The organism is Marinifaba aquimaris (genome assembly GCF_013328345.1).
GTDB lineage: Bacteria > Pseudomonadota > Gammaproteobacteria > Enterobacterales > Alteromonadaceae > Marinifaba > Marinifaba aquimaris.
Genome location: NZ_JABULX010000010.1, coordinates 1 through 55,879, shown reverse-complemented (window position 1 = coordinate 55,879; position 55,879 = coordinate 1). Strand labels below are relative to the sequence as shown.

At 38.9% G+C, this 55,879-nt stretch carries 67 protein-coding genes and 1 tRNA gene (1 of these 68 cut by a window edge); 53 read left to right on the top strand and 15 right to left on the bottom strand.

Features of this window, described 5'->3' with window-relative positions; genetic code table 11:
* From HR060_RS08510 to HR060_RS08450, 13 genes are all read left to right on the top strand, one after another.
* On the top strand, positions 1 to 47 hold the final stretch of the coding sequence (locus tag HR060_RS08510) for a secretin N-terminal domain-containing protein (protein ID WP_174199874.1). The gene continues 1,987 nt to the left of window position 1, outside the view; the window shows 47 of its 2,034 coding nt (coding positions 1,988-2,034); the start codon falls outside the window, past its left edge; its stop codon occupies positions 45 to 47.
* Positions 48 to 406: 359 nt separating this feature from the next.
* Positions 407 to 1,762, top strand: coding sequence for a hypothetical protein (locus HR060_RS08505; RefSeq protein WP_174199873.1), 1,356 nt, complete (start codon positions 407 to 409; stop codon positions 1,760 to 1,762).
* 68 nt (positions 1,763 to 1,830) lie between these two features.
* Positions 1,831 to 3,072, top strand: a complete 1,242-nt coding sequence (locus tag HR060_RS08500; protein WP_174199872.1) for a glycosyltransferase — start codon at positions 1,831 to 1,833, stop codon at positions 3,070 to 3,072.
* Between the two features lie 4 nt (positions 3,073 to 3,076).
* Positions 3,077 to 3,772: a sulfotransferase family 2 domain-containing protein gene (locus HR060_RS08495; protein ID WP_174199871.1), complete on the top strand. Its 696-nt coding sequence runs from the start codon at positions 3,077 to 3,079 to the stop codon at positions 3,770 to 3,772.
* 26 nt (positions 3,773 to 3,798) lie between these two features.
* The gene (locus tag HR060_RS08490; protein ID WP_174199870.1) at positions 3,799 to 4,551 is read left to right on the top strand and encodes a putative capsular polysaccharide synthesis family protein; all 753 of its coding nucleotides are present in this window, start codon (positions 3,799 to 3,801) and stop codon (positions 4,549 to 4,551) included.
* Position 4,552: 1 nt separating this feature from the next.
* Positions 4,553 to 5,815, top strand: coding sequence for a lipopolysaccharide biosynthesis protein (locus HR060_RS08485; RefSeq protein WP_174199869.1), 1,263 nt, complete (start codon positions 4,553 to 4,555; stop codon positions 5,813 to 5,815).
* Positions 5,816 to 6,297: 482 nt separating this feature from the next.
* A complete protein-coding gene (locus HR060_RS08480) occupies positions 6,298 to 7,227 on the top strand; it encodes a Wzz/FepE/Etk N-terminal domain-containing protein (protein WP_174199868.1) in 930 nt (309 codons plus the stop codon).
* Positions 7,228 to 7,236: 9 nt separating this feature from the next.
* A complete protein-coding gene (locus HR060_RS08475; RefSeq protein WP_174199867.1) occupies positions 7,237 to 8,520 on the top strand; it encodes a lipopolysaccharide biosynthesis protein in 1,284 nt (427 codons plus the stop codon).
* Position 8,521: 1 nt separating this feature from the next.
* Positions 8,522 to 9,718, top strand: a complete 1,197-nt coding sequence (locus HR060_RS08470; protein ID WP_174199866.1) for a glycosyltransferase family 4 protein — start codon at positions 8,522 to 8,524, stop codon at positions 9,716 to 9,718.
* Positions 9,705 to 10,919, top strand: a complete 1,215-nt coding sequence (locus HR060_RS08465; protein ID WP_174199865.1) for a glycosyltransferase family 4 protein — start codon at positions 9,705 to 9,707, stop codon at positions 10,917 to 10,919. Before HR060_RS08470 ends, HR060_RS08465 begins: the two co-directional genes overlap by 14 nt.
* Complete coding sequence (locus HR060_RS08460; RefSeq protein WP_174199864.1) at positions 10,909 to 11,463, top strand: acyltransferase; 555 nt, start codon at positions 10,909 to 10,911, stop codon at positions 11,461 to 11,463. The genes HR060_RS08465 and HR060_RS08460 overlap by 11 nt, the downstream gene beginning before the upstream one ends.
* Entirely contained in the window at positions 11,463 to 12,740 is a 1,278-nt protein-coding gene (locus HR060_RS08455) for an O-antigen ligase family protein (RefSeq protein WP_174199863.1), read from the top strand. The genes HR060_RS08460 and HR060_RS08455 overlap by 1 nt, the downstream gene beginning before the upstream one ends.
* Entirely contained in the window at positions 12,741 to 13,607 is an 867-nt protein-coding gene (locus tag HR060_RS08450) for a glycosyltransferase (protein ID WP_174199862.1), read from the top strand. It begins immediately after the preceding gene.
* Position 13,608: 1 nt separating this feature from the next.
* Here HR060_RS08450 and HR060_RS08445 read toward each other — a convergent pair whose 3' ends face one another.
* The 3 genes from HR060_RS08445 to HR060_RS08435 form a co-directional block, all read right to left on the bottom strand.
* Positions 13,609 to 14,343: a WecB/TagA/CpsF family glycosyltransferase gene (locus tag HR060_RS08445; protein ID WP_174199861.1), complete on the bottom strand. Its 735-nt coding sequence runs from the start codon at positions 14,341 to 14,343 to the stop codon at positions 13,609 to 13,611.
* Entirely contained in the window at positions 14,343 to 15,290 is a 948-nt protein-coding gene (locus tag HR060_RS08440; protein ID WP_174199860.1) for a glycosyltransferase family 4 protein, read from the bottom strand. Before HR060_RS08440 ends, HR060_RS08445 begins: the two co-directional genes overlap by 1 nt.
* 173 nt (positions 15,291 to 15,463) lie before the next feature.
* On the bottom strand, positions 15,464 to 17,224 hold the full coding sequence (locus HR060_RS08435; RefSeq protein WP_174199859.1) for an FG-GAP repeat domain-containing protein: 1,761 nt from the start codon (positions 17,222 to 17,224) through the stop codon (positions 15,464 to 15,466).
* A 133-nt stretch (positions 17,225 to 17,357) separates the two neighbouring features.
* Here HR060_RS08435 and HR060_RS08430 point away from each other — a divergent pair, with 133 nt between their 5' ends.
* A complete protein-coding gene (locus HR060_RS08430) occupies positions 17,358 to 18,371 on the top strand; it encodes a glycosyltransferase family 4 protein (protein WP_174199858.1) in 1,014 nt (337 codons plus the stop codon).
* Between the two features lie 11 nt (positions 18,372 to 18,382).
* Here HR060_RS08430 and pssE read toward each other — a convergent pair whose 3' ends face one another.
* From pssE to galU, 5 genes are all read right to left on the bottom strand, one after another.
* Positions 18,383 to 18,829, bottom strand: coding sequence for a PssE/Cps14G family polysaccharide biosynthesis glycosyltransferase (gene pssE / locus HR060_RS08425; RefSeq protein WP_174199857.1), 447 nt, complete (start codon positions 18,827 to 18,829; stop codon positions 18,383 to 18,385).
* Complete coding sequence (gene pssD, locus HR060_RS08420) at positions 18,829 to 19,317, bottom strand: PssD/Cps14F family polysaccharide biosynthesis glycosyltransferase (protein WP_174199856.1); 489 nt, start codon at positions 19,315 to 19,317, stop codon at positions 18,829 to 18,831. Before pssD ends, pssE begins: the two co-directional genes overlap by 1 nt.
* Before the next feature lie 4 nt (positions 19,318 to 19,321).
* The gene (gene wecA, locus HR060_RS08415; protein ID WP_174199855.1) at positions 19,322 to 20,392 is read right to left on the bottom strand and encodes a UDP-N-acetylglucosamine--undecaprenyl-phosphate N-acetylglucosaminephosphotransferase; all 1,071 of its coding nucleotides are present in this window, start codon (positions 20,390 to 20,392) and stop codon (positions 19,322 to 19,324) included.
* A gap of 237 nt (positions 20,393 to 20,629) precedes the next feature.
* A complete protein-coding gene (galE, locus tag HR060_RS08410; RefSeq protein ID WP_174199854.1) occupies positions 20,630 to 21,652 on the bottom strand; it encodes a UDP-glucose 4-epimerase GalE in 1,023 nt (340 codons plus the stop codon).
* Between the two features lie 54 nt (positions 21,653 to 21,706).
* A complete protein-coding gene (gene galU, locus HR060_RS08405; protein WP_174199853.1) occupies positions 21,707 to 22,603 on the bottom strand; it encodes a UTP--glucose-1-phosphate uridylyltransferase GalU in 897 nt (298 codons plus the stop codon).
* A gap of 262 nt (positions 22,604 to 22,865) precedes the next feature.
* Here galU and HR060_RS08400 point away from each other — a divergent pair, with 262 nt between their 5' ends.
* Complete coding sequence (locus tag HR060_RS08400) at positions 22,866 to 23,711, top strand: DNA ligase (protein ID WP_174199852.1); 846 nt, start codon at positions 22,866 to 22,868, stop codon at positions 23,709 to 23,711.
* Positions 23,712 to 23,725: 14 nt separating this feature from the next.
* On the opposite strand, the gene HR060_RS08395 is transcribed toward HR060_RS08400, so the two are convergent.
* Positions 23,726 to 25,453 (bottom strand): glycoside hydrolase family 9 protein, encoded by a 1,728-nt coding sequence (locus tag HR060_RS08395; RefSeq protein WP_174199851.1) that lies wholly within the window; start codon positions 25,451 to 25,453, stop codon positions 23,726 to 23,728.
* A gap of 180 nt (positions 25,454 to 25,633) precedes the next feature.
* On the opposite strand from HR060_RS08395, the gene dusA reads away from it, so the two are divergent.
* The 6 genes from dusA (at position 25,634) to HR060_RS08365 (ending at position 32,146) form a co-directional block, all read left to right on the top strand.
* The gene (gene dusA, locus HR060_RS08390; RefSeq protein WP_174199850.1) at positions 25,634 to 26,638 is read left to right on the top strand and encodes a tRNA dihydrouridine(20/20a) synthase DusA; all 1,005 of its coding nucleotides are present in this window, start codon (positions 25,634 to 25,636) and stop codon (positions 26,636 to 26,638) included.
* Between the two features lie 152 nt (positions 26,639 to 26,790).
* On the top strand, positions 26,791 to 27,594 hold the full coding sequence (locus HR060_RS08385; protein ID WP_174199928.1) for a CheR family methyltransferase: 804 nt from the start codon (positions 26,791 to 26,793) through the stop codon (positions 27,592 to 27,594).
* A 1-nt stretch (position 27,595) separates the two neighbouring features.
* Positions 27,596 to 28,222, top strand: coding sequence for a chemoreceptor glutamine deamidase CheD (gene cheD / locus HR060_RS08380; protein ID WP_174199849.1), 627 nt, complete (start codon positions 27,596 to 27,598; stop codon positions 28,220 to 28,222).
* Positions 28,223 to 28,239: 17 nt separating this feature from the next.
* Positions 28,240 to 29,289: a protein-glutamate methylesterase/protein-glutamine glutaminase gene (locus tag HR060_RS08375; RefSeq protein ID WP_174199848.1), complete on the top strand. Its 1,050-nt coding sequence runs from the start codon at positions 28,240 to 28,242 to the stop codon at positions 29,287 to 29,289.
* A gap of 115 nt (positions 29,290 to 29,404) precedes the next feature.
* Positions 29,405 to 31,216, top strand: coding sequence for a DUF885 domain-containing protein (locus HR060_RS08370; protein WP_174199847.1), 1,812 nt, complete (start codon positions 29,405 to 29,407; stop codon positions 31,214 to 31,216).
* Positions 31,217 to 31,288: 72 nt separating this feature from the next.
* Positions 31,289 to 32,146: a tetratricopeptide repeat protein gene (locus HR060_RS08365; protein ID WP_343044196.1), complete on the top strand. Its 858-nt coding sequence runs from the start codon at positions 31,289 to 31,291 to the stop codon at positions 32,144 to 32,146.
* A gap of 46 nt (positions 32,147 to 32,192) precedes the next feature.
* Here HR060_RS08365 and HR060_RS08360 read toward each other — a convergent pair whose 3' ends face one another.
* The 5 genes from HR060_RS08360 to orn form a co-directional block, all read right to left on the bottom strand.
* Positions 32,193 to 32,837, bottom strand: a complete 645-nt coding sequence (locus HR060_RS08360) for a tetratricopeptide repeat protein (RefSeq protein ID WP_174199846.1) — start codon at positions 32,835 to 32,837, stop codon at positions 32,193 to 32,195.
* Between the two features lie 110 nt (positions 32,838 to 32,947).
* Positions 32,948 to 33,826 (bottom strand): TraB/GumN family protein, encoded by an 879-nt coding sequence (locus HR060_RS08355; RefSeq protein WP_174199845.1) that lies wholly within the window; start codon positions 33,824 to 33,826, stop codon positions 32,948 to 32,950.
* Positions 33,827 to 33,832: 6 nt separating this feature from the next.
* The gene (locus HR060_RS08350) at positions 33,833 to 35,188 is read right to left on the bottom strand and encodes a S41 family peptidase (protein ID WP_174199844.1); all 1,356 of its coding nucleotides are present in this window, start codon (positions 35,186 to 35,188) and stop codon (positions 33,833 to 33,835) included.
* A 107-nt stretch (positions 35,189 to 35,295) separates the two neighbouring features.
* A tRNA-Gly gene (locus HR060_RS08345) sits at positions 35,296 to 35,371 on the bottom strand.
* A 76-nt stretch (positions 35,372 to 35,447) separates the two neighbouring features.
* Positions 35,448 to 35,993 carry an oligoribonuclease gene (gene orn, locus HR060_RS08340; protein ID WP_174199843.1) on the bottom strand — a complete coding sequence of 182 codons (546 nt, stop codon included), beginning with the start codon at positions 35,991 to 35,993 and terminating at the stop codon, positions 35,448 to 35,450.
* 125 nt (positions 35,994 to 36,118) lie between these two features.
* Here orn and rsgA point away from each other — a divergent pair, with 125 nt between their 5' ends.
* From rsgA to HR060_RS08320, 4 genes are all read left to right on the top strand, one after another.
* Positions 36,119 to 37,153: a small ribosomal subunit biogenesis GTPase RsgA gene (gene rsgA, locus HR060_RS08335; protein WP_174199842.1), complete on the top strand. Its 1,035-nt coding sequence runs from the start codon at positions 36,119 to 36,121 to the stop codon at positions 37,151 to 37,153.
* Between the two features lie 69 nt (positions 37,154 to 37,222).
* A complete protein-coding gene (gene asd / locus HR060_RS08330) occupies positions 37,223 to 38,056 on the top strand; it encodes an archaetidylserine decarboxylase (protein ID WP_174199927.1) in 834 nt (277 codons plus the stop codon).
* A gap of 81 nt (positions 38,057 to 38,137) precedes the next feature.
* Positions 38,138 to 39,019 (top strand): DMT family transporter, encoded by an 882-nt coding sequence (locus HR060_RS08325; RefSeq protein ID WP_174199841.1) that lies wholly within the window; start codon positions 38,138 to 38,140, stop codon positions 39,017 to 39,019.
* Positions 39,020 to 39,033: 14 nt separating this feature from the next.
* Positions 39,034 to 39,732 carry a glycerophosphodiester phosphodiesterase gene (locus tag HR060_RS08320; RefSeq protein ID WP_174199840.1) on the top strand — a complete coding sequence of 233 codons (699 nt, stop codon included), beginning with the start codon at positions 39,034 to 39,036 and terminating at the stop codon, positions 39,730 to 39,732.
* Positions 39,733 to 39,743: 11 nt separating this feature from the next.
* Here HR060_RS08320 and HR060_RS08315 read toward each other — a convergent pair whose 3' ends face one another.
* On the bottom strand, positions 39,744 to 41,384 hold the full coding sequence (locus HR060_RS08315) for a SulP family inorganic anion transporter (RefSeq protein ID WP_174199839.1): 1,641 nt from the start codon (positions 41,382 to 41,384) through the stop codon (positions 39,744 to 39,746).
* A gap of 489 nt (positions 41,385 to 41,873) precedes the next feature.
* Between HR060_RS08315 and rpsJ the strand changes: the two genes are divergently transcribed.
* The 28 genes from rpsJ to rplQ all read left to right on the top strand — a co-directional run bounded on the left by rpsJ (position 41,874) and on the right by rplQ (position 55,516).
* Complete coding sequence (gene rpsJ / locus HR060_RS08310) at positions 41,874 to 42,185, top strand: 30S ribosomal protein S10 (protein WP_174199838.1); 312 nt, start codon at positions 41,874 to 41,876, stop codon at positions 42,183 to 42,185.
* A gap of 39 nt (positions 42,186 to 42,224) precedes the next feature.
* Positions 42,225 to 42,857, top strand: a complete 633-nt coding sequence (gene rplC / locus HR060_RS08305; protein WP_174199837.1) for a 50S ribosomal protein L3 — start codon at positions 42,225 to 42,227, stop codon at positions 42,855 to 42,857.
* 14 nt (positions 42,858 to 42,871) lie between these two features.
* Positions 42,872 to 43,477 (top strand): 50S ribosomal protein L4, encoded by a 606-nt coding sequence (gene rplD, locus HR060_RS08300; protein WP_174199926.1) that lies wholly within the window; start codon positions 42,872 to 42,874, stop codon positions 43,475 to 43,477.
* Positions 43,474 to 43,773, top strand: a complete 300-nt coding sequence (rplW, locus tag HR060_RS08295) for a 50S ribosomal protein L23 (protein ID WP_174199836.1) — start codon at positions 43,474 to 43,476, stop codon at positions 43,771 to 43,773. The genes rplD and rplW overlap by 4 nt, the downstream gene beginning before the upstream one ends.
* A 16-nt stretch (positions 43,774 to 43,789) precedes the next feature.
* Entirely contained in the window at positions 43,790 to 44,614 is an 825-nt protein-coding gene (gene rplB, locus HR060_RS08290; protein ID WP_174199835.1) for a 50S ribosomal protein L2, read from the top strand.
* A gap of 17 nt (positions 44,615 to 44,631) precedes the next feature.
* On the top strand, positions 44,632 to 44,910 hold the full coding sequence (gene rpsS, locus HR060_RS08285) for a 30S ribosomal protein S19 (RefSeq protein WP_174199834.1): 279 nt from the start codon (positions 44,632 to 44,634) through the stop codon (positions 44,908 to 44,910).
* A gap of 8 nt (positions 44,911 to 44,918) precedes the next feature.
* On the top strand, positions 44,919 to 45,251 hold the full coding sequence (gene rplV / locus HR060_RS08280; protein ID WP_174199833.1) for a 50S ribosomal protein L22: 333 nt from the start codon (positions 44,919 to 44,921) through the stop codon (positions 45,249 to 45,251).
* 10 nt (positions 45,252 to 45,261) lie between these two features.
* A complete protein-coding gene (gene rpsC, locus HR060_RS08275) occupies positions 45,262 to 45,972 on the top strand; it encodes a 30S ribosomal protein S3 (RefSeq protein WP_174199832.1) in 711 nt (236 codons plus the stop codon).
* The gene (gene rplP / locus HR060_RS08270) at positions 45,972 to 46,385 is read left to right on the top strand and encodes a 50S ribosomal protein L16 (protein ID WP_174199831.1); all 414 of its coding nucleotides are present in this window, start codon (positions 45,972 to 45,974) and stop codon (positions 46,383 to 46,385) included. Before rpsC ends, rplP begins: the two co-directional genes overlap by 1 nt.
* Positions 46,385 to 46,576 (top strand): 50S ribosomal protein L29, encoded by a 192-nt coding sequence (gene rpmC, locus HR060_RS08265; RefSeq protein ID WP_174199830.1) that lies wholly within the window; start codon positions 46,385 to 46,387, stop codon positions 46,574 to 46,576. The genes rplP and rpmC overlap by 1 nt, the downstream gene beginning before the upstream one ends.
* Positions 46,576 to 46,824, top strand: coding sequence for a 30S ribosomal protein S17 (rpsQ, locus tag HR060_RS08260; RefSeq protein WP_174199829.1), 249 nt, complete (start codon positions 46,576 to 46,578; stop codon positions 46,822 to 46,824). The genes rpmC and rpsQ overlap by 1 nt, the downstream gene beginning before the upstream one ends.
* A gap of 191 nt (positions 46,825 to 47,015) precedes the next feature.
* The gene (gene rplN, locus HR060_RS08255) at positions 47,016 to 47,384 is read left to right on the top strand and encodes a 50S ribosomal protein L14 (RefSeq protein WP_174199828.1); all 369 of its coding nucleotides are present in this window, start codon (positions 47,016 to 47,018) and stop codon (positions 47,382 to 47,384) included.
* A 13-nt stretch (positions 47,385 to 47,397) separates the two neighbouring features.
* Complete coding sequence (gene rplX / locus HR060_RS08250) at positions 47,398 to 47,709, top strand: 50S ribosomal protein L24 (RefSeq protein ID WP_174199827.1); 312 nt, start codon at positions 47,398 to 47,400, stop codon at positions 47,707 to 47,709.
* 15 nt (positions 47,710 to 47,724) lie between these two features.
* The gene (gene rplE / locus HR060_RS08245) at positions 47,725 to 48,264 is read left to right on the top strand and encodes a 50S ribosomal protein L5 (RefSeq protein ID WP_174199826.1); all 540 of its coding nucleotides are present in this window, start codon (positions 47,725 to 47,727) and stop codon (positions 48,262 to 48,264) included.
* A 10-nt stretch (positions 48,265 to 48,274) separates the two neighbouring features.
* Positions 48,275 to 48,580, top strand: coding sequence for a 30S ribosomal protein S14 (gene rpsN / locus HR060_RS08240; protein WP_174199825.1), 306 nt, complete (start codon positions 48,275 to 48,277; stop codon positions 48,578 to 48,580).
* 26 nt (positions 48,581 to 48,606) lie between these two features.
* On the top strand, positions 48,607 to 48,999 hold the full coding sequence (rpsH, locus tag HR060_RS08235) for a 30S ribosomal protein S8 (protein WP_174199824.1): 393 nt from the start codon (positions 48,607 to 48,609) through the stop codon (positions 48,997 to 48,999).
* A gap of 12 nt (positions 49,000 to 49,011) precedes the next feature.
* Complete coding sequence (rplF, locus tag HR060_RS08230; RefSeq protein ID WP_174199823.1) at positions 49,012 to 49,545, top strand: 50S ribosomal protein L6; 534 nt, start codon at positions 49,012 to 49,014, stop codon at positions 49,543 to 49,545.
* Positions 49,546 to 49,554: 9 nt separating this feature from the next.
* Complete coding sequence (gene rplR / locus HR060_RS08225; RefSeq protein ID WP_174199822.1) at positions 49,555 to 49,908, top strand: 50S ribosomal protein L18; 354 nt, start codon at positions 49,555 to 49,557, stop codon at positions 49,906 to 49,908.
* A 10-nt stretch (positions 49,909 to 49,918) separates the two neighbouring features.
* Entirely contained in the window at positions 49,919 to 50,422 is a 504-nt protein-coding gene (gene rpsE / locus HR060_RS08220; protein WP_174199821.1) for a 30S ribosomal protein S5, read from the top strand.
* 6 nt (positions 50,423 to 50,428) lie between these two features.
* Positions 50,429 to 50,605, top strand: a complete 177-nt coding sequence (gene rpmD / locus HR060_RS08215; RefSeq protein ID WP_174199820.1) for a 50S ribosomal protein L30 — start codon at positions 50,429 to 50,431, stop codon at positions 50,603 to 50,605.
* A 3-nt stretch (positions 50,606 to 50,608) separates the two neighbouring features.
* A complete protein-coding gene (rplO, locus tag HR060_RS08210) occupies positions 50,609 to 51,043 on the top strand; it encodes a 50S ribosomal protein L15 (RefSeq protein ID WP_174199819.1) in 435 nt (144 codons plus the stop codon).
* Positions 51,044 to 51,050: 7 nt separating this feature from the next.
* Positions 51,051 to 52,379, top strand: a complete 1,329-nt coding sequence (gene secY / locus HR060_RS08205; protein WP_174199818.1) for a preprotein translocase subunit SecY — start codon at positions 51,051 to 51,053, stop codon at positions 52,377 to 52,379.
* Positions 52,380 to 52,407: 28 nt separating this feature from the next.
* The gene (gene rpmJ / locus HR060_RS08200; RefSeq protein WP_012519217.1) at positions 52,408 to 52,524 is read left to right on the top strand and encodes a 50S ribosomal protein L36; all 117 of its coding nucleotides are present in this window, start codon (positions 52,408 to 52,410) and stop codon (positions 52,522 to 52,524) included.
* Between the two features lie 132 nt (positions 52,525 to 52,656).
* Complete coding sequence (rpsM, locus tag HR060_RS08195) at positions 52,657 to 53,013, top strand: 30S ribosomal protein S13 (RefSeq protein ID WP_174199817.1); 357 nt, start codon at positions 52,657 to 52,659, stop codon at positions 53,011 to 53,013.
* Between the two features lie 12 nt (positions 53,014 to 53,025).
* Complete coding sequence (gene rpsK / locus HR060_RS08190) at positions 53,026 to 53,418, top strand: 30S ribosomal protein S11 (protein WP_174199816.1); 393 nt, start codon at positions 53,026 to 53,028, stop codon at positions 53,416 to 53,418.
* A gap of 30 nt (positions 53,419 to 53,448) precedes the next feature.
* The gene (gene rpsD, locus HR060_RS08185; RefSeq protein ID WP_174199815.1) at positions 53,449 to 54,069 is read left to right on the top strand and encodes a 30S ribosomal protein S4; all 621 of its coding nucleotides are present in this window, start codon (positions 53,449 to 53,451) and stop codon (positions 54,067 to 54,069) included.
* Between the two features lie 23 nt (positions 54,070 to 54,092).
* Positions 54,093 to 55,082, top strand: a complete 990-nt coding sequence (locus HR060_RS08180) for a DNA-directed RNA polymerase subunit alpha (RefSeq protein WP_174199814.1) — start codon at positions 54,093 to 54,095, stop codon at positions 55,080 to 55,082.
* 35 nt (positions 55,083 to 55,117) lie between these two features.
* Complete coding sequence (gene rplQ / locus HR060_RS08175) at positions 55,118 to 55,516, top strand: 50S ribosomal protein L17 (protein WP_174199813.1); 399 nt, start codon at positions 55,118 to 55,120, stop codon at positions 55,514 to 55,516.
* The last annotated feature ends 363 nt before the right edge of the window (positions 55,517 to 55,879 follow it).

The following is a 55,879-nucleotide window of genomic DNA, read 5'->3' as shown; positions in this document are numbered from 1 at the left end:
AACAAGAGCTTTATCAAGGTTTAAGCCAAATTGAAGTCGCTTATTAATACTTTATTGGGTTTATAAATTTAATATTAATTTAAATTTAATATTAAATTAAAAGTCTTAGGCTAGGATAAATTCACGTCTATAAATATTTAAAAAAATAGATTAAACAACAAATTGTGTAAGTATTTGGCTAATTAAGTTAGTAATTGAGCTTTAAGCCTGATTACTATAACAAAATTCTAAATTTTATGAGTTGACAAGGGTTTAACCTCTTCATAGAATTGGGATAGCTTTAAATTCAAACACCTAGGTTTTATTGCCTCGGTACCAGAGTCAATAAGTCAAATCTGGATTTGAAGTTAAAGAAAACTTTGGGGGTAGACTCCTCCGTTTCATGAAACATATAGGAAATAAAAAGATGTTTAAAAAGTCTCTAATCACACTTGCATTAGCAGGTGCTGCATTAACTGCAAACGCGGCTACAACAATTGAACCATTCTCTGGTGGTGCTGCAGAAGCTACTCCAGAAGCTTTATCTAACCAAGGTATCCCGGCTACAGGCGCTGTAACAGTGTTTGATGGTGGTTCTACTGATATCGTTAAGTTAACTTTAGCTGAGTCAGATGATTCTGTAATTGAGCCAAATGCTAAGTTAGTAGTTAACATCACTGGTGGTTTCTTCGCAGATGATGACGCATCTACTGCTACAACTGTAACTGGTGGTGTATTAACTGCTAATGCTGGTGAAAGTACTTCAACTAAGTTAGTTTTTGACTTATCTGGTACTTGGGACGTTGTTGCTGATACTAACGATGAGATCCACTTATTAGACTTAAACTTAATCGTTACTGGTGATGAAGTTAAATTTGATTCTGTATTCTTAACTGAATCAGGTGTTGAGGTTTCTTCTACTGTTGGTGCTGCTGCTGTTGTTGCAACTAAAGCTGACCAATGGACTGCTGCAATCAAAAAAGACAGCTCTTTAGATGCTAAAATTGACGTTGCTAACGACCGCGAAACATTCGTTGGTACAACAGATGCTGAAAAGACTACTGATACTTTAACAGTTGAAACTGCTACTGTTTCTGCTGGTGGTACTGCTACAGATGTAACTGTTACTCTTAAAGGTGATTTCTCAGCTGTTGCATCAATCACTGGTAAAACAGGTTCAGAAACTGCTGTTGCATATGCAATTGACGAAGATGACAAAGATGAAGCAACTTTCACTTACACTACTTCAACTACAACAACTGCAGACGAGTTTTTAACTACTTCTAACGACACTGTTTACACTTTAACGTTAAACACTGATGAAGATAAAGTTGTTGCTGTTGACCCAACTTCTTTCACATTAGACGTTGACGTTGAGTACACAGATGCAGAAGGTCAAGATGGCGAGTTAGCTCTTATTGATGCTACAGCTGCTGGTGCTTGGTCATTAAACGGTGAAACTGATACTATCAACTACATGCCATTTGGTCCTAACACTCAAATGATCATCCAAGCTATCAGCAAATTCGATGAAGATGCAAATGTTTCAATCACTTATGTAAATGAAGCTGGTGAAACTGTAACTTTAGAAAACATCGCTACAGTTGCAGCTAATGGTATCACTAAGTTAGGTGGCATCATCTCTAACGCTATCATTGCTGATTCAGGTGAAGAGTCTGGTAAGACTACAATCACTGTAACAATCGATGCTCCAGCTGATGACATTCAGTTATTCAAAGCATTCAAAGATACAGCTGACAAAGACCGTTTAGGTACTTACTAAGAATTAGTTAATTAAACTATTTCCGAAAAAAGCGAGCATTGCTCGCTTTTTTTTTTTGATCAAATTTAATGAAAATAGCTTTTTTAGTTGATGAGTTTCCGTGCCTCTCTCAGACATTTGTTTTAAATCAAGTTCAAGGCATTGCGCACCTGGGAGCTGACGTTGATGTACTGGCTTTAGCGAAGGGGAAGTTATCGAATGAAGCTGAGTCTGAACTCAATTGTAGCGGCAATATAAACGTTATTTACCTCACTAAAAACTTTAAGAAAAATAGGCTAATCAAGCGTAGCTTATTTTTGTTAAAGCCTTTTTTTTCTAAACCCATTCTATTGCTAAAAAGCCTGAAGAGTATTTTTGGTAATTATGGTATTCAGGGTAAAAGCTTGTTGTTATCAGAAATAATCGTTAGCTTAAATTCAAAGGCTGATTATGATGTGATCATTTGTCATTTCGCGCATAATGGCTTTTTAGCTGAAAAGCTAAGACGATTAAAAATACTTGAAGGCAAAATTATCACTTTCTTTCATGGTTATGATGTTTCTTCAAAAGCATATCAATTGCAAAACCAAAAAAATTATCGAAGCCTTTTTCAAAACGGTGATGTATTTTTACCTATTAGTAACTTATGGCATGATGAATTGATATCTAAAGGAGCTACACCTCAAAAAGTGCATACCCATAGGATGGGAATAGAGCTTAATAAGTTTAAGTTTTCACCGCGAACTTATAACCCAGGCAAAAAGTTTAAACTTTTCTCTGTTGGCCGATTATGTGAAAAAAAAGGTCACGAATACTTAATTAAAGCATTTGCACTGTTACCCAATAGGCATCAGTTCAGTATAGAGATAGCTGGAACTGGAGAGTTAGCTGATAAATTAAAGTCATTAATAATTGAACTCGGATTAGAGGATGAAGTTAAATTGTTAGGCGCTACCTCTCATAATCAAGTCATTAAAAAACTATATGAGTGTAACCTGTTTATTTTACCTAGCATTACTGCAAAAAATGGTGATATGGAAGGTATACCCGTTGCTTTAATGGAAGCAATGGCAATTGGTCGATTATGCATATCAACTAAACATAGCGGTATACCTGAGCTGATAACTGAAAATAAAGAGGGATTGCTAGTAAAAGAAAAAGATATAAACGGTCTTAGAGATTCTATCTTATGGGCGTTCAATAACCTTGATCAGGTAGGCGAGATAATTATAAACGCTAGACACAAAGTAGATAATATAGCTGATATTCAAAAATTAAATGAATCACTTTTAAATCGTATAGTGTCATTGATAACAATAAATAAATTTTAAATTTATGATTTCTTCCGATCACCGTTCTTTATTTATTCATATTCCCAAAACTGCTGGGCAAAGTGTTGAAAGTGCATTTTTGTCCGACTTAGGTCTAGCTTGGGAGCAGAGGTCTAAGCTATTGTTAAAACCCAATAATGATCAAAAGCTAGGCCCTCCAAGGTTAGCCCATTTGACTGCAAGTGAGTATATCGACCTTGGCTATATAGATGAGACTCGGTTTAATAGTTACTTTAAGTTTTGTTTTGTAAGAAATCCATGGTCAAGATTAGCGTCTGAATATTTATATAGAAAAGGGCATGGAGATGCCGCTTACCAAGGCACTTTAGATGACTTTATATTTAAATTCTTTCCAAAGCCTGTTGATGATAATCATCACACAAATAAAGATTACTATCGTCATGTGATCCCACAGGTGGACTTTATTTATCAGGGAGACAAACTGTGTGTAGATTTTGTCGGGCGGTTTGAGAGGCTAGATGAAGACTTCTCATTCATCGCAAACAAGTTAAACCTGCAATCGAAATTACTACCTCATAAAAACGCCACAGATAGAAAATGGCTGAGACTGTTAAAGTCTTTAGTTCTTCGAAAAAAAGATTACCGGACACTTTATACAGATCGAAGTGCTGAATGGGTAGCGAAATACTATGCATCAGATATAAAGAAATTTAACTATTGTTTTGAGGAGCTTAATTAGTGAAAGACTATTTCAAGGGAGAGTTCTTGAAGTTAAAGCAAATTCTTGACCCTGAAACTATATTTATTTATCAAATGGGAAAGGTGGGTTCTACTTCACTAGAGCTTGGCATTAACAAGTCTTTCCATGTTCATTGCTTTTATCTTGCAAACCATACATGCCCAGCCAGAATTAAAGTAAATCAGATTGGTCTTAAAAACCGCTTAAAAAGATGTTCAGATAGCCTATTTAGATTTTTACAAAGAACTCTTTTTAAAGTAAAAGCGAATAAAAAAATAATTACTTTAGTCCGTAATCCAGTTGAAAGAAATATGTCTATGTTCTTTCATGACATAGATGCATATTTGTTTATGGCTCACACGAATTTTTTAAATACAAGAAAACAGTTGCTTCCAACGAGAAATCAGAGCTCCACTATTTTGGAAGATGTGTTTACGAATGAATTTGATCATAATTACCCTCTTTGTTGGTTTGATAACGAGTTTTACAAAACAACTGGGATCAATATTTATTCTTATCGTTTTGATAAAAAGGTTGGCTATATAGAGTTAGAGGAGAGGGGGCATCGCGTTATTTGTTTAGCTCAGGAAACGCTAAATAAAAATTTGGATAAAATTGAAAGCTTTTTAGACTGTTCTATTAATATTTCCGAGCATAATTCTGCTGATATGAAATGGTATGCTGATATTTATCACAAATTTAAAACTGAGTTTGAAATTCCAGCTTATATAAAATATAAGCTTGAGAATAGTAAGTTCTATCAACATTTTTATCAGTGAAATGTCATTTCAGTTCCTCTTTAAAAAGTTATCTTCGCTTTCCTTTTTAAAAGTAATTACTTTAATATTTGGTGTTTTATCTACAATTCAGTTAACAACTCAATTAGCTGCTAGTGAATTTGGGCTTTATTGCTTAGCTATGAGCTTTTGTTTAATCATAAGTGTATTTGTAAAACAGGGGCTCGATAACTCTCTTTTAAAAATAGCGAGCGCTTTAAATGGGGCACAAAGAGGAAGGGTTTACTATCAAGTACTTTTAGCAGCTTTCTTTTTCTCTATACCCCTGCTTATTACAATCCATTCTTTAAAAGAGTTTATTTTTCTCGAAATCCTAGGGCATGCTGAACTTATTCATCTAATAGGTTGGGTATCTACAGCCGTAATATTTTTCACTTTTAATACTATCAATTGCTCTCTGCTAACAGCATATGGAAAAGCTGGGATATCAATATTTTTTTCAGGTCTTTTACCTAACTTTCTTTTATTGATGATTTTGCTCAATTCAGAGTTAACAAGTGCTTATCAAGCCTTTGGGATTTATTCAATATCGGTTGTTTTTAATTGTATTTGCTCTTTTTTGATGACTTTATCTACTTTAGCTTCCGATAGAGGTTTAGAGAAAGCAAAGAATAATAGTGTTAGTTTTTCTAAAATAATATCAATCAATTTATCCTTTTTTGTTTTAGCTCTATGTGCTTTGGTTAATCAACAATTACCGTCTCTTCTTTTAGGGAAATATGTAAGCCTTGCTGAATTAGCTGAGTTTACTTTGGCTTTAAAAGTCGTGATGTTGATGAGCGTCCCACTAATTGCTATGAATAGTTATACAGCACCTCTTTTTTCTAGGTTATATTCAGAGAAAAAAATCCATGATTTAAAATCACTTTTTAGACTTAGCCAAAAGTTACTTATGTTAATTGCTATGGTCAGTGGTGCTTGTTTATGGTTCGCTGCTGAGACTGTTTTAGGTATATTTGGTGATGAATATCTAGGTGCTGAGAGTTATGTCAAAGTTTTATTAATTGGGCAAATAGTTAATTTATCATGCGGTTCTGTGGTTAGCATTTTAACAATGACTGGTTTTCATAAGTTACATTTAAAAAATACAATTATCATATCTTCGATCTCTTTCTTATTATTGCTCTACTTTATTCCTATTGGTGGGGCATTAGCTGCTTCATATATAACTTCAATTGCCTTGGCCGCTATAAATTTTATTTCTTTATTTTTCGTTTTTAAAAAAGTGCTTGCTAGCAACAGGTAAATTGTCAATAGGTTATGTTTAGCCCTGGTTTGCATTGTAAAGAGGACACTTGTGCAAAGCTTTGTATTTGGTTTGCTTAATTAAAAGCCCTCTCTAGAGACCACGCTTTTAGATTTACCTTGAGCGACCTCTTCAAAATCTGATGTAGAATATGTAATTATGAGAAATATTAAGTGCAGAATTTAAATGTAGTTTTTTGCTTTTTTATCAGATTTTATTGATTTGGGGCCTGTAAGAAACCTTGCTTTAGACATTGCTATTTCTGCATGAATTTGGAGCTGTTCAATGAAATTTTGGCCATATCAGCTTTTTAATGAAGACTCTATCAGACAGTAAATCAGTAGCTTTGGGTTTGTCCTGAACCGTTTAAGTTAGTATTTCTGTGAATTGTAACCGTGTCGTTTGGGAGGAATTAGTGATAGAATTCGCGCGCTTAAATATGTTAATTGTCTTAAGATATTAAATATCAATTGGGGTTTTAAATGACTCAACACTATGTTGAAGATAAGGACATTATTAAATTTTCTTTTTTAATTCAGGTGCTATGGCGCTGGAAGTTTCTTATTGCTTTTGTTGTTACTCTATCTGCTGGGGCAAGCGCATTTTACGCGGTAAGTTTGCCTAATGTATATCGCGGAGAATTAATTGCTAAATTACCTGACGATCAGAGTGGTGGCGCAATGGGGGGGCTTGCAAATAAATTGGGAGGCTTGGCTAGCCTTGCTGGTGTAAATATTGGTGGCGGTTCAGGAAAAGTCTTAGACCAGGTTAAAGACTTAGTTCGCTCTAGAAGTTTTTTGCATGCTTTCATAGAAAAGTATGATTTAACAGCCGATATTTTGGCTGTGAAAGGCTGGGAGCCTTCTTCTAGAAAGCTAATCTATAATGAGGAAATTTATGATGCTGAGAATAAAATGTGGACTCGTACTCCACCACCTAATCGACAAGTAATACCTACCCCTTGGGAAGCCTATACTAAATTACTTAGCTCTATTACCATCGAGGCTATGCCAAAAAAGAGCATGTTAAAACTATCGGTCGATCACTACTCTCCTGATTTAGCGAAAAAGTGGGTCGAGCTACTTTTATTCGAAATAAATGAACTACATCGCCAAAAGAGTAAACAAGAAGCTCAAGCGAGTATCGAATACCTTCAAAAAACATTAGAAAGTACAGAGCTAATTAATGTAAGGAAAGTATTTTATGACTTGTTAGAAGAACAAATGAAAAGTGACATGTTGGCTGAAGTTAGGCAGGAGTATGTATTAGAAACTTTAGCTCACGCAGTTTTACCCGAAGAAAAAAACCACCCGAGTCGTGCCTTTATATGTATTGTAGGGACTTTCTTAGGTGGATTGTTGTCAATTATACTCGCCTTTATTGCCAATGCGATATTCAGAGTAAAAGATTAAATTTTCCCTTTGGTTAATATAAATAAACTCTTAAAGCAGGTTGCTGTTTTACTCGGTAGCAACCTTTTTGCTGCAGGAGCTAATTTTTTTTCTGTTATTTTACTAGCTAAGTATTTATCTGCTAACGAGTTTGGTAGCTATGTATTGTTATTGGCTTATGTCGTAGTAACGGCTGCTTTTTTCAATCCGCAAGCTTGGCAAGGCTATATCAAATACCTCTCCTTTCACAGACGTGATTTTAGTACTTTGACTAAGCATGTTGTTTTATATGACCTAACTTGTTGTTTAGTTGGTGGATTATTTGCCTATTCTTTCGCACCTGTATACTTAAACTTAATGTCGCTCGATGCTAGTTATTTACCTTATATACAGTTGGCTAGTATTTTTGTCGTGTTGAATCAGGTAAGTACGGCAATAGGACTACTAAGATTTTTTGAGAAGTTTAAGCTTTTAGCTTTGCAATATGTTATCGGCAGCGGCTTGTTTTTATTAGCGGTTATCTATGGTTGCTTGAACGATGGAACTCAAGTGACTTGGTTTTTTATTGCAAATATCTCATGTTTATTGATTGGGGTTTTCTTTATCCAAGCTATGGCGACTTTTCAAGTATTAAAAAATAATAGAATCGCCGATGATAGTGAATTAAAAGATGACTTACCTTTAGATAAAAAAGCATTTTGGCAGTTTAACCTATTTACTCACTTAACTAATATTGTTGATTTGCCAGTAAGGGAGTTTGATACCATTTTAGTGGGAAGTTTAGCCAGTGTGGAAGCTTCTGGTATTTATAAAGTAATTAAACAGGTTGGAACTATCACAACTAAGTTTACGAGCCCCATAACTCAGGTTATTTACCCTGAATTAACAAAAGCTCTAGCTGATAATGCTGCCGATAAAGTCGTTTTCATATTCAAAAAGCTAACTAAATCGTTGTTTATTATTTCAATTCCTACTTCTGTATTATTAGCTTTAACAATGCCTTGGTGGCTACCGCTTATATTTAATGAAACTTTTCTCGATTATCAAATCGAGTTTGCGAGTTATTTGGTTATTCATGCAATGGCTGTTTGTATGTTGGGCATTCACCCTATATTTCTAGCTTTAGGCCATGTAAAAAAATTACTGTTAATTACTGCTTTAGCAAATATCGCCTTTGTAGTTGGTTGTCTTGTGCTAGCGCCTAATTTGGAGTTACTGGGGATCATATTTGCAATTTTACTCCAGTACAGTATCACTATTTTGTTAAAATGGCTGATTGTGAAACCTCAGTTATTTGTAGTTAAGGCATATTAGGATGAAAGTTTTACACTATACCCCTAAATTTTCCGTAATGTCTGAAACGTTTATTTATGATCAAATTACTGGTCTAGCGAGGCAAGACGAACTTGAAGTAAAAGTAGTAACTAGTCAGTTATTAAACCTCACTGAAAGACCATTTTCCAACCTAGATTTGATACCTCTGAGGTTTGATTTTCATCCTAGAGTTACTCGAAAATTAGCATTTGGCTTAGAATGGCTGCCACTTTTTTTAGACTATAAAAAGTGGAAAAAGTTACTTTCAAGTTATCAGCCCGAAGTCATTCATTGTCATACCGGGCATGGTATTAAGACTGTCATCCATATTTTAGATAAATTAGGTTTGGATATTCCTATTTTGGCATCTTTACATGGTTCTGATGTCACGATGGAGCCACTTATTACAAAACGTTATCGACCTACTTTAGCAACTGCAAATCAAAGCCATCAGATATATTGGACTGTTCCATCGGCATTTTTGAAGCAACAAGCTGTATCCAAGTTAGGCTTACAGCCAGAAAATATACGAGTTGTTTATAATGCATTTAACCCAATTTTTTTTGATAAGAGCAAGGGTAATACTCTTAATCACTTCAAGATTCTTTGTATCGGCCGCTTTATAAAATGTAAAGGCCAGGCCTATCTTATTGAGGCATTTGCTAATGCTAAAAAAGTTATACCTGAGCTGAGTTTAACATTAGTCGGACAGGGCCCTGAATTGGAAACGTGCAAAAGACTTGCTACAAAACTCTTCGTTAAAGATTGTGTAAGTTTTATCCCTTATTTAGAACATGCTGTAATTCCAGAAGTAATTCGCGAGCACTCTTTATACATACAGCCATCTTTACGGGATAGAGAAACTCAACAAGAAGAGTCTTTTGGAGTTGCAGCTTTAGAAGCTTTAGTTTGCGGTTGCCCTGTTGCTGTTTCAAATAGTGGCGGTTTACCTGAGGTGGTCGCTGATATAAAGACCCCAAACGCCTATATTTTTGAACAAGCAAATGCTCCTGCTATCCAAAATGTTATTCAGCAGCACTTTGAGAAAAATGAAATCTTGGATGATGTAGTCCCTGCTTTTGCAGCTGATAAGTTTAGCCAGCGACGAAACCTTGCTATGATTGAGGATTCTTACAATAAGTTGATAAATAAATTACTTCCTTCGACCGCCCGGTTTCTGATATATGACCCAAAATAAAGATGTAATATTACTAACGAGTAACCTCTATCGCCCACATTTTGGTGGTGTTGAAAACTCTCTATATCATTTATCTCAAGCATATAAAAAGCAAGGCAAGTGGCCTGTTATTGTAGTAAGTGATATTTCACCTGATAACTCTAAACTCGCAGATGTGGAAGAGATTGACGGTATCACGATTTATCGTTATAGCATGACCAAACCTTATTATCTGGGCAAAGTAAGATTACCAAAAGTTATCTCTGGCATTCTCAACTCTCTATCACTTTATAAAAAAGTAATACAAAAATATCAGCCAGAGTTGATTATCACTCGTTATCACTTTAACCAACTTTTTTGTAAATGGGCAGGAGGGAAAAATACTGTCTACCTTGTGCCTGGTGTCGTAAAGTTTCAAAATGCTAGCAAAAATGTGAGTAGCTATTCCTTAAAAAGGTACTTGAGGTGGTACTACCACTACTTATTGCAATTCTTTGCGTTAAAAAGTAGTGATCAACTTGCTGTTTTTAGCCACAACATGATTAAGCAAGTGAATTCGGTCATAAATCCAAAGAAAGAGCTATTACTCACTAAGCCTGGAGTTGATGGTCATCGCTTTTATCCCTTGCCAAAAGAACAAAAAAATCTTGAGCGAAATGCGCTAGGTTTGAATTGTAAAGGGCATGTTTTTTTATGTGTGGGTCGATGCGTTGCAGCTAAAGGCTTTGATTTAGCTATTAATGCTTTTCGCTCGCAAACAGGCACAGATAATCAACTTTGGATTGTGGGTGATGGCCCTTTACTCGACAATTACAAATATTTAGTGGAACAACTTGGTCTAGAGGGGCAAGTAAAGTTTATCGGTTCAACATTAGAGCCTGAAAAATACTATCGAGCAGCTGATACATTCCTCATGTCTTCTATTTATGAGCCTTTGGGGCAAACAATTCTAGAAGCTTTATCATCAGGTTTACCTGTAATTGCATTTGAGCCATCTAATGACGTTAATACTGCATCTCGTGAAATTTTAAATTCAAATTGTGCATTATTTGTTAATCAAGCGAATAGTGATGAACTAGCAAATTCAATTGAGCGGATCTTGGATTTGTCACCAGATGAATTGAGTGAAAAATCGGCAATGGCTAGGATACATGCCGAGGATCATTTTAGTTGGAATAATCTCGCAAATGATTTATTAGAGGTATTCAATAATGAAAAGTAGGCTTATTTATCTGGCTATTAAAGTGTTGAACATTATTATTCGAGGTTCTATTCCATGGTTAAAAGACATAGAAGCCGAATATGGTTACAAATGTATTATTGCTAAACACAAAAAATCAGGTGCGAGTATTGGAGACAATACGCTGCTAATTAATTGCACTCTGTCTTCAAGTAGTAAAGGTGATAAATTCATTATTGGACGAAATTGTACTTTAACAGGGGTTACTTTGTTAGCCCATGATGCATCACCTACTTTATTTCTCCCTGAACTTATCAACCGTGAGTTTTCTTATTTACCCAAAAGCCGTAATTCATACAGAAAAACTATTAAAATAGGTGATAATGTTTTTATCGGTTGGAATTCGATCGTTTTGCCTGGGGTTAAAGTCGGTTCTAATGTTGTTATTGGGGCAGGTAGTGTTGTTTGTAAAGATATACCCGATAATGTTGTTGTAGCAGGTAACCCAGCCAAAATTATCAAGCCGCTTGATGATTATATCGAAAATTATCGACGTCTGTATGAAAGACACCCTGAGCGATTTTAATGTACATAGAGCAAGCTAAACCTCCTCACTGGATAACATTAAATCAAGTTATTTTTTTACTGTTATCTTTTACCCTTTGGATAGATGCTTTAACCGGGATGGTCCAACTTTATGGTATATCCAATATTAAGCTATCTTTATTATATAAGCTGCCACTTGTATTGTGTATGTTATATGTGGTTGGAGAGCATAATCACAAGTTGATGTTGGCTATTATGCTAGCCATGTTTCTATTGTTACTCGGCCCATCAAGTTATTTTTTAACTAGTCCCAAAATAAGTTTCTACGTAAAAGATTTCGGCAATGTTGTCAAAATTCTAACTCCCTTTATTGTATTTTGTTACTGCAAAACTCTTGCAGAAGTCGCGCCAAACTTGCTAGGAAAGTATGGCCTTAGAGCGCTCTGGATTAACTTTGGTGCAATCGTATTTAATTTAATTATCGGTGTGATGGGGTTTGGTTATCCGAGTTACGCAAGTGGTGGAGTAGATGATGAAGGAATTGGAATAAACGGTTTTTATACCGCGGGTAATGAATTCGGTGGCTGCTTTATCTTACTTTTTGGTTTTGTGCTTCATTACTTTTGGAATAAAAATAAATTACACTTCTTTTTCATGGCTATTGCTACTTTTATTTCCGGAGCCTTAATTGCGACTAAATCGGCAATGATTGCATCGTTACTATTAATTTTTGCGATACCGCTATTTAATGAAAGAAAGAACATATTTCGTTTCACCAAATTGAAACTTAAGTTATTCGTCCCAATTTCTGTACTTTCCTTGCTATTGGTCGTTTTTATTATTGAGTTCTTAGAAGCTGTAGGCCTATACGACAAAATGCATTTTATTTTAAATGAAAGAGGTATTTTACACCTTATTTTATCTGGGCGAGTTGAGTTCTCTGAAGCTATTCTCAGCGCTTTTATGTCTGTTGCCTCAGGTTTTGAATACCTCTTTGGTATTGGGGCCGTTGGTATATCAGACTTTTTCGCAACAAAGTATTCTGCAGAAGTTGACCCCGTTGACTTATTTGCATACTACGGGTTAATTGGCCTTACAGCCTCATACGCATTTATTATAATTATGACTGTTACTGCGTTGTCCGTGCTAAAAACGGATAAATATCTTCCGCCGATCATCATTCTGGTTAACCTGATACTAATTTTACTCTCTATTTTAAGTGGCCATATTATGATGTCTGGTATGTTAGGGTTAATTTGGGGGCTTTTAAATGGGCTTATCTTTATCAAAAAAGTTAATAAGCCTATAGGATTATAAATGAGCGAATTTCCCTTAATAAGTGTTTATATACCGAGTAAAAACCGAAGTGGACTATTAAAAAGAGCTTTAAATAGTGTGTTATCTCAGTCTTACCAAAATATCGAGGTCATTATCGTCGATGATGCTTCTACTGATGATACACCTGAAGTTATTAATAAAATTGCTACTAAAGATAGTAGGGTTCATTATTTTCGTTTTGATGAATCCAAAGGAGCACCCGCTGCGAGAAACTTTGCATTACAGCATGCTCAAGGTGATTATGTAACCGGTCTAGATGATGATGATTATTTTTTACCTGATCGTTTAAAGCATTTGATGGAAGGCTACTCTGATAATTATGCTTTTGCCTGTAGTGGTTGTTTTTGGGATTACGGTAAAGTCAAACGCCCTATTTACAATACCAAGATGATTATTGATTTAGACTCTCAGCTGTATTGTAATCATGCTTCAAATCAAGTTTTGATTAAAAAAGAACGTTTATTAGCTGTTGGTGGTTATGATGAGAGATTTGTTGCATGTCAAGATTGGGAGCTTTGGACTCGTCTTATTATAGAATATGGCAGTGCAATAAGATTGGATAAATGTGATTATGTTATTGACACTCATCATGGGGCGGGGCGCATTTCTGACAACCCTAAAAGGGTTAAAGGTTATTTTCAATTTGAAAAAAAATATAAAAAGTACATGGAAGATAAGCATAAAAAGGCTTTAGCCTTTCAGATAGCAGAAGCGGCAGGAGAAAAAATTAGCTTTTTTAGTGTTCTTACTTTACTAAACAGCCCTGTTAGAGAAAAGGTTATAAAGTACTGGTTACGTTGCCTTTTCCCTGCTTTGGCAGATCTGAGGCTTAAGCTTAAAAAGTAGGCTAGTTCTTCTTGATATACCTAAATACTTTGAATGATTTTAAAATACGTTTGAACCTAAAAAGAGAGGGTTCTTGTAATAACCTGTAAATAGATTCAAATCCAGCTTTGTGTATAAAATTTGGTGCTCTATTTATTTCTCCCGATAGCATTTCAAATGTTCCCCCCACACCAATAGCCGTTCTAACTCCATTTTCAATCAGGAAGTTTTTGTGGTCTGATATCCAGTACTCTTGTTTCCCAGCTCCAAATCCGACCAAGATAATATCAGGAGAAAACGCGCTAATTTGAGCTTTAATTTTCTGGTTGTGCAATTCGGTAAAGGGATAGGGTGAGAAGTCGGGGCAATAACCTGATATATTTTCTGGCTTATTGGTGTTTTTGAGAATTGTTGCAACAGAATTCGGTTTACCGCCAAGAAGAAACAGTTTGATGTTATTGTCTATGCAATAAGTAAGTAATTTTTTTGAGTACCCTGAACCTGTGACTTTTTTTAATTGAGATGTGTTGTGTCCAAATATCTTGGCAAGCCATAGTGGAACTTGTCCATCCATAGTGCAGACTGAGTTTTTGATAATATCTCTGAGCTTTTCTTTATCTTCATGATTCTTCACGATGAATTCAGAATTAATCGTTATGATTTGATCAAACTCTTTTCTCAAAGTGTAATAGTGGGCTAGCTCTTCGTTAAAAGCTGCAAACGAGATCCCAAAACACTCTGGTATTTTATCTGACACTACTTTATCAAAACCTCTCGGTATAGGTGAACAACTTTCTCTGCTGTACAATTTAATTTATATTCGGATTCTAGCAAAGAAGCTACCGTATTTTGAGTGGGTATTTGATTTATAGCTTGATTTAAAGCCGATAAATTCGGCTCGATGATCTTACCCTTGTTAGACGATGAAATATACCGTCGAGAATTTCCAACATCAGTTGATATAACGGGCTTGCCACATGCCAGGGACTCTTTTACAACCATGCCATCTGATTCGTAATGACTTAGAGTAATTAGAACGTCACAAGCGTTCATATAGTGCGGCATGTCTTGGTATGAAATACTTCCCCCCCACAGTATTTTATATCTTTTGTCATTTAATTCTTCATCCCACTGTTGGAGAAGTTGCGCATTTTTTTCTAATCTATTGGGGCTAGCTGGAAAAAATAAGTAGCGTGAATTGCTATCAAGAGATAAATGCTTTTTAGCCTTAGTGCTGTTTTGAGGTGAAAATGCTTTAGTGTCAACTCCGCAAGGGATGAACCTAATTAGTTTAGAAGGGTATTTTTTTTTATAAATTTGGTACATTTTGTGGTTGACGAAGATTACCGCGTCACAATACTTTATAGCTAAACTTATAAAAAACTTCCGATATCCACCTAAAAAAAACTCTCCTTCATGGACAGTATAAACTTTTTTCTTCCAAAAAATGCCACTGCAAAGTAACCAGCATATCCAGTGCTGAAGGTGAATTATTTGGTATTTACTCCTGAATGCGATAATGAAAATTTTAAAAAATGCGATAATATAGCTGAAGTTGTTACCCCCAGATTTTTTTGAACGAATATTAATAACTTCATTATCAATTCCAGTTTCTTTTATGGATGAGACTTGTTGTTTAACAAAAGTACCAAGCCAAGGTGATGCTTCACTTGGCCACATATTGGTAATGGTTAAAATGTTCAAAATATTAACTTAAATTCTGTATTTCAATGTTTTGAAATTAACATATTTTATAAATTTCTAATAGGTATTCACTAGTTAGTAAAGAGTACTATTAACTTACCAAATCTAAATGTTGAATTTGATAGTTAATAATGCAGTCTGTATGTTCCCCTGGCAGAAATTCACATAATGTTTTAAAAGGTGAGTAGGAGTTTTTCGTTATTACTTAGCGATAATACTATTTCATTTAAACCATCTTGGTTGATGTCTAAAACGTCAATAGTTCTTATTCGGCTATCCGTATTTAATTCAATGATTTTTTCTTGCTCAAACTCTGAGTTATCCGAGTTATATTTATTTACTTTGATCCATTGTTTCGTTGCGGAGAAGTAGTCACTACTTTCAGAATATAATGACAGTAAGAAACGACCTAAATCATTTCTAATGATTGCAATTGCCTCAATGTAGCTTTCATCGAAGTGCACAAGTTTATTACAGCACAAGCCCTGCCAAGATTGCGAAAACGGACCCGTAGGATAAGGTAAACTCTTTAAATAGATGGCGTCATTAAAGCTGTCACCATTGAGATTACTGTATACGATGTAGCTAGCAATATTATCGCTAGGTAACAGGTAATCACCAGCGAAGTGCATTTTATTTTCTAAACCTTTTACCCAGCCTAAAACTGGTAAGGGGATGACTGAACCTGGGTTACTTGCGAGCTTTCCTTCAAACAAAAGATCGGCTATGCCGTCATTGTTCATATCGAAAAGTTCTTTTGCTGTGAGTTCGCTCCCTGTAAGGAAGTCACTTGCTAACCCCCAATCTTTATTATGCAAAGTCAGCTTTCCTGCGTGTATGCTCTGCTCATACTCACCGTTTTGTACACTAAATGAAACGTAAATATTACCATTTTCAAATGTCACTATTTCATTCAATCCATCTTGGTTGATATCTAAATTAGGAGGAGTTACTGGGTTTGGTAGACTATATAGTGGCTCTAACTTATAAGTAAGTGATGGCAAGAGCTTAATCTTTTTTGATAGATTTTCTGTACCCTGTTCAGTTGATGAAAGTTGTGCTGTTAAAGTGATGTCCTTTTCTATATCAGAGCTTTTAAACTCTAAAATTATAAAATCATTACCTGTCTCAATAATTGAATATTCATTAGTATCTAGCATCCAGTTTTCTACTGTGAATACCGAATCATCTAGTGCTTCTATGTGGTAATAATATCTTTTATTGGGCATCACACCTGTTTGCCCAGAAATGTATACTCCCGGAGGTTCAACAGTTTGAATGTGATGGTGTAGTTCAGTCGAGGCTCCAAATTTATCGGTAACTTTTACTATTAGATTTAAATTGTCAGTGTAATTAGATATTTGAAATATATTTTCTTCTATTTTTTCTATGGAAATTGGCTTTTTGGACGAAACTTCATAAGCTATGATTTCATCCTCATCTTCAGCAAGTAACTCAAGTGTAAAAGGTAGTTGATCTAGGTACGATTCAGTATTCGATTTTACAGTAATTTTGGGTTTATCATTCGGTATCACAGAGATTAAATGAGTTTGCTCAATAATTTCACTTTGATGGTTTGAAATAGAAAAGTCGAATTGAATTACTTGTTCCATATATGCTTCTGGAATAGTAACCCTTACCTCATCATTAGCCTCTACATTAATGTTGATGGGTAAAATATAGTCGTGCTGAACTTCTATCTTGTTAATAGCATCAAGGTTATCGGAAGCTAAATTAAAACTAAATGTTTGATTGCTTTTTACAACGGAAGGGGCCGTTATTTTTACTTCGAACAGTCTTTCTGTTTCAGTTGGTGTATCTGCGTCTTTTATAGCAGGCTCCGTTGCAGCTACAGAACTGGAACTACTCCCCCCCCCACCACAAGCAGAATTTAGAAATGCCATTAATATCAAGGGGATGAAAAGTTTAAACACAATAAATTCCTTTTTTATCAGTTTGAGGGGATGATGATATCAAATTACGATGTTTTAACCAATTCAATGCTAGATTTGATAATGCTTGATCGCTTAAGATACATGTCTATTCCTGTGCCATTTCAAACTATTTATGCAAATCCTTTTCTTAACTAATATGTCACCAACTGAAAGCGAGCCAGCTCAAGGTCTGTTTGTTCGAAATCAATTTGAAGCGGTAAAAAAAATAGCACAATCTGTCGAATATTATACTATGTCTACTGTATGCAAAAATATCCGCTCTAGTATTCTTCGCTATTTATTTTTCTTTTTGTCTTTTGTTGTCCGTTATGTTTTTTCAACGCGGACCATAAATGTTATACATGTTCACTTCTTTTTCCCTAACATATTTTTAGCTATTTTCTATAAGCTTTTAAGGAACCCTAAAGTAAAAATAGTGGTTACCTTTCATGGTAGTGACATTTATAAATACGTTCCATTCTCAAAAACTTACAACCTATGTTTAGAGTATCTTGACCATGCTATTTTTGTGAGTTGTCATCTTAAAGAGCGTTTAGTCCAATATAGAAAAAACCACAGTATTTTGCCTGTTGGTATCCCGTCTATTTTTTTCTCAGAAGGGGATTATAAAAAGGAATTTGATTTTATTTTTGTAGGGCGGTTAGATATAAATAAAGGTGTTGAGCGCCTAAATGAACTTGCTGCTATTTTACCAAGTGACAAGAAGTTACTGATAGTTGGTTCTGGCCCTGAACGACATAAATTAGATAATTTATTAGAGAAGACCAATATAAGTTACAAACCTTTTCAAACACCAGAAGAGCTCGTTCAATCTTATAAGAGGAGTCTTTGGTCACTTAATTTAAGCCACAATGAATCATTTGGCCTAGTTATGACTGAATCTATGGCATGTGGTACACCTGTTATTGCTACTACAACGGATGGTTCAATTACTCAAGTCAAAGACGGTGTCAATGGGGTTTTAATATCGCAAAATGATTTTAGAGCGCAAGATATTATTAATTTATCGAACGAGTATGGGGCTGGAGACACATATAAGAAAATTGTTAAAGCTACAAAATTAAGTGCTTCAAAATTTAAGTTAGATAATATTGCAAGAGAGGTTGTGAAAATATACAAGCTATAGGCAAGTAGTTGCTAAAGCTGAAGGTATTCCTCTATTTCAGTTGATTTAAAGAAGCTTACTTTCTTATAAGGGCGTGGTTGAAAGGATTGAACTTTCCGTATTACAGACTCAAGATTCGTTAAATCATTACAGGCAAGAGCTAGATTATTTGATTGAACGAAGGTCGCTATTTCTTTTTGGTGGTCGTCTACCCGTAATAAGTTTGGAACAACAATTATTTTCTTTGAGATCTCTAGTAATCTATAGATATTACCAGCTCCAGCATGCGTTATGATTAAATCAAACTGGTTAAAATCTAATTCAGGTTTAAAACTAAAATGCTGGCAATGTTTGGGGAGGTATGCTCCATTACCTGTTTGTAAGGTAAATTTCATATCTGGAAATTTTGAACTGATCTCGTCAACTGCTTTAATTAAAGTGTCAAATTGGTATGTACCAACAGTTACAAGTACATCCATTACAACCTACCCGAATAAATGCCTTTCGGATAGATTTCTGCAAGCTCTTTGTTTTGGATATAAAATCGATTAGAGATCAGATACATCAACTTTCCAGTCATTGATTTACTATAAAAGCGAGACCAAGTTTCTATATGCAAAACTTTTCCTTTACTTAAACGGCATAAAAGAGAAGGGTAAATTGCGATACCTGGGCCAGTCGAAATGATTTTGGTATTATTTTTAAAGATTAACTTGGATAATATAATGGTATTTTTTGTGAGGTATCTAAAAGCATTTTTGATTGAAAAACCATCCTTTCCTCTTAATTCACCTAATTCAAGAGTTTTCACACCTTCAAGATTGAGTTCTTTTTTAATGTTATCAGTGATTAGATAAATATCATCAATATTATCAGAAAACTTTAAAGTACTGGTTAGTCTGGACATTTGTTCAAAGTGCCCACCTTCACCAGCAATAAGTAAAACAATATTTTTTTTAGATGACATAGTTTTAGATTCGACGGTATTTTTTTAGCCTTTTAGCTCGCTTAATTTTTTTTACAAATCTAATTGCTTTCCAAATGTGCATAATGACAAAGCTATAGGCTACGAATAAGCACAAGAAACCTGTGAACATAATCCACTCGGGTACCTGATAATACTCTCCAGTTAAGCCAATCCCCGATAGTAATGCAGAAGCTAAAGAGATGTAAATCAGGGCTGAACGGGGTTGAATACCGGCGCGAATAAAAATGTGATGTAAATGGTCGCGATCAGGTTGAAAAGGGGACTGGCCTTTGTTGATTCTGCGATACATGATAGCTGCCATATCCATCAATGGAATGGCAATAATCCAAAGTGCAGTAACCGGCCTAAATGCTGGTTGCTCACCTTGAGTACCAAGCGTTAACATCCAAATAACACTTAAACCAATGAACATTGAGCCAGCATCGCCCATAAATATTTTACGTGCCTTACCAGGTAGTAGGCTTAAGTTAAAGAGTAAAAAAGGTATAACAGAAAAAGCAACAATCACAGGTAAGGCTGCATTTTGATGCTGACCTTGTAAATAAAATAAAGTGGCAATTGATAAGAAAGTATTAATGGCTAGAGAGCCGGCTAGCCCATCTATACCATCAGTCATATTAAAAGCATTAATAGCGGCAAGTACTGCAACCATTGTGAAAATAGTACCCAGAACCCCGAGGGTTATTTCACCTACGGCAAACAAGTCCCCTAGATTATCTAAGTAGTTCCCTGCGCCATAAACTAATATGCTACCGATTAACAATTGTGAAACGAGTCTTAAACCAACAGGCAAATCATGGTAATCATCCATTACTCCTAAAAAAACAATTAGTGCAGCGGATATTAAAAAAAGCCTTATTGTGGAGTCATCTGGGAATGCGATCATACATGCCGTTAATGTACCCAAGAATATAGCAATGCCACCAATTAATGGAACCGCACCATCGTGTTGTTTTCTAGCGTTGGGGACATCGACTAAGCCGACTTTATCTGCGATGGGTTTAAGAAATGGAATTGCAATTAATGTGGTCATTAACGCGATGATAAATTCCATGTAATCTCCGTTATCGGTGTGAATTATCAGACTGATTTTTTAGACTTATTATCTTTGCTCAGTCGGACTTGGTACAAAAACACCGCAATTGTAGCATAACAATCAGATTCGAAAAGCTTCTTACTAAGAGAATTGTTGTATTAAAACAAAAAATTACAAATTGGAGTGATTAGTTAGATGACTGATGGTCAATGGCTAGCGTATTCAGGCAAACATGCTAGCCAACGTTTAAGGGTATTAAGCACTAAATCCTTTTGGATTTTGACTTTGCCAGCGCCATGTATCTTCACACATAGCTTCTAAGCCAAGCTCAGCTTGCCAGTTAAGCTCTAACTTTGCTTTTTCTGCATTGGCATAACAGGCTGCAACATCGCCATTTCTTCTAGGTTCAATTTGATACGGCACGGCTTTTTCGGAGGCATTTTCAAAGGCTTTAACCATATCAAGGACGGAGTAACCTTGCCCAGTACCTAGATTGTAAGTTAAGCAACCTGGTTTTTCAGTGAGCTTCTCAATTGATTTTACATGGCCAAGCGCAAGGTCTACCACGTGGATGTAATCCCTAACTCCAGTACCATCTTCAGTATCATAGTCATCACCAAAGACACTTAAGCATTCTCTTCGCCCTACTGCCACTTGGCTGATAAAAGGCATTAAGTTATTTGGTTTACCATTTGGATCTTCACCAATAAGGCCTGATTTATGAGCACCCACGGGGTTGAAGTATCGAAGTAAAATAATGTTCCATTCATTATCGGATTCATACAAATCATTTAAGATTTCTTCTACCATAAGTTTTGAGTGGCCATAGGCATTTGTTGGAACCCCTGTTGGCATTGTCTCGACAAGTGGTAAAGCTTTTGGTTCACCGTAAACAGTGGCAGAAGAACTAAACACTAAGTTTTTAACCCCGTGTTTTGCCATGGCTTCACAAAGGTAAATCGTGCCAGTGACATTATTGTGATAGTAGGTTAATGGTATTTCTGTGCTTTCACCAACTGCTTTTAGGCCAGCAAAATGAATGACGCTATCAATGTTATGAGCGGTGAATACTTCGTCTAGGGCTGACTTATCAAGAATATCAGCTTGGTAAAATTTAACCGTTTTTCCTGTGATTCGTTCAACTCGGTTTAAAGATTCTTGGCTAGCATTCGAAAGGTTATCTAAAACGATAACTTGATAATCGAGCTCTAATAGCTCTAAAACTGTGTGGCTGCCGATATATCCCGCACCACCTGTGACTAATATTGTTTGGCTCATTTTTATACCTTAAATGATGGCCAAATAATCCTGTATTTGGCCTTAGAAAAGAGTTTAGATAGATTTAACAAATTCGCTAAATTCTTCACCAAACTGGTTATGTCGCATACTGTATTCAACAAACGCTTTCATATAACCAAGTTTGTTTCCACAGTCATGACTTTTTCCTTTCATGTAATAAGCATTGACCGGTTCCCAATCCATGAGTGTTGCGATTGCATCTGTTAATTGAATTTCATCGCCGGCACCCACTGGCGTTTTTTCAAGAATATCCCAAATGTCACCAGATAATACATAACGACCTACTACAGCTAAGTTAGAAGGCGCTTCATCCACAGGCGGTTTTTCAACGATTGCGGTCATTTTTACCGATTCACCCGCACTTAGGTCACGTCCTTGCACATCTGCCACACCGTATTTATCCACTTCCGATTCTGGAACACCTTCAACCATGATTTGACTAGCACCTGTTTCTTCATACATAGCCAACATTTCTGCTAGGTTGTCTTTTTTCGGGTTAGCCGCAGCGTCATCAATTAATACATCTGGTAATACAACAGCAAATGGTGCGGAGCCAACTAATGGTTTAGCACATGAAATCGCGTGGCCTAGACCTTTTGCTTCACCCTGGCGTACGTGCATAATTGTTACATCTTTAGGGCAGATGGCTTGCACTTCTTCAAGTAGCTGACGCTTAACACGCTTTTCTAAGATTGACTCTAATTCAAAGCTTTTATCAAAATGGTTCTCGATTGAATTCTTACTTGAGTGAGTTACTAAAACAATTTCTTTGATACCAGCAGCGATAATCTCATTCACTACATATTGAATTAACGGCTTATCCGCAATTGCCAACATTTCTTTTGGAATGGCTTTTGACGCAGGCAGCATTCGAGTGCCAAGACCTGCCACTGGGATAATCGCTTTTCTTACTTTTTTAGTTGTACTCATTATGATATTCCTCTGCGCTTCTATAAATTCTTCAAATGCTGAAGTCACTCTTCACTACATTTGTTGAATGAAGCTGCTTTACCTTTATTAATCGTCCATGTCCTAATTTCCTATTCGCTATTCTAACAAAAATAGATATTTCTTTTTGCGATAAATAGCCCTCATGTCATGTAAGACTTTTCCTACAGAAAAATGAATTGGCCGAAATGATAGCTGTAAACTAGTTTTCTATTTAAGTGGTTTTTTATTATTGTGGACATTTATGAAAATTATCAAAGCTATATGGTTCAGCCTGGTTTTAAGCTGCTTTGCTTATGCTGAAGGCAACTTAAAACCAGCTCTGACTTTAGCTAGCGTATACACAGGTAGCGAGAATATTAAAGAGTACTTTGTTAGTGAAAAATATGATGGGGTTAGGGCATATTGGAATGGTCGTGAATTATTGACTCGATCAGGTAATCAGATAATCACTCCAAATTGGTTTGTGGCTTCATTACCCGATTGGCACTTAGATGCAGAACTTTGGATTGACCGTGAGCAATTTGATCTTGTCTCTGGTATCACCAGAAAAAAAGTACCCATTGAAAAAGAATGGCGGAATGTGAAATTAATGATATTTGATATGCATCATCAGCACTTTTCTTTTGAGCAAAGATACCATTTCCTAATTGAATGGAAAAAACAGCTAAAAGGGCAAAGTAAGCACATCATTATCGTCAAGCAGCAGCGAGTAGAAAACCATCGGTCTTTATCTCAATTACTTGAGGCTACGCTTGCAAGAGGTGGTGAAGGTTTGATGCTCAAAAGGATAGCCGATAAATATCAAGCGGGTCGCTCAAACAACCTAATAAAAGTAAAAAAATACCAAGATGCAGAAGCTATGGTAATCAAACATATCGCAGGTAAAGGTAAATACACCGGAATGTTAGGTGCACTTGTTGTCAAAGATGCACAAGGCCGAACATTTAAAATTGGTACTGGGTTTACTGTAAAAGAAAGGAAGCACCCTCCTGCTATCGGTACTCAAGTAACTTATAAGTACTGGGGGATGACTAAAAATGGCTTGCCGAGATTTGCATCATATTTACGGCAACGACCCGAACATTAATTTTGGGATTGATTTTATTCAGTCATTATTTTGGCATTGACGGCAATCATGTATATCGCTGCAGCCTGCAGAGTGATCGTGGTTTCCATTGTCTGGAAGTTACTGGCGTTATCAAAGAATATTTGTTCGCTCGTATTAAACTGCTCAAAGTATCTATCGCTTGGATCGGGTTTGAATAAGCACTTTAAATCATTATAGCTATTTCTGTGGCCAGGGCCTCCAGCTACAGCACCTGTCGGGTATTGATTTTGTAGTTGGTAAATTTGACTATAAATGTTTTTAACAGAACGAGGAACGCGTTCTGATGCAATAAAGGCGATCCCCCAGTTATTTTTACCCAGAAAATAATCTAAGTTTTGCCAATGTTGTTTCGGACTATCAATCATCCCTTGAGCATAGGCTAGCCCAGAGTAGCTCGAAATAATGAATTGTCCTATCAAAGGTCCCCAATAAGGAGGCATAGGAATATGCCATATGTTGCCTTGTGTCTTGTCATACATTTTATATTTTTGAAGGCCTGCCTTTAGCCTATTTAAAGCTGCCGTATTTTTATTCACCGATAAACGATAATTAGCTGAAAAATCGACGTCGGCCCATGCAACCCAACCACTAACTCCCAGCTTTTTGAGAGCATTTATCGCTGCATCTTGGTATTGGCGTTGTCCAGTCGCTTGATACAGTTCAACACTGGCTAGAGCTAAGTTATCAAGTGAAATTTTATCTGGATAAAAGTCATTGGTTATGTCGCGTTCAAAAGCTCCTTTTTTGTGAACATCCGGTTGATTCATTCTTTGATAAATTGCTTTGGCTTTTGCTAGGTATTGCTGGCTCAATCTTAGATCAAAAGGCTTAAATACCTGTGAGCCAAGTGCAAGAGCGGCTGCCGTTGATGCCATGTGAGGCAGAGAAAGTGCTGATAAAGCCTCTCGTTTACCATCTCGTGTATCATTTTCAGGTAAGCGATAACCCAATTGATGATCTAATCCAGTTGATACCTGAATAATAAATTCATCTTTTTCAGGATAGGTTTTCAATAAATAATCGAGTCCGTGTTTTGCCTCATCAAGAATATCGACATAATCGGATTGACTGAGTTTTTTATTAAATAAAGCTGGTTCAACTTGGTAGGCTCGTAACAGATAATAAGCGCTGTAAGCGGTTGTTAGCGTAAACTTAATGTAATCTGCAGCATCATACCAGCCTCCTTGCATATCAACATACTGTACTGGTTTTTCAAGTTGCCATTGTCCAAGTGACATTTCGCCTTTAGGTTTATAGATAGGCGCCTTTGCATCACCTAAGTGGCTGATTGAATGTAGGTGAGCATCGGCCGTTCCACTTCTGGCTGTTTTAAAATGCATTAGCATTTCATCAATTAAAAATAAGTAAGGTTGTTGTTTAATATAGATTTGACTGAACAGCTTATCTTCGATTTGAAGTTGGTATTCGCCTTTTCCAGTAACACTTGAGATATCAATAAGGAAGTTGAAAGGTTTAGCTGTGTGTTTGGTTTTTCCAGCCAAGCTTTTATCTAAAGTGCCAGATAGCACAACTTTATTTGCTGATAAAAGCTGCCAGTGTTGACCCTCTAAGTTAAGATCTGACATCAAAATGAGTTCTTTGTCTTGCACTGCATGGTAGCCAAGGTGGTTATATCTGAGCCAAGAAGAATCAGGGTGTTCACTCGCTATAGCATTGATAGACAAGATACAAAGAATAAATAAAAGCATTTTGACGTACATGGGCGGTTCCTTGTTCTCTAACTTTCCTGTTTACGCAACACTTATCATGCCGGATTTCATATTTTCACGATAGTAAAAATACTATTTTTTCCTAAACCGATAGTTTGTTAAAATTATTTTATAGAGAAGGCTTTTTACAAGGTCTGTTTTTCCATTCAACATTAAGTGTATTTTCCTATTATGACCGCACCTGTTATTGACGCTAAGTTTTCCGTAGCCCCCATGCTTGATTGGACAGATCGCCATTGCCGTTATTTTTATCGAATTATGAGTAAAAAGGCTGTTTTGTATACTGAGATGGTTACCACAGGCGCAATTTTACATGGTAAAGCAGATTACCTTGCGTATCACCAATCAGAGCACCCGCTCGTTTTGCAATTAGGTGGAAGTGATCCTGAAGCGATGAGCCAAGCCACTCAAAAAGCAGAGCAGTACGGCTACGATGAGGTCAATATTAATGTGGGGTGTCCATCTGATAGAGTGCAAAACGGTGCTTTTGGGGCGTGTTTAATGGCAGAGCCCAGTCTTGTTGCTGATAACATTGTTGCAATGAAAAAAGCGTCTTCTTTGCCTGTGACGGTTAAAACGAGAATTGGCATTGATGATTTCGATTCGTACGCGTTTTTAACTGACTTTGTTGAGAAAAATGCCGAAGCAGGCTGTAACCACTTTATTGTGCATGCAAGAAAAGCTTGGTTAAAAGGTTTAAGCCCGAAGCAAAACCGGGAAATTCCAGAGTTAAACTACGATAGGGTATATCAGCTGAAAAAGGATTACCCCGAGTTATTGATTTCAATAAATGGTGGTATTGAAACACTCACTCAAGCAAAAGAGCAATTAGCCATATTGGATGGTGTCATGATTGGGCGAGCTGTTTATCAAGACCCTTACATGATGACAAATGTTGATGAATTGATATACGGTGATTCGGCAAATAGATTGTCAAGAGAAGCCGTGGTTGAGGCGATTATTCCTTATGTCAAAGATTGTATTGAAAATGAAGAGCGCACGACTACTTGGCACATTGCACGTCATATGCTTGGTTTGTTTAATGGGCAGCCAGGTGCCCGCCAATGGCGACGCTTTTTAAGTGAGAACGCCCGTCATCACGCTAAAGATGAAAATGTATTTTATAAAGCCATGGAAGCGATGCATCAGCGCAAACCGTTCAGTGCTGAAAGTTGATACAATTTGTTGCTAAAGAATTGATCTAGTACAAATAAATCTTTGGAATTGTTATCGTTACTAAGCTAAGTTAGATAACTATTCGCTCATGATTGGATAATCTTTATTCGCTAGCCAAGGAAGCCTAATTCTTGAAACAACACGAGTTCCTAATGACGGATACTGATTTTGCCAGTATTCGTGACCAAGTTTATGCATCAGCCGGAATTGTGCTTGGTGATCACAAAAGGGAAATGGTTTACTCGCGACTTAGTCGACGTTTGCGTTTACTCAAACTCGACAACTTTCACGCATACTTAGATTACCTCGAACAAAATAAAACAACCGAATTTAGCCATTTCATTAATGCGATCACGACCAATTTGACTTCCTTCTTTCGAGAAAAGCATCATTTTGAGTTTTTAGAGCAAACGGTCATCCCTGAGTTATTGAAAAAAAATAGTGTCGATAAACGCGTGCGTATTTGGTCTGCAGGGTGTTCGACAGGCGAAGAACCGTACTCAATTTCTATGACGATTACTGATAAATTGGTAAAGCCTGGTTGGGATGTAAAAGTACTCGCCACGGATCTTGATTCAAATGTGCTGGCAAAAGCCAGCTCCGGGGTTTATTCCGATTCTAATGTCGGCAATTTAGACCTTAAGATTAAAAGTCGTTGCTTCGTTCGAAATACCAAAGGCGATAGCTATAAAATCAAGCCGCATTTTCAAAGTGTGATCCGGTTTAAACGTTTAAACTTATTAGAAAAGTGGCCTATGAAAGGCCAATTTGACGTTATATTTTGCCGTAATGTGGTTATCTACTTTGATCAAGAAACCAAAGAGCAACTGTTTAATCGTTATGCTCAGTTATTAAAGCCCGGAGGCTATTTGTTTTTAGGACATTCAGAAAGCATGAATCGTGGTATGAGCGCTTTTGAGCCACTAGGCCAAACTATTTATAGAAGGCGAGGCTAATTTGGGCACGATTCAACCCTCACTTGTTGGCTTTGAGCATATAAAACGCTTTTTTGATAGAAGACGGCAAATCGTCGTCGCTAAAGTTTTACCGGGTGAGTTTTATGTTACTAAAGAAAACGAAATTGTATCGACCGTTTTAGGTAGCTGCATTTCTGCTTGTATTTGGGAAGAAAAGCTAGGGATCGGCGGGATGAATCATTTCATGTTACCCGTAAAACGCGATGAACACGGCGCAGATGGTTGGCAAGGCGACTTAAGCTACACTTGTAGATACGGTCACTGGGCGATGGAGTATTTGATTAATGAAATTATTAAATACGGAGGTCGACGCGAGAACATGTTAGCTAAAGTGTTTGGCGGTGGAAAAATCGTTCCTAACATGTCTGATGTAGGTGCGAGTAACATTCAATTTGTGCGACACTTTCTTCAGCAAGAGTCTATTCCAGTTATTGCACATGATGTAGGTGGGCCTTGGCCACGCAAAGTTATATTTCATCCTAATTCAGGGATGGCAAAAATCAAAAAGCTCAAAAGTTTACACAATGATACCATCCAAGCACGTGAATCAATTTATCGCAAAGATATTGAGAAAAACGAGCAAGAAAGTGATATCGAACTGTTTTAGAGAATATTAGGTAGCTTATGTCGATTAAAGTACTTGTAGTTGATGACTCTCCGCTCATTAGAGGGGTATTGACTGAAATTTTAAATGCCGCACCTGATATCAAAGTAGTTGGTACAGCTGAAGATGCGCATGATGCTAGGGATAAAATAAAATCGCTTAATCCAGATGTCTTAACATTGGACATTGAGATGCCAGGGATGAATGGCATTAGTTTCCTAAAAAATCTAATGCGATTAAGACCTATGCCCGTTGTAATGGTTTCAACGCTAACCGCTGAAGGGGCTCCTGCTACATTAAAAGCACTTGAATATGGGGCTGTTGATTATCTTGCTAAGCCTAAGGTCGATGTAGCTAATGCGCTTAACCACTACAAAGACGAACTCCATGAAAAAGTAAGGGTAGCGGCCTCTGCCAGAGTAAGAGCTAAAACTGAAAAAGCTATTTCTGCTAACGTTTCACACCTCATTAAGTTAGATAGCTTAACTTACTTGCCTAATCACGTTATTACCATCGGCGCTTCGACAGGTGGAACTGAAGCAATTAAAGAAGTGGTTAAGCTTCTTCCTACAAATTGCCCTCCTGTTGTCGTCACTCAGCATATTCCTGCGGCCTTTTCGACATCCTTTGCGGCAAGACTGAACGAAAATGCCAAAGTTACTGTTCACGAAGCAACGCACGGACAAAAACTGGTTAAAGGTAATGTTTATATTGCTCCAGGGGATGATCATTTAACCATTTCACGGACAATCGATGGTTATATTTGTCGTTTAGATAAAGATGCCCCAGTTAATCGCCATCGTCCTGCTGTAGACAAACTGTTTGACTCGGTTGCTGTGGCAACAAAGGGCCGTGCAACAGGGGTTTTATTAACTGGCATGGGAGCTGACGGTGCTAAAGGGCTGCTGAACCTGAAAAATGCCGGCTGTCATACCATAGCACAAGATGAAGCGACCAGTGTGGTGTGGGGAATGCCTGGCGCTGCCGTTGAGTTAAATGCTGCTGCTCAAGTATTGGCGCTACAAGATATTACAGCGTGTATGTTAAAAGCGGCGAGTAAAGCGCGATAATCAACTCACGCTTTACGGTTTTAACGTATAAAAGATAATGATTTTCAAATGCCTAGCCTAGTCAGTTGCTTTTACTTTGATTATGCTCAGGGTAAATTTTCAATTAGGTTACCAAATGAAAAACTTATTACTTGCCTCGTCTATGTTATGTGCTTTTGGCGTGACAACCTCTGTTATCGCACATGAAGGCCATAAACATCATGAATCAATATTACATGCCGAAATAAAAACTGCCGACCAAGCACTTAATAAATTAACGGAGATCTACTTCCAAGCCAGCCTCAAATACGATCCTGTGAGTGCAACCTTTGCGGGTGAAAAAGCGTTTAATGATGATTTTTACCCAGAGATAAATGAAGCCAATCGCGCTGAGCAACTCAAATTTGAGAAGCACTTTTTGGCTGAACTCAAAAAGATAGATCGCAACCTGTTAACCGCTGAAGGTCAGATAACCTATGATCATTTTAAATATTTAAGAGAATTGAATATCGAAGGATTTAGCTTCCCAAGTTATCAAATTCCTTTTAATCAAATGTATGGTGTCCACAATTTCTTTGCAGTGTTGGGTTCAGGCCAAAGTGGCCAACCCTTTGTGACTTTTAATGATTACTTGAATTTCATCACACGATCAGAGGGCTATATCAAATATATGGATAGTGCACTGTCTTCGATGAAACAAGGTGCAGAGCAGGGTGTGGTTTTACCAAAGGTGCTAGTTGAAAAACTACTACCTCAGTTTGCAACACATATATCTGGTAAAGTTGAAGACAGTATTTTTTGGCAACCGATTGCCAATTTTTCTGAATTAATTTCAGATGTCCAACGCAAAGAATTAGAAAAAGCTTACCGAGAATTAATTACTAAGCAAATTCAACCTAGCTATAAAAAGGCACACGACTTTTTAAAAAATGAATACTTAGCGAAGGCAAGCGATACAGTCGGCTATAGTGATTTACCAAATGGCAGTGCTTGGTACGAATACAAAATTAAGCAAAATACGTCTCTTGATTTTAGTGCTGAAGAAATACATGAATACGGTCAACAGGAAGTTGCTCGCATTTTAGCTGAAATGAAAAAGGTTAAAGAGCAAGTCAATTTTGACGGTGATTTAGCGAGCTTTTTTGAGTTTTTAAAAACAGATGAGCAGTTCTACTTCAAATCTGAAAAAGAAGTGGTTAATGCTTATCAAACTATTAAAACTAAAATAGATAAAGCGGTACCGAGTTTATTTGAAGTATTCCCAAAAGCGGATTATATCATCAAGCCCGTTGAAGCTTTTCGAGCTCAATCTGCAGCGGGTGCCAGCTACCAATCTCCAGCTCCTGATGGTTCAAGACCAGGCGTTTTTTATATCAATACATACAACTTAAAAGCGCAACCAAAGTTTTTACTGGAAACCTTGAGTGTTCATGAAGCATCTCCAGGCCATCACTTTCAAATCAGTATTCAGCAAGAGCTAAAAGATGTACCTAAATTTCGCCGTTTTGCTGGCTCAACCGTTTTTGCCGAAGGCTGGGCACTTTATGCTGAGAGTTTAGGTAAGGAAATGGGGCTCTTTAGCGACCCTTACATGTGGTATGGCCGTCTGTCTGATGAGCAGCTAAGAGCGATGCGTTTAGTTGTAGATACTGGCTTGCACGCTAAAGGTTGGAGCCGTGAACAAGCGATCGATTTTATGAAAAAGAACTCTTCTTTAGCAGAATCAGATATTATTGCTGAAGTCGAACGTTATATTGCGATCCCTGGACAAGCATTAGCCTATAAAATGGGTGAGCGAGCTATTCGCGATCTAAGAACGCTTGGTGAAAAGGAATTGAAAGATAAATTTGATATTAAAGCCTTTCATACCCAAGTTTTATCATCCGGCTCAGTACCTATGCCAATATTACAAAATAAAATTAAGGCGTGGATAAATAGCCAAAAATAATTTGATATAGCCAAGTAAGATTTATCTTTTGCTTGGCTATAAAACCCTCATTTTTTATATAAGGACAGAATCGTGCAGACACCAACGAGTATTGATCTGACACCTGAAAATTTCCAACAAGTATTACTAGAGCAAGCTGGTAGCAAAGTCGTTATCGTCGATTTTTATGTGCAAGGTATGCCTGAATGCCAAGTACAACACGATGCTATAGCTGCAACATTAGCAAACGCTCCTGATGCTGTAATTTGGACTCGAGTCGATTGCCAACATCAACAAGGCATTGCGATGCAGTTTGGTGTTCAGGCTTTACCGACGATTGCCTTAATTAAAGAAGGGCAGCCAATTGATGGATTAGCCGGTCCACAGCCTGCAGAAGCTATTGCTGAGTTGTTAAATAAACATATGCCTAAACCTGAAGATGATTTACACAATCAGGTCCAACTTATGCTTGCTTCTGGTCAATTTGCTCAAGCTGCGCCTCTAATTAAGCAAGCGCTTGAGTTAGCACCTGAACGTGTTGACATTCAAAAGACAAATGCGGATGTATTACTCAATTTAGGTCGAGTAGCTGAAGCAGAGGCGATACTCGCTGCTGTAAAAATGATTGATCAGGATGACTATTATCATTCATTAATGGCGCAATTAGAGTTGAAAAAACAAGCGGCTGATACGCCTGAAATTCAAGCTTTGCAAACACAGCTGGATAGTGAACCCGATAACATTGAAGTAAAAATCAAATTAGCGGTTCAATTACATCAGGTGCAGCGAAGCGAAGAAGCGTTAACACTACTGTTTGATACACTTAAAAAGCAGTTAGATGCGCAAGATGGTGAAGCTAAGCGCATCTTCATGGATATTCTTCAAGCGATGCCAACTGGTGATGAGGTCGCTGCTAAGTTCAGAAGAAAGTTATACGGTTTAATGTATTAAACCTGAACAAGTAAATAAAAAGCTGAGTGTATAACTTGGCTTTTTCTTAGTATTCGAGAGGGCGCATTGCTCTTTTGAGCACTTTCTCAGGCATTCGCTCAGCTAAATTAGCGAGTAAGTTTTTAGCGCGTTTGTGCTGAAACTTATCGGCAATAACCGCGTTGTGTAGCCAATGATAAGCATCTTCATAATCTCTTGGACTACCTAAATCATCACAGTACATTTCTACTAACCTAAGTTGTGCATTTAAATTGCCCATAGCTGCAGCTTCTCTTAGGTAAATTAAAGAGCGTTTAATATCGATTTGTACCAATGTACCTTGATGATAGTAGCGGCCAAGTTGCTCTAGCGCTGCCGGTAATCCTTGATTAGCTGACTCTTGAATATAGTACAAGCCAAGTGTTGGGTTCTTATCAACACATACACCCCATGCAAGCATATCTCCCCATAAGAATTGATAAGCTGGGTTTTTAACAACTTTGGCTCTAGCTTCAATATCCTGGATTAGCTGGCAGTTATCTTCAACCACGCGGGCTAAATGCTGATTTTTGTTTATCCAACTAATCAGTTCATCTTGCTTGTAGATTTGTACTACTTTTAACTCAGCACTCGCTTTTGATACATAGAAGAACAAAACTACGGCTACGCATAGTAAACAAAGTTTTAAAGGGCAAAAGCTATGTTGTTTCATCACTCGCTCGTATTTAAATTTATCTTCAGTGAAAATTTATATGGCTAGTAAAGTTATCGGCACCGCCGCGCAAATTTTGACACTTATCTATGAAGATAAATTTAAGCAAGTTATTTGCCATACTGATAACGTTGTATTTTAATACCTTGTTCGCTAAGTAAATTGAGCAAGTTCTCGTCTGGCTTTCCTGTCATATGCATAAGTCCTACGGCAATAAAATTGCCGGGGTGCGCTAAGATTGGTATTAATTTATCAACCCAAGCGATATTTCGGCTCTTTAGCAGTTGTTGCTGTAACAGCTGACTTTCTTTTGAAAGTTGATTCGTGTGTTGAGCCACTTTCTCAATTGCTGCTAAATCACCCCGTTGCCAAGCAGATAATAAATATGCCATGTTGAGCTCTTCTTCATCAAAGCTTGCTAATGTGTCTTTTAAATTAGCCAGTCCCTGATCCTTTTGGCTAAAAAACGGTGTGAGCTGTTCTGCAAAACGTTCAAGAGAAATGACCTGTTTACCCATTTGATGAGCTTTAGTTATCAAGGTTAAATCTGCACCTTGCTGATAATCATAACCCTGTGATGCCAGATAAAACTGCAACATTTGCATGTTGATAAGCCAAGGTTGTGTATTTTTGTCATATAAAAAGTTAGGCAGGGCGGTTTTGATTTGCTTTTGCATATTTATTGCCAATGGTTTTTTACTGACCATATGTGGCATGAAAGCTTGTTGCATTTCCGCTGGGCTAACTTGGGTAATGTCTATTTCTACTATTAATTTTCGAGATTGTTTAAATTGTTTATCAATGGCATCGGGCAATATTAAAGGTGTATCGCTGGCATGTATCGTACCGAGTAACCATGAAGTATTGTCTTTGTATTCGAGTTGCCAAACCGCGGGAGTATAAGTTGGCTCTTTTGCATGTGCTACATATGCACTGAAGAGGCTAACCCATATAAGGGCTAGCCAACACATTTTAATGAAGTGAGTCATTTTCAATTATTGTGGTAAATAAAGCGGTTTAGCTGTTGCTGGCTCTGGTTTATAACCCATGCTAGCGGCATTTGCACAACTGCCATTTTCCAAATAAGAAATTGCGGTATCAATAGCAGGGTCATTTCTGTCTCCCCAGTTGGCTACCACGGTCTCATCACTGACTGGGCAATCTGCTGTAATGCCGTTGAAGTAATCACCAAATCCCACTGCATTAACTGCTTGAAAGTTGATAGCCAGCATAGTTTCATCGCAATATTCATCAGGTACCATCCCAACAGGCTTACCACAAGTGGTCGAACCAACGGTAGTGACCTCCATGTATGGTCTTAGCGCGTTGACGACAATTTCACTGGCGGAGCAGCTCTCTGCGGATGTTAAGACAACTAAGCGATCTAAATTAAGTGCTTTATTAAAGATGTCATTGTATGGCTGTGCATCGTCGGGTTTTAACGAATCAATAGCGTTATTGAAAAAATAATTATCGCTTGAAATGTTACTGTTATAGAGGAAGGTTAGGAATAGGTTATCTCTCACCTTATCTCCTGCTATATGTGTGGCTAAACGTTGTGATACGTCGACGCGGCCACCACCATTATATCTAAGGTCGAGTACTAACTCTTTGACGGCTGAGTCATATAAAAAATCAAATGCTTGATCGAGTTCGCCAGCCGATGGGTCGAGAAAACCTTCTTGGAAAGATAAATAACCTACTGTACCAGCATTAGAATTGAGGGTACTTACCCCCATCACGGTATTAACTTGGATATTGCCTTTAACTAAAGTTGAATTAACGATTTCACCATTTGGCTTTTGCCAACTGGCTGCTAATTCAAAACCAGCTTGATCTGGGCCTAACAACTCATCATAGCGACTATCATTTGTTCTTGCCCAATCAATAATATCGCTAGCAGGAGTGTCACCTAAAGAAAGAATTCTATCGCCTCTTTCTAAACCTGCACGTCCTGCGCCGGCATTTTCATAAGTATAAACAATGCGTATGTAATCATCGGATTCATTAAAATCTAATCGCATACCATAGCCAAATGCATTACCAGAGCTGATATCGTCCCAGGTACTTGACGGCAGCACGAAGCTAAATCTATCTTCAGGGGCTTTGACATCATCTAACATGGCCTGGCTAGTCGCATAAGCAAATGCATCGATAGAATTTGGCAGCTGTTGATCCCAAAGATAATTCTTTTCTAAGAAATCAAACCAGACTAAGTTTTTATCCGGTTGTGAGCATTGAGCAATGTTGTTTGGTACTGAATCTCTACTTGGACCACTTAGGCCGCCACCAGAACCACCACAACCGGCAATGAATAGAGCAATCATGCTTGAAATAACTGATTTGCGCATAGAGCTATCCTGAAAATTGAATCACAACAACACTATGACAAAAAATAAGTCTGATTTCGATAGAATGGAAAAATTAAGAAAGATAAAAACAGAATGTTTTGTAAAATTGGAGCGGCTAACGAGGCTCGAACTCGTGACCCCGACCTTGGCAAGGTCGTGCTCTACCAACTGAGCTACAGCCGCTTCCTGGGTTACTTGAGGTTTACTGCTCAAGTGGGGGCGCATTGTAAAGATATAATTTTTCAATGCAAGTGTTTTTTTATAAATTAAAGAATTTTTCTTTGTATCTTGCTAATTCTTCAATAGATTCACGAATATCTTCCAATGCTAGGTGAGTCCCTTTTTTCTTGTAATCAGTCACTAGTTCAGCTCGCCAACGGCGCGCAAGCTCTTTGACTGTGCTTACATCAAGGTTACGATAATGAAAGAATGCTTCTAACTTTGGCATGTGGATATACATAAAACGACGGTCTTGACCTATGCTGTTACCGCACATAGGTGATTTACCAGCAGGCACATACTGCGCTAACCAGTCCATTGTTTTTTGTTCAGCCTCTTCAATTGAAACATTACTTTCACGACAACGTTGCGTTAAACCCGATTTACCATGCTGATTTACACACCACTCATCCATGTTGTCTAACACTTCATCGGGTTGCTTAATGGCAAAAACGGGCCCTTCGGCAATAATATTTAGTTCACTGTCAGTGACTATTGTGGCTACTTCAAGTACCTTATCTGTATCAGGTTCGAGACCTGTCATTTCTAAATCGAGCCAGACAAGGTTATTTTCGCTAAATGACATATAGAGACCTTAAACGACAATCCTCTTTTAACATTACACGAACTCAATGTAATATATAAAGGTTTTTCAGCAATTAATTGCTAAATTTAGGTTAATTCACTTAATTATTTATTAAAAGTCGTAGAGTGGCAAAGAAAAAAAAGCTCAATAAGCAGCAACAGAGGCGTTTAAGCGCCAATCAATCGCGTAAATTATCGCGAAAAAATCAAGCACCCGAGCCAGAATCAAGTATGTTAGGTCCTGCTTTATCAGGTTTAGTCATTAGCCGATATGGTCAGCATGCAGATATTGAAAATGAGCAAGGTGAATTAAAACGTTGTGATCTCAGGCGTAGTGTAAGATCACTTGTTGCGGGTGATCAGGTAGTATGGCGTGAACTTCTCGATGGCCAAGGCGGTTCAGACGGTGTAGTTGAAGCAGTAGAAGAAAGAAAATCAGTTTTAACGCGGCCAGACTATTACGATGGGCTTAAAGCAGTCGCAGCCAATATTGAGCAGGTTGTTGTCTTATCATCTATTAAACCTGATTTATCACTACAGATTATTGATCGTTATCTCGTAGCGGTTGAGCACATGGGTGCACAACCAATAATTGCCATTAATAAAATTGAATTGTTATCCGCTGACGAGCTCACACAGGTTAAAAATGATTTAGCTTATTATGAGCAAATTGGTTACAAGGTGTACTTTGTAAGTGTTAAAGACGATATTGGAGTAGCCTCACTACTAGCCGAATTAAATCAACAGGTTTCAATTGTTGTTGGCCAGTCTGGAGTCGGAAAATCTTCTCTAGTCAATATTTTATTGCCTGAAACCAATGCAGATGTTGGGGCTATCTCTGATAACTCAGGCTTAGGTCAACATACCACGACAGTAGCTCGACTCTATCACATGCCATCTGGCGGGCGTTTAATTGACTCACCAGGTATTCGAGAGTTTTCACTATGGCATCTCACGCCGGAAGATATCTTTGATGGCTTTATTGAGTTTGGTCAATATAAAACCTGCAAGTTTAGAGATTGTAAACACAAAGATGACCCAAAGTGTGGCATTCGAGAAGCGCTTGAGCGCGGGTTAATTTCTCAATCTAGATTCGATAATTACCATCGAATTATTGAGTCATTAGCACAAGATAAACCTAACCGTTTTGTAGAGTTATAAAATCCGCTACAATATCCACAATTTTAAAAGATGAGGGGCACATAAGTGTTACCAGAAAAATTCAAAGTCATGTTGCAATATTGCTTTCCGCAGCATGGTTTATCTCGTTTAGTCGGTTTGCTAGCCGCCTCTAAAAATAAAACCATTAGCCAAGCTTTTATTCGTATATTTGCTAATCGCTTCGGTATCTCACTTGAAGAAGCAAATAAATCTGAGTTTAAAGACTTTGCGAGCTTTAACGAATTTTTCACTCGTACACTTAAACCTGGTGCAAGACCCGTTGATACTGCTGAAGACGCTTTTGTTTGTCCTGTTGATGGGGCGGTAAGCCAGCAAGGGAATGTGGTTAATGATTTGATTGTCCAAGCTAAAGGCCATGATTACAGTGTCACTGCCTTATTAGGCGGTGATGAGCAATTAGCTAAACCTTATGAAGGCGGTAAATTCACGACTATTTATCTGTCACCAAAGGATTATCACCGTATTCATATGCCGGTTACAGGTAAGTTAAAGAGAATGACTTATGTACCTGGTAAACTTTTCTCGGTAAACCCTGCAACGACGCGCAATGTTCCTGGCTTATTTGCTAGAAACGAACGTGTAATCTGTACCTTTGATACAGACTTTGGCGAAATGTCTATGGTGCTTGTCGGTGCAACAATCGTTGCAAGTATCGAAACGGTTTGGGCTGGTACTATTACACCTCCAACTGGAGCAAGACCTTTTACTTGGCATTATAAAGACGAACAAGCCATTACTTTGGAAAAAGGGGAAGAGATGGGGCTATTCAAATTAGGCTCAACTGTAATTCTGCTTATGCCACAAGACACGATTGATTTTGAAGATGACTTTGAAGAAGAAGCGGTTGTTCGTCTGGGCAGGAAAGTAGCGACAATAAAGTAATTTTCTTCAAGTTTAATTCAATGAATTTCTATTTAAAGCGATACACAAGTGTCGCTTTTTTTGTTTATCAGGAAAGATAAAATGTCTTCACATGACACACAACAGGTCAAAATAGCACTTGCTCAAACACATATTGCTATCTTACTACTTGCTGGCACGGCTTTGTTTTCAAGAGTCATTGAATACAACGCAACAGTCATTTCATTGGGTAGGGCATTTATTGCATTTTGGGTGTTGGCTTGTCTGGTCAAGCTTACCGAAAAGCGTATACGCTTACACAGCTGGCGTGATTATCGAAATGGCACGATATTAGGTGCACTGATGGCTGCGCATTGGGTGACTTACTTTTATGCGATGCAGTTTTCAAGTGTGGCAACAGGTATGATTGCACTTTATACCTTTCCCGTTATTACTGTGCTGATTGAACCTCTTATGCAAAAAAAGCTCCCCAAGTTTTCGGATATCTTTTTGGCAGTTGTAGTTGTAATTGGTGTCGCTTTAATGGTTCCTGAGTTTTCTCTTAAAAGTGAACATACTGTGGGGATCTTACTGGGGGTTCTATCTGCTATTTTCTTTGCCTTTCGCAATATCATGAATAAACAAGTCTTTGCTCATTATTCAGGAGCGAAGAACATGATGTTCCAAGCCTTGATTGTTACCCTGTGCTTGTTGCCATTCGAATGGCAAGCCTTTACTGCTATTCCGTCTTCCCCTTGGGTTTGGTATTTCTTATTATTAGGTACTGCTTTTACCGCCCTGCCACATGTCCTTGTTGTATCTGGACTTAAGTACTTACAAGCCAAGAGTATGGCGTTAATCTCGTGCTTGTCGCCATTTTACGGTGCAATTCTAGCTGCGCTTTTACTTGCTGAGTATCCGGATATTTGGACTATAGTTGGTGGTACCTTGGTTGTTAGTGCGGCAGTTTTTGAAACCTTAGCCGTTAAAAAAGCGTCAAAATAGAATAGGGATTAACTATGTGGATATTTGCTCATCGCGGAGCAAGTGGTCATGCACCAGAAAATACCTTGAAAGCTATTCAACTTGCTTTAGATATGAATTGCCATGGCATCGAAATTGATGTGCATGAAATTGAAGGCGAATTACTCGTTATCCACAATCGATGGTTAATGGAGACAACAAATGGTGATGGCCATGTGCATCAGCACAGTTTAGCTCACTTACGCACACTGGATGCCGGCCATGGTCAATCCATCCCAACTCTTAGAGAGGTACTTGAGCTCATCAAAGGCCATTGTGTGGTCAATATCGAGGTTAAGTCTTGGGCAACTGAGCGTGCGGTCTTAGCTGAAATTGAGTATGCAATTAAAAAGCTGTCGTTTAGAAATGAACAAATAATCCTATCGTCTTTTAATCATCAAATTCTTGCTGAAGCAAAAAGGTTACGACCAGCTACATTAATTGGAGCATTAACTAGCTGTATTCCATTGCACTACGCTAAATTTGCCCAAGAGCTGAAAGCATACTCAGTCAATTGCTGTATCGATTTTGTTGATCGAGCCTTGGTAAAGGATGCACATAGCCGGGGTATCAAGGTATTGGTTTACACAGTTAATGAGGAAGTGGATATGAAGGCGATGCAGGCGTTGGGTGTAGATGGGATATTTACAAACTACCCTTCTCGGGCAGTAATTGCTTGTGGGCTAGATAACTAGCCCACTTTAAGTTAATCGTTTAAATGCTCAATCGCTTGATTTAAAGCGTCTTCTCTTGAATGAACAAACATATCTTCAGTGAGTAAATTTTCTTTATTCATCGAGATTAGCTTTTGTTTACTCGCATCTAATTTGCAGACAATACGAACGGTTTTGTTGTTGCTCATAGCTTCAATTGCCATGTTCTCTATGGATAGGGAGATTGTATCGTCTAACAGGGAAACATCACTTAAATCAATAACGACAACTTTATGATTTGCTATGGCCGCTCTTTCCCTTGATAACGCTTTAGACACACCAAAAATCATAGGACCACTTAGGTAGAAATAAAGGATCTGTCCTTTACCTTGATTGAGAAGTTCCCTTTCACTTTTAGATAACGGCAGTTCATCATCCATATCTGAAATCGCTTTAATTTGTTTAGATTGGCTTTGGCTGAGTTTTTCTATAATGATGATATTTGCAACAAATAAACCAATGCCAACAGCGACCATTAAATCAACTAATACAGTCAAAGATAGAACGGCATACATAATTAAAGTCGATTGCCAAGAGACACGGTGTGCACGCTTAATAAAGCTCCAGTCTAGGATATCTACACCGACTTTTACCGCGATACCTGCAAGTAATGCTAACGGTATTGTACTGATAAGAGATGCCGCTCCATAGACACCTACTGCCAAGACAATAACACGGGTTAACCCTGACCAAGCAGTCCTAGCGCCTGATTGAATATTGACCACAGTACCCATAGTGGCGCCAGCACCAGGTAAACCTCCAAATAAGCCAGACATCAGATTACCTAAACCTTGGCCCATCAGTTCTTTGTTTGATTTGTGTTCGCTTCTTGTCAGGTTATCTGCAATAACAGATGTCAGCATAGAATCAATACAACCCAGCATACCTAGTACCAATGCATCTACTATCATAGTTTGCCATTGCTCTGCGCTAAACGATGGTAAAATAATGCTTGGTAAACCTACTGATACTTCACCAATACGACGAATATCATCGCTATCAACGAGATATAAAGACGCGAGGGAAATTGCTATAAGGGCAATAAGTTGAGCTGGTACATAACGCGTCCATTTTTTAGGCATTAAAAATAAAATGGCTAGTGTAGCTGCAAAAAGCGCAAGTTCAGTAAATTGCACATTACCAATCAGGTCGGGGAGGGCAGTAAGCGTTCCTATGACACCACCACCAGGTGAGGCCTGACCAATAGCCGGTGCAATTTGCATAATTATGAGGATGCAGCCTATACCTGACATAAAGCCGGAGACTACGCTGTAAGGCATCAAGGTAATATATTTACCGAGCTTAAATGCACCAAACAGCATCTGGAAACAACCGGCTAGCATTACGACGGTAAATGCCATAGCGAGGCCATTTTCAGGATCTGACGCAATTAGGGAGGCAATAACAGCTGTCATTAAGACCGTCATTGGACCTGTAGGTTCGGATATAAGAGTAGGTGTACCACCAAAGACTGCGGCGAAAATACCAACTAATAAAGCACCGTAAATACCAGCTTCAGGACCTAAACCTGAGGCAACACCAAAAGTAAGTGCAAGTGGTAAAGAAACGATGGCTGCAGTTGCGCCGCCTAAAATATCTCCACGTATCGTCGAGAGATTAAATAAGTTGAACATAAAGCTAAAGACTCCCTCATTTGCGGCACATTGTATATGACTCTATTAGTTTGTAAATTTATATTCACAAGAGTTGTTCAACTTAACGAGTAATGTAGTTGATACAGAAAATCGTAGAATTTACAGATGATTGTAGAGCATAAAAGAAAAAGCTAGCGTTAATAAATGAAGACTGAAATATCTGTGGGGGTTAGTTGATCTAGTAGGGCGCTAAGTTGTTAAGCAAAAGTGAGAGATATGGGGCCTATATAAATCAAAAACGTTATACCTTCATCAGACTTGCTAAGTGCCTTGCATAAAAATCGAACTTTATTCTTGCACTAAAGGATAAAGCCTGTATAATTCGCGGGCTTTCTCAATATGAGAAGCAAAATATATACAACGTTCCCGATTTGGGAACAATGAATTCATTCGCACTTCCCCCTGGATTTAATAAAAAAGGGTCGGGAAAGTGTGTTTATTTTTGTTCTTTTTACTGGAGATTTGTCAATGGCAGGTCAAAGAATTCGAATTCGCTTGAAAGCATTCGACCATCGCTTAATCGACCAATCAACAATGGAGATTGTTGAGACGGCTAAGCGTACTGGTGCACAAGTTCGTGGTCCAATCCCTCTTCCTACACGCAAAGAGCGTTTCACAGTTCTAGTTTCACCACACGTGAACAAAGATGCTCGTGATCAATACGAAATCCGTACTCATAAGCGTATGTTAGACATCGTTGAGCCAACTGATAAAACAGTTGACGCATTAATGCGATTGGATCTAGCTGCAGGTGTTGATGTTCAAATCAGCCTAGGCTAATAGAAATTCAAGCAATCGAAAGATTAAGAGGTAATTAACATGGCTATTGGTTTAATCGGTCGTAAAGTAGGTATGACTCGCATCTTCACTGAAGATGGCGTATCAATTCCTGTTACGGTTATCGAATGTGAAGCCAACCGTGTCACGCAGGTAAAATCTGTAGATACAGACGGTTACTCTGCACTTCAAGTTACTACGGGCTCTAAAAAAGCAAATCGCGTAAACAAGCCACAAGCTGGTGTGTTTGCTAAAGCTGGCGTTGAAGCTGGTCGCGGTTTATGGGAATTCCGTTGTGATGCAGAAGCTGGCATCGAAGTTGGTTCTGAAATCAAAGTAGACATCTTCTCAGATGTTGCAAAAGTGGATGTAACTGGTACGTCTAAAGGTAAGGGTTTCCAAGGGGGCGTTAAGCGCTGGAACTTCCGTACTCAAGATATGACTCACGGTAACTCACTTTCTCACCGTGCTCCTGGTTCAATTGGTCAATGTCAAACACCAGGTCGCGTATTTAAAGGCAAAAAAATGGCTGGTCACATGGGTGCAGAGCGCGTAACTACTCAAAACTTAGAAGTAGTTCGTGTAGATGCAGAACGTAACTTACTATTAGTAAAAGGTGCTGTTCCAGGCGCCGCTAACGGTAATGTTATTGTTAAACCAGCTGTTAAAGCGTAACTTGGAGACAGATGATGGAATTAGCATTAAAAAACGCATCTGGCACCGTAGAAGTTTCTGAAGCAACTTTCGGTCGTGAGTTCAACGAAGCTCTAATCCACCAAGTTGTTACTGCTTACAGTGCAGGCGCTCGCCAAGGTACTCGTGCTCAGAAAAACCGTTCAGATGTGAGCGGTGGTGGTAAGAAACCATGGCGTCAAAAAGGTACTGGCCGTGCTCGTGCTGGTACAATTCGTAGCCCATTATGGCGTTCAGGTGGTGTAACTTTCGCAGCTGCTCCACAAGATCACAGCCAAAAAGTTAACCGTAAAATGTATCGCGGTGCTATTCAGAGCATTTTATCTGAATTAGTTCGTCAAGAGCGTTTAATCGTTGTTGAAGGCTTCGAAGCAGAAACTCCAAAAACTAAAGCATTAGTTGCTCAGTTAAAAGAGTTAGATTTAAGCGATGTATTAATCGTGACTGAAGAAGTTCAAGAGAACTTATTCTTAGCATCACGCAACTTACACAAAGTTGACGTACGTGATGTGCAAGGTATCGACCCTGTAAGCTTAATTGCTTTTGATAAAGTATTAATCACTGCAGGTGCAGTTAAGCAACTTGAGGAGGCGTTAGCATGATTAGTGAAGAACGTTTACTAAAAGTATTGTTAGCACCACACATCTCAGAAAAAGCGACTTTAACTGCTGAGAACGACAATACTATCGTTTTCAAGGTAACTACAGACGCGACTAAAGCTGAGATCAAAGCTGCTGTTGAAAAACTTTTCGAAGTTTCAGTTGACGCAGTTCGTACAGTTAATGTTAAAGGTAAAACTAAGCGTTTTGGCGCTCGTTTTGGCAAGCGTAGCGATTGGAAAAAAGCTTACGTTACTTTAGCAGAAGGCAGTGAATTAGACTTCACAGGCGCTGAGTAACCGGAGGATATGAATAATGGCAGTTGTTAAATGTAAGCCTACGTCTCCGGGTCGTCGTCACCTAGTTAAGGTGGTAAACCCGGATTTACATAAAGGCGCTCCTTACGCACCACTATTAGAGAAAAACTCTAAATCTGGCGGTCGTAACAACAAAGGTCGTATCACAGTTCGTCACATTGGTGGTGGTCATAAGCATCATTACCGTGTAATCGACTTCAAACGTAACAAAGACGGTATTCCGGCAAAAGTTGAGCGTTTAGAGTACGATCCGAACCGTAGTGCAAATATCGCATTAGTATTATACGCAGACGGTGAACGTCGTTACATCTTAGCACCTAAAGGTGTTGTAGCTGGCGATGCTATCGTATCTGGCGTAGATGCACCAATCAAAGCAGGTAACACTTTACCAATGCGTAACATCCCAGTAGGTACAACTGTACACGCTGTTGAATTACGTCCAGGTAAAGGTGCGCAAATCGCGCGTTCTGCTGGTACTTATGTACAAATCGTTGCTCGCGACGGTGCATACGTAACTCTTCGTCTACGTTCTGGCGAAATGCGTAAAGTTTTAGCTGATTGTCGTGCGACAGTTGGTGAAGTAGGTAATGCTGAACACATGTTACGCCAGTTAGGTAAAGCAGGTGCTTCACGCTGGCGCGGCGTACGTCCTACAGTACGTGGTGTTGTAATGAACCCGGTTGACCACCCGCACGGTGGTGGTGAAGGTCGTACATCAGGTGGTCGTCACCCTGTATCACCTTGGGGTATGCCTACTAAGGGTTACAAAACTCGTAAGAACAAGCGTACTGATAAGTTCATCGTACGTCGTCGTAATAAATAACATTTAGGGGAATCACCATGCCACGTTCTCTCAAGAAAGGTCCTTTTATTGACCTACACTTGCTGAAGAAGGTTGAAACAGCGGTGGAAAGCGGTGCCAAGAAGCCTATTAAAACTTGGTCTCGTCGTTCAGTTATCATTCCAGATATGATCGGACTGACTATTGCTGTTCATAATGGTCGCCAACATGTGCCAGTTTTCGTTTCTGACGAAATGGTTGGTCACAAGTTAGGTGAATTTGCACCAACTCGTACTTATCGCGGACATGACGCTGATAAGAAAGCGAAGAAGAAATAGGAGTAGTTATGGAAGTTTTAGCTAAACACACATTTGCTCGTATTTCTCCACAGAAAGCACGTTTGGTTGCTGACCAAATCCGTGGTCTTCACGTTGAAAAAGCTTTAGAAATCTTAAAGTACAGCCCGAAAAAAGGCGCGGACTTAGTAAATAAAGTTTTAAACTCTGCAATCGCTAACGCAGAACACAACGAAGGTGCGGATATCGATGAGTTATACGTTGCTAAGGTTTTCGTTGACGAAGGCCCTACAATGAAGCGCATCAAGACACGTGCTAAAGGCCGTGCAGATCGTATCTTAAAGCGTAGCAGCCACATCACTGTAGTTGTTGCGGATAACTAGGAGCAAGATAATGGGTCAAAAAGTACATCCTAATGGTATTCGCCTAGGTATCACTAAGCCATATCGTGCTACTTGGTATGCGAATTCAAACGAGTTTGCAGATACTTTAAACAGCGACAACAAAGTTCGCCAGTTCTTAACTAAAGAGTTAAAGAAAGCATCTGTATCTCAAATCGTTATCGAGCGCCCAGCTAAGAGTATTCGTGTGACTATTCACACTGCTCGTCCTGGCGTTGTTATCGGTAAAAAAGGTGAAGACGTTGAAAAGTTACGTTTGAAAGTTGCACAACTTGCAGGCGTTCCAGCTCAAATCAACATCTCTGAAGTGCGTAAGCCTGAGCTAGATGCACAATTAGTTGCTGAAAGCATTGCTAGCCAATTAGAGCGTCGTGTTATGTTCCGTCGCGCTATGAAGCGTGCAGTACAAAATGCAATGCGCATTGGTGCTAAAGGTATCAAAGTTGAAGTTAGTGGTCGTTTAGGCGGCGCTGAGATCGCTCGTTCTGAGTGGTACCGTGAAGGTCGTGTACCTCTACACACTTTACGTGCTGACATCGATTACGCAACTGCTGAAGCTTTAACAACATACGGTATTATCGGTGTTAAAGTTTGGATCTTCAAAGGTGAAGTTTTAGGTGGTTTACCATTACCAGGCCAACAACAAGAAGAGCCTAAGCAACGTAAAGGTAAAGCGCGCAAACCTAGAGGAGAGCGTTCATAATGTTACAGCCAAAAAGAACTAAATTCCGTAAGCAGTTTAAATTACGTAACCGTGGTTTAGCTCAATCGGGTAACAAAGTTAGCTTCGGTACTTTTGGTTTAAAATCAACTGAACGTGGTCGTATGACTGCGCGTCAAATCGAAGCCGCTCGTCGTGCCATGACTCGTCATGTTAAGCGTCAAGGTAAAATCTGGATCCGTGTATTCCCAGACAAGCCAATCACTAAGAAGCCGCTTGAAGTACGTATGGGTAAAGGTAAAGGTGGTGTTGAGTACTGGGTTGCTCAAATCCAACCAGGTAAAGTCCTTTATGAAATGGAAGGTGTACCTGAAGAATTAGCACGCGAAGCATTTGCTTTAGCAGCTGCTAAATTACCATTTAAAACAACTTTCGTAACTCGTACGGTGATGTAATGAAAGCTAGCGAATTAAAAGAAAAGTCAGTAGAAGAGTTAAAAGCTCAACTACTTGAGTTGCTTCGTGAGCAATTCAACTTACGCATGCAATTGAGTACTGGCCAATTAGCTCAAACTCACTTGTTAAAGCAAGTTCGTCGTAACATTGCTCGTGTTAAAACCGTTTTAACTGAGAAGGCAGGTGCGTAATGAGCGATAAAGTTCGTACAGTACAAGGTCGCGTAGTTAGTAATAAAATGGACAAGTCAATTGTTGTTGCTGTAACACGTCGTGTTAAGCACCCAATTTACGGCAAGTTCCTTACTCGTACTACTAAGATCCACGCGCATGATGAAAACAACGTTTGTGCAGAAGGTGATGTAGTAACTATCACTGAATGTCGTCCACTTTCTAAAAAGAAATCTTGGACATTAGTAGACGTTGTAGGTAAAGCATAATTTATTGTTTTACTTAGCAAATATGAAAAGCCGTGTTCATTTTGAACACGGCTTTTTTTTTGTCCAAAGCACAAAAAATAAATAAATCAAACGCGGCTATGGCATTTGAACGATTTACTGTTATAATGTCGCGCCCCTAAGGGTAGCCAGGCCTAAATTTTAGGCGTAATTTAGTATTATCGGAGCACGAAATGATCCAAATGCAAACGGCACTTGACGTTGCTGATAACAGCGGCGCTCGTCGAGTCCAATGTATCAAGGTCCTAGGTGGTTCACATCGTCGTTACGCTCACGTGGGCGACATCATCAAAGTTACTGTTAAGGAAGCAATTCCTCGCGGTAAAGTTAAAAAAGGTGATGTACTTAACGCGGTTGTTGTTCGCACTAGAAAGGGCGTACGTCGTCAAGACGGCTCATTAATTCGTTTTGATAACAATGCTGCTGTATTGTTAAACGCAAACCATCAGCCAATCGGTACTCGTATCTTTGGTCCTGTGACACGTGAACTTCGTAACGAAAAGTTCATGAAGATCGTGTCGTTAGCACCTGAAGTACTTTAAGGAGTAATGAAAGATGGCAGCTAAAATTCGTAGTAATGACGAAATCATTGTTATCGCAGGCAAAGACAAGGGTAAAACTGGTAAAGTTTCTCGTGTTTTAACTAACGATAAAGTGATTGTAGAAGGTGTTAACATTGTAACTAAGCACGTAAAACCAAACCCGCAAGCGCAGGTTGAAGGTGGCCGTGTTGAGCAAGAAGCACCAATTCACGTATCAAACGTGGCGATCTATAACTCGGCAACGGGTAAAGCAGATCGCGTTGGTTTTCGAATTGAAGACGGCAAAAAAGTTCGTTTCTTCAAATCGAATAATGAATTGATTTAATAATCGGAGAAAACGATGGCGAAACTGCATGATTTGTATAAAGAGACCGTTGTAGCAGAGCTTGTTAAGCAGTTCGGTTACAAGAGTGTCATGCAAGTCCCTCGGATTGAAAAAATCACTCTAAACATGGGTTTAGGTGAGGCCTTAGCAGACAAGAAAGTATTAGAGCACGCTGTAGCTGATATGGCTGCAATCGCTGGTCAAAAGCCAGTGGTAACTGTTGCTCGTAAGTCTGTAGCTGGTTTTAAAATCCGCGAAGGCTATCCAATTGGTTGTAAAGTAACTCTACGCGGCGAGCGTATGTGGGAATTCTTAGAGCGTTTAATCTCTATCGCAATCCCTCGTATCCGTGACTTCCGCGGTTTGAATCCTAAGTCGTTCGACGGCCGTGGTAACTATAGCATGGGTGTACGCGAGCAAATTATCTTCCCTGAAATCGACTTTGATAAAGTTGATAAAGTACGTGGTATGGATATTACTATCTCTACTTCTGCTGCTTCAGACGAGGAAGGTCGTGCGTTGCTGGCTGCCTTTAACTTCCCGTTCAAGAAATAGGTGTAGGGTTATGGCTAAACAATCAATGAAAGCACGTGACGTAAAACGTGCAAAGTTAGTAGCAAAATACGCGGAAAAACGCGCAGCACTTAAAGCTATCATCAGTTCAGTTAATGCTTCTGATGAAGAAAAGTGGGACGCGGTTTTAAAACTTCAAACTTTACCTCGTGATTCAAGCCCTTCACGTCAACGTAACCGTTGTAACGTGACAGGTCGTCCACATGGTTATTTACGTAAGTTCGGCATGAGCCGTATCAAAGTACGTGAAGCCTGTATGCGTGGTGAGATCCCTGGCCTTCGTAAGGCTAGTTGGTAATTGGCTACAGACTGGAGTAACGAATTATGAGCATGCAAGATCCTATCGCGGATATGTTTACACGAATCCGTAATGGTCAAGCAGCGAGCAAAGTCGCTGTTACTATGCCTTCTTCAAAAGTTAAAGTAGCTATTGCTGACTTACTTAAAGCTGAAGGTTACATCACAGACTACAAAGTAGCTGGTGATGTGAAGAAAGAATTAGAAGTAACTTTAAAGTACTTCGAAGGTAAAGAAGTTATCGAAACAATCGAACGTGTTAGCCGTCCTGGTCTTCGCATTTATAAAAAATGTGATGAGTTACCGAAGGTAATGGGTGGTTTAGGTGTTGCTATCGTTTCTACTTCTAAAGGTATCATGGCTGACCGTGCCGCGCGTAAAGCAGGTATGGGCGGTGAAATCCTCGGTTACGTAGCGTAAGGAGTATAGATAATGTCTCGTGTAGCAAAAGCTCCTGTCGAATTACCTGCAGGCGTTGAAGTAACAATCAACGGTCAGGACGTAACTGTAAAAGGTTCAGCTGGTACTCTTAGCCTATCTGTAAACGCAGCTGTTGAAGTTGTTCAAGAAGAAAACGTTTTACGCACTCAACCGCGTGAAGGTTTCGCGAACGCTTGGGCACAAGCAGGTACAGCGCGCGCATTACTTAACAACATGGTTGTTGGTTGTGCTAAAGGTTTCGAGAAGAAATTACAGTTAGTTGGTGTTGGTTACCGTGCTGCGGCAAAAGGTAAAACATTAAGCTTAACTTTAGGTTTCTCACATCCATTAGATGTTGAAGTACCTGAAGGTTTAACTGTTGAATGTCCTTCTCAAACTGAGATCGTTGTAAAAGGCGCTGACAAGCAATTAGTTGGTCAGTTTTCTGCAAACGTACGTGGCTACCGTCCACCAGAGCCTTACAAAGGTAAAGGTGTTCGTTACGCTGATGAACATGTACGTCGTAAAGAAGCTAAGAAGAAGTAGGTTAATACGATGGATAAGAAAGCATCTCGTCTACGTCGTGCAACTCGCACGCGTGCAAAAATTAGCGAGTTAGGTGCAAACCGTTTAGTCGTTCACCGTACTCCTCGCCACATTTACGCGCAATTAATCGCGCCAAATGGTAGTGAAGTTTTAGCGGCTGCATCAACTGTTGATAAAGATATCCGTGAAAGTGTTTCTTACACTGGTAACGTAGAAGCAGCTAAAGCCGTTGGTAAAGCTATTGCTGAACGCGCAATCGAAAAAGGCATCAAAGATGTTGCTTTCGATCGTAGTGGTTTCCAATACCACGGTCGTGTACAAGCTCTAGCAGACGCAGCTCGTGAAGCTGGTCTTCAATTCTAGGAGTTAGGTAATGGCTAATACAGAACAGCAAAAAGGCAGCGAATTATTTGAAAAAATGATTGCTGTGAACCGCGTTTCTAAAGTTGTTAAAGGTGGTCGTATCTTCAGCTTCACTGCATTAACTGTAGTAGGTGATGGTAACGGTCGTGTAGGTTTCGGTTACGGTAAAGCCCGTGAAGTACCTGCAGCTATCCAAAAAGCAATGGAAAAAGCGCGTCGTAACATGGTGAACGTAGACCTTCACGGTAATACGTTACAACACCCAATTAAAGGTCGTCACTCAGGTTCGCAAGTATACATGCAGCCAGCTTCTGAAGGTACGGGTATCATCGCAGGTGGTGCAATGCGTGCAGTATTAGAAGTTGCAGGTGTACAAAACGTACTATCTAAGTGTTACGGCTCAACAAACCCTATCAACGTTGTTCGTGCAACAATCAATGCCTTAGCTGGCATGAAGTCTCCTAAGACTGTTGCGAAGAAGCGTGGTTTAGCGGTTGAAGATATTCTGGGGTAATTTGACATGGCAACTGTAAAAGTAACTCAGGTTAAAAGTTCGATAGGTCGTTTACCTAAGCACAAAGCGTGCTTAAAAGGTTTAGGCTTACGTCGTATTGGTCACACTGTAGAATTAGAAGATACTCCTTCTGTTCGCGGTATGATCAATAAAGTTTACTACATGGTCAAAGTGGAGGGTTAAGCAATGCGTTTAAACACTCTTAGCCCTGCAGCTGGTTCTAAGCCAGCTGGCAAGCGAGTTGGTCGTGGTATCGGTTCTGGTTTAGGTAAAACTGGCGGCCGCGGTCACAAAGGTCAAAAATCTCGCTCTGGCGGTAAAGTACGTGCAGGTTTCGAAGGCGGTCAAATGCCTATCCAGCAACGTTTACCAAAGTTTGGTTTTACTTCTCGTAAATCATTAGTTTCTCAAGAAGTAACATTAAACGAAATCGCTAAAGTTTCTGGTGATGTTGTTGAATTAGCAACATTGCAAGCAGCTGGCTTAGTTCGCAAGAGCACTAAAGCAGTTAAAGTTATCTTATCGGGTGAAATCACTCGTGCAGTAACTGTTAAAGGTTTAGGTGTTACTAAAGGTGCGCGCTCAGCTATTGAAGCTGCTGGTGGTAAAATCGAGGAATAATTAAACCATGGCTAAACCTGGACTGGAATTCAATAGCACTCAAGGCGGTAAGTCAGAACTTTGGACGCGTTTATTGTTCTTATTTGGAGCAATCGTAGTCTTTAGAGCTGGCTCATATGTACCAATTCCCGGTATCGACTCTGCAGTGTTAGCTGAATTGTTTGAACAACAAAAAGGAACCATCATTGAAATGTTTAACATGTTCAGTGGTGGTGCGTTAGAACGTGCATCTGTAATGGCACTTGGTATCATGCCGTATATTTCGGCTTCAATCATCGTACAGCTGATGACGCATGTACACCCGACGCTTCAAGAATTGAAGAAAGAAGGTGAGGCAGGTCGACGTAAGATCAGCCAATACACGCGATATGGTACTTTAGTTTTAGCGATCTTCCAGTCCATTAGTATAGCTACCAGCTTACCTAACATGGTTTCTGGTTTGGTTATTAATCCTGGTTTTGGATTCTATTTCACTGCGGTAGTGAGCTTAGTAACAGGAACTATGTTCCTTATGTGGCTAGGTGAGCAAATTACCGAACGTGGTATAGGTAATGGTATCTCAATGCTAATCTTTGCCGGTATTGTTGCAGGTTTACCTACAGCAATCGGTCAAACAGCAGAGCAAGCTAGACAAGGTGAAATTCACCTAATCTTACTTCTTCTTATTGCTGTGATTGTTGCTGCAGTTACTTATTTTGTTGTGTTTGTTGAGCGTGGCCAAAGACGTATCGTCGTTAACTATGCAAAACGCCAACAAGGTAGAAAAGTATTTGCAGCACAAAGTACGCATTTACCATTAAAAGTGAATATGGCTGGTGTAATTCCGCCTATCTTCGCTTCAAGTATCATTCTATTCCCAGGTACACTGGCGAGTTGGTTTGGTCAAGGCGAAGGTATGGTTGCTGAAGTATTACAAGAGATCTCATTGGTGTTAGCACCAGGTCAACCGTTATACATGATGCTATATGCAGCAGCGATCATATTCTTCTGCTTCTTCTATACTGCGTTGGTTTTCAACCCGCGTGAAACCGCTGACAATTTGAAAAAATCAGGTGCTTTTATCCCTGGATACCGTCCAGGTGAACAAACATCACGTTATATTGATAAAGTGATGACTCGCTTAACACTAGCGGGGGCGTTATACATAACGTTCATTTGTTTAGTACCTGAATTCATGATGGTAGCGTGGAATGTACAATTCTATTTTGGTGGTACATCTCTACTTATCATTGTCGTTGTCATCATGGACTTTATGGCTCAAGTACAGACTCATTTGATGTCTAGTCAGTATGAGTCTGTCCTTAAAAAAGCTAACCTAAAAAGCATTGGCAAATAGGTTAGCCAAAACTTAGCGGAGACTTGTTATGAAAGTACGTGCATCAGTTAAAAAGATTTGCCGTAACTGCAAAGTCATCAAAAGAAATGGTGTTGTTCGCGTAATCTGTTCATCAGATCCTAAGCACAAGCAACGTCAAGGTTAATTGAAGAAATTCAAATAAAGTCGGAATTGAAAAATAATTTCGACTTTTATTTGCTATATTGCCTCGGTTCGAGTATCCTCTCGGGCTTTTCGCGCTGAGGCGAATTTAAACTTAAAATATAGGAGTGGCATAGTGGCCCGTATCGCTGGCATTAACATTCCTCTTAACAAGCATACAGTGATCGCATTAACGTCGATCTACGGTATCGGTAAAACTCGCTCTCAAGCGATTTGTGCCGCTGCTGGTATCGCTGAAACTACCAAGATCAAAGATCTTGATGAAGCTCAGCTAGATTTGCTTCGTGAAGAGGTGGGTAAGTTTACCGTTGAAGGTGACTTACGTCGTGAAGTATCAATGAACATTAAGCGTTTGATGGATTTAGGTTGTTTCCGTGGCATCCGTCACCGTCGTAGCTTGCCTGTTCGTGGTCAAAGAACGAAGACTAACGCGCGTACGCGCAAAGGTCCTCGTAAGCCTATTAAGAAGTAGGAGATCTGAATAATGGCAAAAGCTCCAGCTCGTAGCACGCGTAAGCGCGCTAAAAGACAAGTTGCAGACGGTATGGCTCATATCCATGCTTCTTTCAATAATACAATTGTAACGATTACAGACCGTCAAGGTAATGCTCTTTCTTGGGCAACATCTGGTGGTTCAGGTTTCCGTGGTTCACGTAAATCAACTCCGTTCGCTGCGCAGGTTGCTGCAGAGCGTGCTGGTGTTGCTGCACAAGAGTACGGCTTAAAGAACCTTGAAGTATTTGTAAAAGGTCCAGGTCCAGGTCGTGAATCAGCGATCCGTGCATTAAATGCAACTGGCTACAAAATTACAAATATTACTGACGTGACGCCAATCCCTCATAATGGTTGTCGTCCTCCTAAGAAACGTCGCGTTTAATAATTGTTCCTCGGATAACGGAGAAAGAAGATGGCAAAATATACTGGGCCAAAACTTAAACTCAGTCGCCGTGAAGGAACAGACCTCTTCTTGAAGAGTGGTGTTCGCGCGATTGATTCAAAATGTAATATCGAAACAGCACCTGGTCAACACGGTGCTCGTCGTGGTCGTTTATCTGACTACGGTTTACAATTACGTGAAAAGCAAAAAGTTCGTCGTATTTACGGTGTTTTAGAAAAACAATTCCGTAACTACTATAAAGAAGCTGCTCGCTTACAAGGTAACACTGGTGAAAACCTTCTTACTTTGTTAGAAACGCGTTTAGATAACGTTGTTTATCGTATGGGTTATGCTGCTACACGTGCTGAAGCACGTCAGTTAGTATCTCACAAAGGTATCACTGTAAATGGTCAGGTAGTTAATATCCCTTCATTCACAGTACGTGCTGAAGATAACGTTTCTGTTCGTGAAAAAGCGAAGAAGCAAGCACGTATCCAAGCTGCATTAGAAGTTGCATCGCAACGTGAAAATTCATCTTGGGTAGAAGTAGATGCAGAAAAGAAAGAAGGTGTTTTCAAACGTCTTCCTGAGCGTAGCGATTTATCTGCAGATATTAATGAACAGTTAATTGTTGAGCTTTACTCTAAGTAAGCTAACTAAACAGAGAGGAAACGATGCAGGGTTCTGTTACTGAGTTCCTTAAGCCAAGACTTGTTGATATCGAGTCAATTGGCGCCTATCGTGCAAAAGTCACTTTAGAGCCGATGGAACGCGGCTTTGGACACACGTTAGGTAATGCACTACGTCGCATTTTATTATCATCAATGCCAGGCGTAGCTGTTACTGAAGTAGAAATTGATGGTGTTCTACATGAATATTCTTCTAAAGAAGGTGTTCAAGAAGACGTTATTGAAATTTTACTTAACCTTAAAAGCTTAGCCGTTGTCCTTGAGGGCAAAGACGAAGCTACTTTAACGTTAAGCAAGCAAGGTGCTGGCCCTGTTACTGCGGCTGACATTACACACGACGGCGATGTGGAAATCAAAAACCCAGAGCACGTTATTTGTAATCTAACAGGTAATGCTGAGATTAATATGCGTATCAAGGTAGAGCGCGGTCGTGGTTATGTACCGGCTTCAGTGCGTCGTTCCTCAGAAGAAGATGATCGTCCAATTGGTCGTCTATTAGTAGATGCATCATACAGCCCGGTTGAGCGTATTGCATACAGTGTTGATTCAGCACGTGTTGAGCAAAGAACTGACTTAGATAAGTTAGTTATCGACATGGAAACAAACGGTACTTTGGATCCTGAAGAAGCGATCCGTCGTGCTGCTACGATTTTAGCTGAACAATTAGATGCGTTCGTAGAACTGCGCGATGTATCTGAGCCAGAGCAGAAGGAAGAGAAACCAGAGTTCGATCCTATCCTGCTTCGCCCAGTAGACGACTTAGAATTGACTGTTCGTTCAGCAAACTGTCTGAAAGCAGAACAGATTCAATATATTGGTGACCTAGTACAGCGTACAGAAGTTGAGTTATTAAAAACGCCTAATCTTGGTAAGAAATCTCTTACTGAAATTAAGGACGTACTTGCTTCACGCGGTTTGTCATTAGGTATGCGATTAGAGAACTGGCCACCGGCCAGTATCGCTGAAAAAGATTAACCTAACCTCATTAATAGAGGTAGAAGGATAAGATTATGCGTCATGGTAATAGTGGACGTCAGTTAAATCGAAACAGCAGTCATCGCCAAGCAATGTTTCGCAACATGGCAAGCTCTTTAGTTCGTCATGAAGTGATTAAAACAACATTGCCTAAAGCGAAAGAATTACGCCGTGTTATCGAGCCACTGATCACATTAGCTAAAAATGATAGTGTTGCAAATCGCCGTTTAGCGTTTGCTCGCACTCGTGATAAAGAAGTTGTAGGCAAATTATTCTCTGAAATCGGTCCTCGTTTTTCAGAGCGTCCAGGCGGCTACACTCGTATCTTAAAATGCGGTTTCCGTGCAGGTGACAACGCTCCAATGGCTTACATTGAGTTAGTTGACCGTCCTCAAGTTGAGGAAGAAGCAGTTGAAGCTGTAGAAGCTGAGTAATATTTACTTCAGTTTTAAAAAAAGGGCCTTATTGGCCCTTTTTTGTTTTTATCACTAAGATCTACTTATCTACTTATCTACTTATCTACTTATCTACTTATCTACTTATCTACTTATCTACTTATCTACTTATCTACTTATCTACTTATCTACTTATCTACTTATCTACTTATCCACTTATAAATCGAAAACTGTAATTTAATTACATAAAAAGGGTAACTTTATACAAGCTGAGCCTTGTTTGATTAACTTATGAACAGATTAATAATGAGGGAAGTTTTTTATCAAAAAACTTCAAAAAAAGCGTTGACGGGTGAAGTTAGATCTCTATAATGCGCCCCCACAACGCAGCGAGGCAACGAG

Excerpts from the sequence above, each read along its gene's own strand:
- rplR (WP_174199822.1), top strand. The coding sequence starts at position 49,555 with ATGGATAAGAAAGCATCTCGTCTACGTCGTGCAACTCGCACGCGTGCA.
- rpsS (WP_174199834.1), top strand. The coding sequence starts at position 44,632 with ATGCCACGTTCTCTCAAGAAAGGTCCTTTTATTGACCTACACTTGCTG.
- rplD (WP_174199926.1), top strand. The coding sequence starts at position 42,872 with ATGGAATTAGCATTAAAAAACGCATCTGGCACCGTAGAAGTTTCTGAA.
- HR060_RS08400 (WP_174199852.1), top strand. The coding sequence starts at position 22,866 with ATGAAAATTATCAAAGCTATATGGTTCAGCCTGGTTTTAAGCTGCTTT.
- HR060_RS08455 (WP_174199863.1), top strand. The coding sequence starts at position 11,463 with ATGTACATAGAGCAAGCTAAACCTCCTCACTGGATAACATTAAATCAA.
- rpsJ (WP_174199838.1), top strand. The coding sequence starts at position 41,874 with ATGGCAGGTCAAAGAATTCGAATTCGCTTGAAAGCATTCGACCATCGC.
- pssE (WP_174199857.1), bottom strand. The coding sequence starts at position 18,829 with ATGGATGTACTTGTAACTGTTGGTACATACCAATTTGACACTTTAATT.
- rplE (WP_174199826.1), top strand. The coding sequence starts at position 47,725 with ATGGCGAAACTGCATGATTTGTATAAAGAGACCGTTGTAGCAGAGCTT.
- HR060_RS08485 (WP_174199869.1), top strand. The coding sequence starts at position 4,553 with ATGTCATTTCAGTTCCTCTTTAAAAAGTTATCTTCGCTTTCCTTTTTA.
- rplC (WP_174199837.1), top strand. The coding sequence starts at position 42,225 with ATGGCTATTGGTTTAATCGGTCGTAAAGTAGGTATGACTCGCATCTTC.
- galU (WP_174199853.1), bottom strand. The coding sequence starts at position 22,603 with ATGAGTACAACTAAAAAAGTAAGAAAAGCGATTATCCCAGTGGCAGGT.
- rplX (WP_174199827.1), top strand. The coding sequence starts at position 47,398 with ATGGCAGCTAAAATTCGTAGTAATGACGAAATCATTGTTATCGCAGGC.
- HR060_RS08385 (WP_174199928.1), top strand. The coding sequence starts at position 26,791 with ATGACGGATACTGATTTTGCCAGTATTCGTGACCAAGTTTATGCATCA.
- HR060_RS08470 (WP_174199866.1), top strand. The coding sequence starts at position 8,522 with ATGAAAGTTTTACACTATACCCCTAAATTTTCCGTAATGTCTGAAACG.
- rplV (WP_174199833.1), top strand. The coding sequence starts at position 44,919 with ATGGAAGTTTTAGCTAAACACACATTTGCTCGTATTTCTCCACAGAAA.
- HR060_RS08460 (WP_174199864.1), top strand. The coding sequence starts at position 10,909 with ATGAAAAGTAGGCTTATTTATCTGGCTATTAAAGTGTTGAACATTATT.
- asd (WP_174199927.1), top strand. The coding sequence starts at position 37,223 with ATGTTGCAATATTGCTTTCCGCAGCATGGTTTATCTCGTTTAGTCGGT.
- HR060_RS08505 (WP_174199873.1), top strand. The coding sequence starts at position 407 with ATGTTTAAAAAGTCTCTAATCACACTTGCATTAGCAGGTGCTGCATTA.
- pssD (WP_174199856.1), bottom strand. The coding sequence starts at position 19,317 with ATGTCATCTAAAAAAAATATTGTTTTACTTATTGCTGGTGAAGGTGGG.
- rpsH (WP_174199824.1), top strand. The coding sequence starts at position 48,607 with ATGAGCATGCAAGATCCTATCGCGGATATGTTTACACGAATCCGTAAT.
- rpsD (WP_174199815.1), top strand. The coding sequence starts at position 53,449 with ATGGCAAAATATACTGGGCCAAAACTTAAACTCAGTCGCCGTGAAGGA.
- rpsE (WP_174199821.1), top strand. The coding sequence starts at position 49,919 with ATGGCTAATACAGAACAGCAAAAAGGCAGCGAATTATTTGAAAAAATG.
- HR060_RS08370 (WP_174199847.1), top strand. The coding sequence starts at position 29,405 with ATGAAAAACTTATTACTTGCCTCGTCTATGTTATGTGCTTTTGGCGTG.
- orn (WP_174199843.1), bottom strand. The coding sequence starts at position 35,993 with ATGTCATTTAGCGAAAATAACCTTGTCTGGCTCGATTTAGAAATGACA.
- HR060_RS08395 (WP_174199851.1), bottom strand. The coding sequence starts at position 25,453 with ATGTACGTCAAAATGCTTTTATTTATTCTTTGTATCTTGTCTATCAAT.
- dusA (WP_174199850.1), top strand. The coding sequence starts at position 25,634 with ATGACCGCACCTGTTATTGACGCTAAGTTTTCCGTAGCCCCCATGCTT.
- HR060_RS08320 (WP_174199840.1), top strand. The coding sequence starts at position 39,034 with ATGTGGATATTTGCTCATCGCGGAGCAAGTGGTCATGCACCAGAAAAT.
- rpmD (WP_174199820.1), top strand. The coding sequence starts at position 50,429 with ATGGCAACTGTAAAAGTAACTCAGGTTAAAAGTTCGATAGGTCGTTTA.
- rplN (WP_174199828.1), top strand. The coding sequence starts at position 47,016 with ATGATCCAAATGCAAACGGCACTTGACGTTGCTGATAACAGCGGCGCT.
- HR060_RS08325 (WP_174199841.1), top strand. The coding sequence starts at position 38,138 with ATGTCTTCACATGACACACAACAGGTCAAAATAGCACTTGCTCAAACA.
- HR060_RS08480 (WP_174199868.1), top strand. The coding sequence starts at position 6,298 with ATGACTCAACACTATGTTGAAGATAAGGACATTATTAAATTTTCTTTT.
- rplB (WP_174199835.1), top strand. The coding sequence starts at position 43,790 with ATGGCAGTTGTTAAATGTAAGCCTACGTCTCCGGGTCGTCGTCACCTA.
- HR060_RS08180 (WP_174199814.1), top strand. The coding sequence starts at position 54,093 with ATGCAGGGTTCTGTTACTGAGTTCCTTAAGCCAAGACTTGTTGATATC.
- rpsN (WP_174199825.1), top strand. The coding sequence starts at position 48,275 with ATGGCTAAACAATCAATGAAAGCACGTGACGTAAAACGTGCAAAGTTA.
- HR060_RS08430 (WP_174199858.1), top strand. The coding sequence starts at position 17,358 with ATGCAAATCCTTTTCTTAACTAATATGTCACCAACTGAAAGCGAGCCA.
- HR060_RS08465 (WP_174199865.1), top strand. The coding sequence starts at position 9,705 with ATGACCCAAAATAAAGATGTAATATTACTAACGAGTAACCTCTATCGC.
- HR060_RS08495 (WP_174199871.1), top strand. The coding sequence starts at position 3,077 with ATGATTTCTTCCGATCACCGTTCTTTATTTATTCATATTCCCAAAACT.
- HR060_RS08375 (WP_174199848.1), top strand. The coding sequence starts at position 28,240 with ATGTCGATTAAAGTACTTGTAGTTGATGACTCTCCGCTCATTAGAGGG.
- HR060_RS08355 (WP_174199845.1), bottom strand. The coding sequence starts at position 33,826 with ATGACTCACTTCATTAAAATGTGTTGGCTAGCCCTTATATGGGTTAGC.
- rpsC (WP_174199832.1), top strand. The coding sequence starts at position 45,262 with ATGGGTCAAAAAGTACATCCTAATGGTATTCGCCTAGGTATCACTAAG.
- secY (WP_174199818.1), top strand. The coding sequence starts at position 51,051 with ATGGCTAAACCTGGACTGGAATTCAATAGCACTCAAGGCGGTAAGTCA.
- wecA (WP_174199855.1), bottom strand. The coding sequence starts at position 20,392 with ATGGAATTTATCATCGCGTTAATGACCACATTAATTGCAATTCCATTT.
- rplF (WP_174199823.1), top strand. The coding sequence starts at position 49,012 with ATGTCTCGTGTAGCAAAAGCTCCTGTCGAATTACCTGCAGGCGTTGAA.
- rpmJ (WP_012519217.1), top strand. The coding sequence starts at position 52,408 with ATGAAAGTACGTGCATCAGTTAAAAAGATTTGCCGTAACTGCAAAGTC.
- HR060_RS08315 (WP_174199839.1), bottom strand. The coding sequence starts at position 41,384 with ATGTTCAACTTATTTAATCTCTCGACGATACGTGGAGATATTTTAGGC.
- HR060_RS08350 (WP_174199844.1), bottom strand. The coding sequence starts at position 35,188 with ATGCGCAAATCAGTTATTTCAAGCATGATTGCTCTATTCATTGCCGGT.
- HR060_RS08360 (WP_174199846.1), bottom strand. The coding sequence starts at position 32,837 with ATGAAACAACATAGCTTTTGCCCTTTAAAACTTTGTTTACTATGCGTA.
- rplW (WP_174199836.1), top strand. The coding sequence starts at position 43,474 with ATGATTAGTGAAGAACGTTTACTAAAAGTATTGTTAGCACCACACATC.
- rplP (WP_174199831.1), top strand. The coding sequence starts at position 45,972 with ATGTTACAGCCAAAAAGAACTAAATTCCGTAAGCAGTTTAAATTACGT.
- HR060_RS08500 (WP_174199872.1), top strand. The coding sequence starts at position 1,831 with ATGAAAATAGCTTTTTTAGTTGATGAGTTTCCGTGCCTCTCTCAGACA.
- rplO (WP_174199819.1), top strand. The coding sequence starts at position 50,609 with ATGCGTTTAAACACTCTTAGCCCTGCAGCTGGTTCTAAGCCAGCTGGC.
- rpmC (WP_174199830.1), top strand. The coding sequence starts at position 46,385 with ATGAAAGCTAGCGAATTAAAAGAAAAGTCAGTAGAAGAGTTAAAAGCT.
- rpsK (WP_174199816.1), top strand. The coding sequence starts at position 53,026 with ATGGCAAAAGCTCCAGCTCGTAGCACGCGTAAGCGCGCTAAAAGACAA.
- HR060_RS08450 (WP_174199862.1), top strand. The coding sequence starts at position 12,741 with ATGAGCGAATTTCCCTTAATAAGTGTTTATATACCGAGTAAAAACCGA.
- galE (WP_174199854.1), bottom strand. The coding sequence starts at position 21,652 with ATGAGCCAAACAATATTAGTCACAGGTGGTGCGGGATATATCGGCAGC.
- rplQ (WP_174199813.1), top strand. The coding sequence starts at position 55,118 with ATGCGTCATGGTAATAGTGGACGTCAGTTAAATCGAAACAGCAGTCAT.
- rpsQ (WP_174199829.1), top strand. The coding sequence starts at position 46,576 with ATGAGCGATAAAGTTCGTACAGTACAAGGTCGCGTAGTTAGTAATAAA.